Here is a 57,671-nt window from a genome sequence, read left to right on the forward strand (position 1 = left end):
ATTGCTAAACTCTAGCTTTTTTTTACTTGTTTTTTCGTTTACAACAAAGGTTATAAACGTTTATTGTTGACGTTTTGTTTGTTCAGTTTTCAAAGAGCAATTTTTCACTTAATCGCTATCGGGCGACTTTTTAATATTAACAAAAGTCGTTTTCCATGTCAACGATTTTTTAAAGTTTTTTTCATTCGCCGCTGACTTGTTTCAGCAACAGATATAAATATACCACCGTATTTAAGTTGATGCAACTACTTTTTAAAAGAAATAATATTCTTATTATTCCACCACATTCTAATCTTTTAAGATTCACTCATGCCCCCCTTAAATTAAAGCAGCATCTCAACCTTAAAGTTAATGCTTTTCAAGTACTCTCTTGATACCATTTATAATTTTAAAAAAACAGAGCACTATGCAAGCACTCTGTCTCTTTTTATTAACGATGTCTCATTAATGGGAATAACAATACGTCCCTTATAGATGGAGAGTTCGTTAACAGCATTACTAAGCGGTCAATACCGATTCCTAATCCACCAGTTGGCGGCATACCATACTCTAATGCTTCAACAAAATCATCATCCATTAAGTGCGCTTCATCATTTCCTTGCTCACGCTCTTTTAATTGCGCTTCAAATCTCTCACGTTGATCAATTGGATCATTTAGTTCTGTAAAGGCATTCGCATGTTCTCGACCTACTATAAACAGTTCAAAACGATCCGTAAATCGTGGATCTTCCTCATTTTTCTTTGCTAACGGAGAAATCTCTACAGGGTGACCATAAATAAATGTAGGCTGGATTAACTTTTCTTCAACTCTTTGTTCGAAAAACTCATTAACAATATGTCCATATGTCATATTATCATTAATCTCAATATCGTTCTCTTTCGCTAATCTTCTAGCTTCTTCTAAGCTTGTCTCAGGCCAAAAATCAACGCCAGTATACTCTTTAATTGCATCTACCATATGAAGTCTTGTCCATTCTGGTTTCAAGTCCACTTCATACTCTCCATAAGCAACCGTTGTAGCACCATGAATTTCGTTTGCAATATGCGCTACTAGATTTTCTGTTAAACTCATAATATCACGATAGTCCGCATAAGCTTCATACAGTTCAATCATAGTAAATTCAGGGTTATGTCGTGTGGAAACACCCTCGTTACGGAAAACACGCCCGATTTCATAAACTTTTTCTAATCCACCAACAATTAATCGTTTTAGATGAAGTTCGATCGCAATACGCATATATAGAGGCATATCCAACGCATTATGATGCGTAATAAACGGACGAGCAGATGCTCCCCCTGCAATAGAATGCATCATAGGCGTTTCTACTTCTAAATAGCCGTGGTCATCTAAATATCTGCGCATAGACTGAATAATTTTACTGCGAAGAATAAAAGTATTTCTGCTCTCTTCACTTGCAATTAAATCTAAATAACGTTGACGGTATCTTTGCTCAATATCTTTTAAACCATGAAATTTATCCGGGAGTGGACGAAGGGCTTTTGTTAATAAAGTAAAGTCTTTTACTTTAATAGATAACTCTCCAACATTCGTTTTAAATAAAACACCTTCTACACCAACGATATCTCCTAAATCAACAGAGCTAAAGATAGTGTATTGCTCTTCTCCTACATTATCTTTCCGAACATATAATTGAATTTGACCTTCAAGATCTTGAATGTGAGCAAAACCTGCTTTTCCTTTCCCTCTTTTCGTCATCACTCTTCCAGCGATCGTAACATGAATATCTTTTTCTTCTAATTCTTCTTTTTCAAAAGAATTATACTGTTGCTTAAGATCCTCCGATAAATTTGTTCTCTCAAATCGTTTGCCAAACGGATCTATTCCTTGTTCACGCAAGTCGTTCATTTTGTTGCGTCTTACTTGCAATTGGTCATTTAATTCTTCATGACTCATTTTTAATCATCTCCACCATTTTTTTATGTATGATCACCTAAATAAGGAATCGTAATTTTTTTCGCATACTTTATTATTCTACACAATGTCGCGAGTGCAGACACTAAAAAAGAAAAAAAACTGTCAGATTTTTCACCGACAGTTACTTTTAAAACACATTATAGAAGATAGAAACAAAAAATGTCAAAGTCAGCCTACTTGTATTTCCTTTTGTTCTTTTGCTTCTGCTTCTATTACAAGATTGTTTAATAATGTTACTAACTGTTCACGTGTGTCACACTCATTAACGGCGTTTCGAGCTTTTGCATTTCCTCTTATTCCTTTTAAATACCATGCTGCATGTTTTCTCATTTCCCTTACTGCAACATTTTCATTTTTCAAGGATATTAATCGGTCAAGGTGCAGAATGCAGACATCAATTTTTTCACGTATTGATGGCTCTCCCATTAATTCACCTGTTTCTAAGTAATTAACTGTTCGATAAATCATCCATGGATTTCCTAATGCCGCTCTTCCTATCATGACACCATCACAGCCTGTTTCCTCTAACATTCTTTTTGCATCTTGAGGTGTTTGCACATCCCCATTTCCAATTAACGGAATATTAATCGACTGTTTCACTTCACGAATAATGTCCCAATTAGCTTTCCCCTCATACATTTGTACACGAGTACGCCCATGAAGAGACACCGCACTTCCTCCAGCACGTTCTACTGCTTGAGCATTTCTCACAGCATAAATATGTTCTTCATCCCAACCCATACGCATTTTCACAGTAACTGGCTTATCTACCGCATCAACAACCGCTGCAACCATTTCATAGATCTTATTAGGATCGAGCAGCCACTTTGCTCCCGCATCACACTTTGTAATTTTAGGAACGGGGCATCCCATGTTAATATCAATGATATCTGCATTTGTATTTTTATCCACAAATTGCGCTGCTTCTACAAGTGTTTCCTTTTCACCGCCAAAAATTTGTAAACTAAGAGGATTTTCTCTTTCATCAATATAAAGCATGTTCAGCGTTTTTTCATTTTTAAAAACAATGCCTTTATCACTGATCATTTCAGCACATACTAGCCCTGCACCAAATTCTTTTACCGTTAAACGAAATGCTGAATTGCAAATACCTGCCATCGGGGCGAGCACTACTCGGTTTTGCATTTCTACATTACCTATTTTAAACACAATACTTACCTCCCTTTAGAATCCATTTTGCTATTTTGAATCAGGTTCTAACTCTTCCCTGCTTATATTTAAAACATCTACAATTAATTCTATCATATCATCAGTTGGTATTCGGTTTCCCCGCTCAATCTCTCCCAGAATGGAAACAGAAACAAGAAGTTCTTTTGCTAAACTTTCTTGTGTATATCCTTTTAGTTTTCGAAAAGCCCGAATACGTCTTCCCCATTTTTCCGCTGTCTCCATATCCTTACTCCTTCTTTATCCTGCAAAAACTTATTGCTTTCCTTTAAAGGTATTGATTTATTAGGCAATTGTACAGTTGAAGCAACCTCCAACAAAGGAATAACTACAAATGCTCTCTCTTCAATTCTTGGATGTGGGATATTTAGTTTCTCTGATTCTATATTTTCGTGATTATACAATAAAATGTCAAGGTCTATTGTTCTCGGCCCCCATCTTATCACCCTTTTTCTTCCAAGTTCACTTTCAATACGCTGGCAAGCCTCTAATAGGGAATAAGGATCCAGGGAAGTATAAAGCTGTACGACAATATTTAAAAATAAGTCCTGTTCTTCAAATCCTACCGGATCGGTTTCATAAATAGATGAAACATTTACTAATTTAATTTTTTTATGTTCAGCGAGCATATGCACCGCTTCTTTTAAAAATTCTACTCTATTTCCTATATTGGACCCTAGAGATAAATAGGCTATGTTCTTCATTGTCTTTTCCTCAAAATGTCAACTGATACAGATTGGTAGTGGCCAGGTATCGGGGGATCAGGTTTAATAACTGCAACACGTACACTGTCAAGGCGATCATACGTACCCAAAAGCTTCTTCGCTATCTTTTCAGCAAGTGCTTCTAGTAATTGGCATGGCTTTCCTTCTACTATCTCTTTGACATCAAAATAAAGCTGCCCATAATTCACCGAGTGCTCTAGGTTGTCACTTTCTCCAGCCTCTCTTAAATCAGCCTCTACTTCTAAATCAACAACAAATCTTTGGCCTAGTTTATTCTCTTCAGGGAATACTCCGTGATAACCGTAAAACTCCATTTTTGATAAGCGTATCTTATCCATTGTATTTCCCCTTTCCCATTAAAGCATCCATCATTTTTGCCATTCGTGCCATTTCTTTTACATCATGAACGCGGATTATTTGACACCCCTTTTGAATCCCGTAGCAAACTGTTGCACCAGTGCCTTCCATTCGCTCAGATACTGGCAAATCCAAAACATGGCCTATCATCGATTTTTTGGATGTCCCAAGCAGAACTGGATATCCCATCTCTACCATGGCATCAAGATGTCTCATCATTTCTAAATTATATGTAAAATTTTTGGCAAACCCTATTCCTGGATCAAGAATAATCGCTTCCTCTTTCACCCCAGCTGTTTTGGCAATCTCTATACTCTCCAAAATGTCTGAAAGAACATCCTCTATAAAATTACTATAATCCTGATTATCCCTATTATGCATTAAGATAATCGGAGCATCTTTCTTAGCTGCAATAGCTGCCATCGTTGAATCTTTTTTTGCACCCCAAATATCATTAATAATATGCGCTCCAGCACATAAAGCTTCTTTTGCCACTTTTCCTTTATAAGTATCAATTGAGATGGGGATGTCCACTTCTTTTGAAACTGCTTCAATGATAGGAATTACTCTTTCCAATTCTTCTTCTTCTGAAATTTCTACATAGCCTGGTCTAGTAGATTCACCGCCAATATCGATAATGTCAGCACCAGCGTCTATCATTTCCAACGCATGTTGAACCGCTTTATCTCTTTCCCTATATTTTCCTCCATCCGAAAAAGAATCTGGATTTACATTTAAAATACCCATTATTAATGTTTTATTTTGATAATCAAGTGTGTACGGTCCACATTTAATTGCCAACTCATTTTCCCCCTATCTCATGTATTGACCATAACCTATTGGAAAGCCTTCGATACTCTTTATGAAAAAGAGAGACAGCCCTTCCCTTTGCTCCTTTAAATTCATAACCTTCTATACTTTTCAACGGAATAATTTCTTGAATAGAATTGGTCGCAAACACTTCCACCGCCTGATTCATTTGTTCTAGAGAATAACAGCCTTCTTCTACGATCATCCCTAAATTTCTGGCATATTCCATGATAAATCTTCTTGTAATTCCATTTAAAATACCAGTATTTAAGCTTGGTGTATAAAGGATGTCCTTAATAACCCAAAACAAATTGGTTGTAACCCCTTCTGCCAAGAACTTTTCCTTTGTTAAAAAGATGCCCTCGATTCCAACATCCTCTCCTATTTCCCTTTTTGCAAGAATATTATTAAGGTAGTGATGCGATTTTAATCGTTCGTCTCCTTCTGGTGTATTGCGGTGAATCATCAAAATCTGTCCTTTTTTTTCTACCATGCCTCCTGCTGCAGGCAATGACTTCATATACATTACGATATTCGGCTTTGAATAAGGGGCTGTTTGTAAACCAATGGCACCACTGCCTGCAGAAACATTGAAGCGTATATAAGCATTTTTCAACCCATTTTTTTTTAGTAAATCTTGTAGGATGCTGTTTACTTCATCTCTTGTAAAAACTTGATTAATATTTAGCAGCTTTAAACCATGATTTAAACGTTGTAAATGATCATCAAGTAAAAATGGATGCCCCTCATAGACGCGAAACGTTTCAAATAATCCTAAACCATACATAAAGCCATGATCAAAAACTGAAATTACTGCTTCTTCTTCCTTTACGACGTCTCCGTTTAAATAAATATACATAGCTTACCCTTTTCTGTCTCGAGCATAATAATGAATAAAATTTTTTATTAGGTCCATTCCAGCTGTTGTCATGATCGATTCCGGATGAAATTGAACCCCTTCAATTGGCAATTCTTTATGGCGAATCGCCATTATTTCTCCTTCTTCTGTCCATGCAGAAACTTCAAAGCATGTTGGAAGAGTTTCTTTTTTCACTATCAAAGAATGATATCTTGTCGCTGGAAACGGATTTGGTAAATTCTCGAAAATAGTTTTACCATCATGATGCATAAGTGAAATCTTCCCATGCATCAAATTTTCAGCTTGGACAACCTCACCTCCAAAAACTTGCGCAATAGATTGATGTCCTAAACATACACCAAAAATCGGCACTTCTCTTGAAAAAACCGAAATTGCTTCCAAGCTGATTCCTGCTTCATTCGGGCTGCACGGACCTGGAGAAATCATTAAATAATCAGGATTTTCTTCTCTAATTTCTTTGATAGACGTCTGGTCGTTTCTTTTTACAACGAGCTTTTCTCCCATCGACCCTAAATATTGAACAAGATTATACGTAAATGAATCATAGTTATCGATCATATAAATCATTGTTTTTACCCCTTATGTCTTTCTGCTAATTCTTTTGCATTCCAAAGCGCTCTCGCCTTTTTCATCGATTCTTTATATTCATTACTTGGAACTGAGTCAATAACTATTCCTGCACCTGCTTGTACATATGCTATTTTGTCTTTAACAAGCATAGTGCGAATCATTATATTTAACTCCACATCCCTGTTAAATCCTATCCAGCCTAATGAACCTGTATAAGGCCCTCTTTTTACCGGCTCTAATTCTTCAATAATCTCCATTGTTCTTACTTTCGGAGCACCAGTTATCGTGCCTCCAGGGAACATGCTGTCAATTAAATCGTATTCATCTTTATCTTTCGCTAAAGTCCCTCGGACATTCGAGACAATATGCATAACATGCGAATATTTTTCGATTACCATAAACTCATTTACTTCTACTGTTCCATAGGCACAAACTCTCCCAAGGTCATTTCGTTCTAAATCCACAAGCATCACATGTTCCGCTCGTTCTTTTTCGCTTTCTATCAGCTCGTTGGCAAGCATTTGATCTTCCACATCATCTTTTCCCCTTGATCTCGTGCCGGCAATTGGCCTTGTACTTACCTCTTCCCCCTTCTTTTTTACTAATAGTTCTGGAGAACCGCATACAAGTTGAAAATCTGGCGTGTGAAAATAGCCCATATAAGGAGATGGGTTTAACGTGCGCAGCTGTTTATATACTTCAATTGCAGGTACATGCAACGGCTTTGCTTGTCGTACAGACAAATTCACTTGGAAGACATCACCTTGTGAAATATAATCATGAATTTTGCGAACAGACTGTTGAAATTCATTGTCTTTAATAGAAACTTGCAAATCATCCGTTTTTTCTGAATCTGCAGCATCTTCTTCCTGCTCCATGTTTTGGTTCCACTGATGAATGCGTTTTTCTATTTCCTGCTGAACATTTTCATATTGCCCTTTTTCATATAGAGCCATAAACCATAAACAATTTTCATCATGATCGAAAACATACCACTCATCAAAAAGAAGGAAAAACACATCCGGGATTTCTAAATCATCTTTTGTATCTTCAGGCAGCCTCTCAATATAACGGATATAATCATAGCTAATAAACCCTATCGCTCCTCCTTGAAAATCAGGCAATTCATCATTTGATTCGACATCAAATTTTCTTATTACCTCTTTCACAAGGTGCAGAGGATTACCTTCCATTACTTCTATAGATTGATTTGTCGTGACTTCCAGTTTGCCTTTTTTCCCCACCATTTTAACAATAGGATTTATGGCTGCGATACTATACCTTCCTCCCCTGCCGCTTTCCAATAGTACATAATGCTCTTTATGTTTTGTTTTATTTAAAAATTGTTTAATAAATCCTTCATAAGAAAAAGACACACTCTTACTATATAGTTTATACTGTTTCAATCCCTTTCGCCCCTTACCAAGTTCTCTTTTTTCATCATACATGATGAAGAGGGAGAAAGACAAAAAAATTTGCACTGGCTGTTCACTCTTTAGTATTTCTTATCACAAAAAACGGCATACAAAAAAACAGAGCAAACTGCTCTGTTTAGAGTGTAGAAAATTGTTATTTAAACCTCACGATTGTACAAACGCTCACTATGCGGATCGGATAATAGCTCGCCTCCAGCTTTTGTAAAAGATTATGCAGCAACTTCTATATCATCCGTATATAAGGCAAAATGCTGTAAGCCATAATCCATCCATTTTACCGGCGCCTTTTGGTCTTTCGCATCATGTTTAAACAGTTCAATCGTTGAACCTTTTTCGATTTTCATTAAGCGCATATGAATAATCTTAGAACTGATAGGCAATCCTAACTGCTTCTCCATTTCTGCTCCTTCCATTGGCAGCTGCTCCGGCTTTTGCACATCATAGCAAACTTCCGCTCCAAAAGCATCCACCAAAAACCTTGTTGCTTCCTCTATATCTGGAACAGTTATTCCGATATGGTCTATTCCACGGAAAATAGTTTTTTTATTGGACATAAAGCTTCCCTCCTTCCTTCTTTAGAATCGCTGTACTAAAAAGATTCCAGCTAAAATAAGGATAATCCCTAAAATCCTAGGCATATTGATCTCATGAACAGGAAGATGAAACCAGCCGAAGTGGTCAATAATGATCGCTATAATTAATTGTCCTGCAAGTGTAAGACCTACCGTAAGTGCCGAGCCAATTTTAGGCATGAGCATTACATTAGCTAGCACTAGTATTACCCCTAGTGCTCCGCCAGTCCAAATCCACCATGGCTTCGAAAACACTGTTCGATTTGGAATAACAGTATGGTCCATCACAAGTGAAATGCTGCATAATACTGATGCTCCCACCAGAAAAGATATCATTGCAGCTAGATATGGTGATCCAACGGCCGAACGCAATTCCGCATTAATTGCTGTTTGAAGAGGTAATGCCATTCCAGCAATAAGCGCAATCACCAAAAGGATAAAATAAGGCATTGCTCCACTCCTTTAAATGCATAAATAAATTATGTAGACTGCAAACTGAATCATACAATTACATCGTTTCAAATGAATACTTACGTTTGAGTTGTTAAAACTTCTTCATACTACAATTCCAGATAGTTCTATATACCCTTTTATTTCATTAAATAACAAAAAAAGAAGCTGTATTTCCAGTAGGGGGACAAATGCTAGATCATTTCAAGTCTTCATGTTCCGAAATACAAATGTTTTCGATCAGCCTGAAGTTTGAGCAAACACATTTTGTTTTCTTAAAGCTTCCTTTAGAAACATGCTCTTTGAAAGTAGCTATAAAAAAACAAGCAGCCATATAGACTACTTGCTTTCTTTTCATGCAATCATTCCGACAAAATCGTCGTTTTTATTCTTCATCAAATTGATATAATGGTGTACTTAAGTAGCGCTCCCCGTTACTTGGAATAATCGCTAATACTTTTTTGCCTTTTCCTAATTCTTTTGCTACTTTTAATGCTGAATAGATTGCAGCACCAGAAGAAATACCACCTAAAACGCCTTCTTCTTTACCAGCACGACGAGCATATTCAAATGCTTGTTCTGTTGTTACTTGAATAATATCATCATAAATTTCACTATTTAATGTATCTGGAAAAAATCCAGCTCCAATTCCTTGAATTTTATGAGGTCCTGGTTTTCCTCCAGATAAAACAGGAGAATCTGCTGGTTCAACCGCATATATTTTAATGTCTTTATATTTTTCTTTTAATACTTCACCGGCACCGCTGATCGTTCCGCCTGTTCCAATCCCAGAAATAAAGGCATCCAACTGAGCATCACCGAATGCAGCAATAATTTCCTGTCCAGTTGTCTTTTTATGTACTTCTGGATTGGATAGATTTTTAAATTGTTGAGGCAGGAAATAACCGTTTTCTTTTGCAAGTTCTTCTGCCTTGCGAATAGCTCCACCCATGCCCTCAGGACCTGGCGTTAATACTAGCTCAGCACCATAAGCCTTTAATAGATTGCGTCTTTCTATACTCATTGTTTCAGGCATAACAAGAATGGATTTATATCCCTTGGCTGATGCAACCATCGCAAGTCCAATTCCTGTATTTCCGCTTGTCGGTTCAATTATTGTGCTGCCTTCTTTTAAATCACCGCTTTTTTCTGCTGCTTCAATCATAGCAAGAGCAATACGATCTTTTACACTGCTGCCAGGATTCATATATTCCAATTTTAAATATACATCTGCACTTTCATCGTCCACTAAACGATTTAATTTCACAATAGGTGTTTGACCGATTAAGTCTAAAATAGAATTAGCAATACGTGACATGATGTTCTCTCCTTTTTCTTAATCCGAGTAAATTAATTGGTTTTATATAAGTAATTTATCAGTGAACTCTCATTTTGTCAATTAATATCAACTGATTTTTGAAAAATTCACACTTCAGTAAATGTATGTTAGTTCCTTGTTCTTTTTATTCTTATTTTCTTAAAAAGCAATCGCCATTTAACCGCATTTAATTTTAATAATTAGAAGCAAAAACACAACCTCTTGGAAGGATACCATGCAATGAGCAGTGCAAATGGACCAAATGCACATGAATAGAGGCAAATTGGTCCTGATAAATTGGCTTTATACTTCCCTTCTTAACGCTTTTAGCACATCTACCTTTGTTGCTCTTCTAGCTGGGCGGAGTCCAGATATAATGGTTACTGCATAACAAATAATAATACAAATAATTGGCAGACTGATTGGAATATAGCTAAACTTAAAACCTGATGGAATTTCTTCATGAAAGAAGCTTTTAACAACGATAGGGATAATAAAATTCACTAAAAAGCTTATTCCATAAGATGCGATTGTTCCAACAATAGCACCTATTAAACCAATAAAACTGCTTTCTAGTAAGAATATTTTTTTAATAGTGGAAGGGTTTGCCCCCAACGCTTTCATAATGCCGATATCTGGAGCTCTTTCGGTAACAGACATTGTCATCGTGTTATAAATTCCAATAGAGGCGATAACAATTGCAATCGTTCCAATAAAAATTAAACCAACTTTTAAAATGGCAAATACTTTATTTATTTCTTTTAATTCATTTAAAACGGAATACACATAATAATTGTTGTCCTCTAACTTCTTGGAGATGCTTTCAACGTTTTCTAATTTATCTGCATAAATGTTTACTTGATCATATAATCGCACATTACTCAGCTTTCTATTATTTTCTCCTGAATTCAACTCTCCTTTTGCCGTACCTGTAAAATCTTCAATCGATTTTAAAATATTTTCAGAAATATAAACATTAAAATCATATACCCAGTCTTTTGTTGGCTTTTTCCCTAACCCAACTATAGTTAATGCTATTTTTTTCGTTTTATCTTTTGATTTATCTTCAGATGTATGTACAGTTAACTCCATTTTTTTTCCGATTATATCCCCTTTATAGAGGTACTTATCTTTTAGATGACCTTTTTCATCATAAATTTCGTTGTAATCTATCCCATCTGGCAATAAGTTTTCCAGAAAATGATACCCCACTACTACCTCATTTTCCTTTTCGGGCAGTCTTCCTTTTGATAATTCAAAACCTGCTTTTACTTCAGATGGCATATTCGCAACAATTGTTTCAGGAGTTATTTTGTAGGAGTCTAACGAATATTCCCCCTGCTGCTGTAAAGTCTGCCTTCTTGTAACAGCTTTTACATGATCAACCGATTCAAAATAAGCTACATCCTTATCCATTAACCCTTCAGCCTCGCTATCCTTTTTTCCAGGAACCTCTATTTTTGTCACTGTCCGATTTTCAGTTGTTTCCTTTACAATCGATTCATTTAAACCAAACCCAACGGACGCCAATACAATTAAGAATGCACACCCCATTGCAGTTGCAATTATCGTCATAAATAGTCTTGTTTTATTTTTTTTCATGTTTTGCCTAACGAATGCTACTTGATCTTTCCATCTCATAAAGCAGAAACCTCCTCTACTATATTCCCATCGCTGATTTGGACAATGCGATCCCCAATTTTTGCAACATTTTCATCATGCGTAATAATTAAAAAAGTAATCCCTAAATCCCGGTTTAATTCCTTAATAAAAGTCAACAGCTCTGATTCTGTATCACTATCCAAACTTCCAGTCGGTTCATCTGCTAAAATAAGCGGGGGATTTACAACAAGTGCTCTTGCTATACTAATGCGCTGCTGCTGTCCACCGGATAATTCACTGGGATAATGATCCGCATAATCACTTAAACCGACTTTTTTTAACACTTCAAGTGTTCTTTCTTTTCGTTCTTTTTCTCCCACTCCTTTTAAAACTAATGGAAGCTGCACATTTTCAAATGCTGTCATACTCGGAATTAATTGAAAGCTTTGAAAAACAAAACCAATATGAGTCAAACGAAAATCAGAAAAAGCTGCTTCATTAAAATCATTTACCCTTTGATTATCAATCCAAATTTCTCCTTCATTAGGCTTCATAAATCCGCTAATTAAGTTTAATAAAGTAGATTTTCCCGACCCACTTCTTCCAATAATAGTGACAATTTCTCCTCTTTCTACTTCAAGATTAATTTTTTTCAATAAAGAATATGTCGTTTTTTTATTCTTTTTGCCAATTTTAAAAGAGTGGCTTACATCCTTAATTTTTATCATTTTTTTCCTCCCCAATTAACCGTTCAAATAAATAAACGAAAATGAGGAAGATTCTCCCTACACTTTCTTGAAAAAAATGGTCAAAAAAAACAAGCATAGTGTTTAGCACCATGCTTGTTTCCGTACTATATATTCTTTCAGTTCACCTTAAAAATATATTATCTTGCTTCATCTAGAAGCCCTTCTAATTCTTCTTTAGAAAAAACATATTTCTCATTACAGAAATGACAATGCGCTTCTGCTTTCCCATCTGTTGTAATCATGTCTTCGATTTCTTCTTTACCCAGACTAATGATAGCATTGGAAAATCTGTCCTTTGAACAAGTACAAGTGAAAGAAACAGGCATTGTTTCTATCACCTTCATGTTTTCTGAGCCAAAGATCTCTTCTAAAATCTCCTCTGGTGTTAAACCCTTTTGAATTAGTTTAGAAATAGGCGGTATTTCCCCTAATCGCTTTTCAATCTTTTCAATGGTTTCTTCCTCTGTGCCTGGCAGTAGTTGAAGAATAAAACCGCCAGCTGCAAGTATGGAATTATCAGGATTCACAAGAACACCTACTCCAACAGAAGAAGGAACTTGTTCAGATGTTACTAAATAATAAGTAAAATCTTCTCCTAATTCGCCTGAAACAATAGGTACTTGGCCAGTAAAATAATCACGCATTCCAATATCTTTTACAATAGATAAGGTCCCTTCTGTGCCTACCGCTCTCTTTACATCCAATTTTCCATGTTCATTTAAATCAAAATGAGTTTGTGGATTAGTAACGTATCCTCTTACTTCTCCTTTAGCATTTCCATCAACCAATATTAAACCTATTGGTCCACCGCCATCAATTTTAATCGTTAACTTTTGGTCGCCTTTTAACATTGCACCAAGCATAGCTGCCGCAGATAATGATCTCCCTAAAGCAGCTGATGCTGTCGGCCAAGTGTGATGCCTTCTTTGCGCCTCAGCCACTGTTTCCGTGCTTTTTACTGCATATGCGCGAACTTGGTCATTAAAGGCTAATGCTTTAACTAAATAATCCCCCATATTATTACTCCTTTTTAAGCCTTTTCTTCTTCAAATCATCTATAGCATAGAAAAAGCTTTATTTTAAATTTTCCTTATTTTTTTGATAAATAAGCTGAAGACCTTTTAAGGTTAAAAACGGATCAACCACATCAATGATATTCGATTCTTTCGCGATTAAATTAGCTAATCCGCCTGTTGCAATAACATTAGGATTCTCTTTGCTTTGGTCTTTCATTCGTTTTACAATACCCTCAACCTGGCCAACATAACCGTATAAGATTCCAGACTGCATAGCTGATACAGTGTTTTTGCCTATTACCCCTTCAGGTCGTGCAATTTCTATTCTTGGAAGCTTTGCCGCTTTGGAATAAAGAGCCTCTGTAGCTATATTGATTCCTGGGGAAATCGCTCCACCCATGTATTGCCTATGTTCGTTTATATAACAGAAAGTAGTAGCTGTCCCGAAGTCAACTATAATAAGCGGGCTTCCATATTCATGAATGGCAGCAACTGCATTCACAATCCTGTCAGCACCAACTTCTTTCGGATTATCATATTTAATATTTAAACCTGTTTTAGTTCCCGGTCCAACAACTAGAGGCTTAATATGAAAATATTTTTCACACATTCTTTCCAAAGCAAACATAATTGGCGGAACAACGGAGGAGATAATAATTCCATTTATATGGGAAAATTGAAAACTAACTTGATCAAATAAAGATTTAATGATCATACCATATTCATCTTCAGTTTTATAACGATTTGTTTCGATTCTCCAATGATGCTTTAATTTATCATTATCATATACTCCTAAAACAATGTTTGTATTCCCAACATCAAAGACAAAAATCATAACCTTCACCACTTTTTTATTATTAGTACTTACTTTCTTAAATTATCTATAAAAAATTATCTTTATTATAAACGGACAATTTTTTGGACTTTTCTCTTAAGAAAAGTCCAATTAAAACACTGCAAACATCATATCATAATATCCTGTTATTAGTGAAATAGGAAAGTCATTCTGCCAGGAAAAATATGCTTCAACTGTATGCTTCCTCTTATGAAGCATAACTTTAAAAGAGAATGTCTTTCCCATCTCATTCGAATTAAAAATATAATTAAGCCATAGAAAAGGGATGTGCATGATGCACATCCCTTTTCTCAAAGATCACAAATCCTCTTTCGGCTCTTGATCTTCTTTTTTCATATTTATATTCACTTTCACATCATCTGTATTAGATGAAATCGTTTCTGTTTGAACAGAACGATCTGGAAGTTTTCCGTCTTTATATAAACTGTTAATTTGTTCAGCATCTAATGTTTCTATTTCAAGAAGAGTCTCTGCAATAATATTTAATTTTTCGCGGTTTTCCGTAAGAATTGTTTTTGCTCTTTCATAAGACTCTTTAATAATTCTTTGGATTTCCTGATCAATATCATAAGCAATTGCATCTGAATAATTTTGTTCATTATTCAAATCTCTTCCTAAGAATACTTGACCTTGTGACTGACCAAATTGGAGTGGTCCAAGCTTTTCGCTCATTCCATATTCTGTTACCATTTTGCGTGCAATACTAGTCGCTCTTTGGAAATCATTATGGGCCCCAGTACTTACTTCGCCAAATACGATATCCTCAGCTACACGACCACCCAGCAAACCAGTAATTTTATCAAGAAGCTCTTTTTTTGTCATTAAGAAACGATCTTCTTTTGGTAGCATTACAGCATACCCGCCAGCTTGCCCACGAGGAACGATGGTTACTTTATGGACCATATCTGCTTCGTCCAAAACAACACCGATGATTGTATGCCCTGCTTCATGATACGCTACAATATTGCGTTCTTTTTTCGAAATGACACGGCTTTTCTTAGCAGGACCTGCAATAACACGATCCGTTGCTTCATCCATATCTTCCATGTCAATCTTTTTCTTGTTTGCTCTGGCTGCAACAAGTGCTGCTTCATTCAAAAGATTTTCTAAGTCTGCACCTGAAAATCCTGGAGTACGCATTGCAATACTCTTAAGATCAACTGTTTCCGCTAATGGTTTGTTTCTTGCATGAACGCGAAGAACTGCTTCACGACCCGTTACATCTGGTCTGTCTACCGTTATTTGACGGTCAAAACGACCTGGACGCAATAAAGCTGGGTCTAAAATATCTGGGCGGTTGGTTGCAGCAATAATAATAATCCCTTCATTTGCTCCGAAACCATCCATTTCCACTAACAATTGATTCAATGTTTGCTCGCGTTCATCATGTCCACCGCCAAGACCGGCGCCCCGCTGACGACCAACAGCATCAATCTCATCAATAAAGATGATACAAGGGGCATTCTTTTTCGCTGTTTCAAACAAATCACGGACACGAGAAGCACCAACACCGACAAACATTTCCACAAAATCAGAACCGCTTATAGAGAAAAACGGTACGCCAGCTTCGCCGGCAACAGCTCTTGCTAATAATGTTTTACCAGTTCCTGGAGGTCCATTTAATAAAACCCCTTTTGGTATTCTTGCTCCAAGCTCTGCAAATTTTCTTGGATCTTTTAGAAATTCCACTACTTCTACTAACTCTTGCTTTTCTTCATCAGCTCCAGCAACATCTTTAAAACGAACTTTCTTTTTCTCTTCATTATAAAGCTTTGCTTTACTTTTGCCGAAATTCATCACTCTGCTGCCGCCGCCTTGGGCTTGGTTAAGCAGGAAGAAGAATAAAATGAAAATAATCACAAAAGGAATAATTGAAGTAAAGAATGTCACCCAGCTGCTTGTTTCCTGCGCAGGCAATACATCAATTGTTGAACCTTCTTGTGCTGCTTTATCTATTCGCTGCTGAACTGTTTCATTATTCGTTACGTAGGACACAAAATACTCATCACTTTTATATGTTTTTAGTTGTCCACGTACTTCTAATACACCTCGTTCAGGCTGTGTTGTAATTGACTTTACTTCATTTTTTTCAAGATGACTGATTAACTGATTATAGGATATATGCTTGGTAGGTTCGTTATTTCCATTGAAAAAACTTACTACACCTATAATTACTAAAAATATTAATAAATAAAAGATGGTATTACGGAAAATACGGTTCATCCCTTACCTCCTCCCACGGTAAACAAACTATAGTGTATGGTATCATAGAAAATTGTGTAAATTCAAGAAATTACCCTTTTTAATTGTTACTTTTACTAATTTGCCCCTTTATTTATTATTTGTTGTATAAATTTCTGGTTTTAAAACACCAATATAAGGCAAATTACGGTATTTCTCTGCATAGTCCAATCCGTAGCCCACAACAAATGCATCTGGTACGATAAATCCTACATAATCTGCTTGAAGGTCTGCTTTTCTTCCAGTCGGTTTGTCAAGAAGTGTAACAATCTTGATAGACTTAGCTTTGCGATAACGAAATAAATCAACTAAGTAGCTAAGTGTTAAACCGCTATCAATGATATCTTCAATGATTAAAATATCTCTGCCTTCAACTGACGTATCCAAATCTTTGATTATTTTCACTTCACCAGATGAAACGGTTGAATTTCCATAACTTGACACATCCATAAAATCCATTTCCAAGTATGTATCTATACGTTTTAGAAGGTCCCCCATGAAAGGCATTGCGCCTTTAAGCACTCCAATAGCTAGTGGGAATTTGCCATCGTACTCTTCCGTCAATTGAAATGCTAAATCTTTTATCTTTCCTTGTATTTCATCTTCTGATATTAATACCTTTTCAATATCATTTTTCATTAAATGTGTGCCCCCTAGAAGATCATTGCTTTTTATATGTTATTAATAGATAACAATCACTATTCCCAAGATCATAAGAATAAATTGATTTTTTTAGGCCTGGTATCCATAAAATATTGTTATCGCTATCTGTAACAATAGGCCATGCATTTCTTTTTTGAATGGATACCTTTTCATCCATAAAAATACTTTTCACTTTTTTGGTACCGTTCATTCCTTTTACCGTTATCCTATCTCCATTTCTTCTATTGCGAATAATAAGAGGTAACGAGATAACATCTGGATTTAAAAGGATGCTTTCAGTATCATCAAATATTCTGCTTTTTATATATTCTACCTTAATATAGTGCCCATTAGGTAATAATAACTCTCCCGTTTTTGAAATTTCATAATAAAAGGTTTCTTCCTGTGAAAAATTCAATTGAAAATGAACGGATCGATAGGATTTAACCACGTTCAAACCTTCTGGGAGATCAATATTTCCTGAAGAATGAGGACTTTTCAGCAGCGTAATAATTTTATCTGTATGTATTGCGGATAAGGAAGCAGGTATATTTTTATAGAGATAGTTTAATATTAGATGAATACACCTTCTTTGTAAAGAAATAGCTAATGAAAGAAATGCATCAATGTCAACAATAATTTCATTATCATTTTTAGTCTTTACCGCTGTATTCCAGACTTCACCAGCTAATTCCATTAAAAATCGCTCGTCTTCTTGCAATTCTTCACTAAATCGTTGAAAATGCCGGGTAACATGTCGATTTTCTTTTTTCAAAAAAGGAATCACATGTTTTCTATATCTATTTCTACTATAAACTTCCTTTTCATTGCTTGGATCTCTTCTAGGGTCCAACTTGTTTTCTGAACAAAACTCCTCAATTTCTTGTCTTTCAAGACAGAGAAACGGGCGAAACAACTGCCCTTTTCCAAATGGTCTAGCAAATGGCATTCCAGCTCTTGCTTTTCCCTTGCTGCCTCGCGTTAATCTCATTAAAATTGTTTCTACTTGATCATCGCCATGATGACCTAATGCCAAATAATCGAAGCCATGCTCTTCCATCATTTCTTTGAAAAATAAATAGCGGCACTCTCTTGCTGCAGTCTGTGAATTCTTCCCCGTTTTTTCAATAACTTGAGGAACATTAATGCTTCTCATAACAAATGGAATAGATTTGTCGATACAAAAAGATTCCACAAACTTTGCCTCTTGCAATGATTCCTCACCTCTAAACATATGATCCACATGTGCTGCCATTACAGCAATGTCCCATTCTGTTCTTTTGCTCCAGAGATAATAAAGCAGTGCAAGGGAATCTGGACCACCCGATACCCCAACTAAAACCTTCTGTCCTTTAAGTGTTAATCCTTTCTCTTTTAAATAGTTTTTTATTTTTTGATCTAGCATATGCCAATCTTCCTTATTTCATTATCACTAACTACATACCCTTTTATGAATATTTATAATCGGAAATATGTAGTTTGTTATTAATATAGAATACCACTTTTATTACATGATTTTCAAAAAGATACACTTCCATATTTTTGTTCTTGCTGTATCGTGTTTAAAATCTACGAAGACTCCCACATCTATTTATATAAAAGAGGAACTGGGTTTCATAAATAAGAAGTTACGTTTCACTCCTTCTCTTATCATGTTAATTGGCCATAAATATAAAAGAAGTATAATAAAGAAATAACTAAAAGAAGGAGGAGAGACTCTATTAATCCAGTCTTTTTCTTTTGTTTAATAATCGCTCTCCTGCTGGCTGTTCTATTTTTTGGTTGATTTACACTGCTGTTGCCTGCAGAAGCAGTTCTTTTATGTTTAACAGCATTTGCTTTTACTGTTCTTGTTGCTGCTGGATTGCCGCTGGATAGCTTTAGCACCTCTCTTCTCATTTCTTCCGCACTGTTGTATTTTCCTGTAAACGCTTGAATTAATACGTCTTCATATGAGTGTAGTTCCTTCTTCTGCTGGATCATGGAACGCAATTGGTTCATTCCACCGCTTGTTTTATTAAATCTTTTTGGATATGCAATATTCATGATAATCATTCCTACAGCAAATAAATCGTAGGTAGGCTCCGCTTTCCTTGTACCCAATCCCCAATATCCTCGATCATAAAACTCAGTAAATTCTTTAATTGCCCTCCCCCGAATAGTTGTTCCTCCTACATCTATGCATCTGATTCTTGTAGGCGGTCCGGTAATAATTAAATTCTCCGGCTTTAAATCCCCAAACACCCAATTTGTTTCATGCAGCATTTGCAAATCTTTTAGCAGCTGAATGATTAAGACATTTACCCAAGAGCTATCCTTATGTTGAAGAAAGGTCAATAAATCTGGTCCTTTTATATATTCCATTACATAGAAGGATACCGTCCCGCTTTTTGTTACCCAGTCATCCACGTCAATCAAAGAAGGTCCAAGGCTGTAACCTTGGACCTTCGCAAAGGATTTTAGTACATTTACTTCTGAAATAATAGACATTCCATTGCTGCTTATCTTTAAAGCAACTTGTCCTATTTTGGATTCAGCTAAAAAAACAGTACCGTTTGCTCCATAACCAAGTTCTTTTAAGATTGTATAGTCATTCTTATGCCATTTTCCCTTCACAATTGTACCAGGATTTATTTTAAATGGACTCTTCGTAGAATTCATCATCGTCACGTGAAATCAAGCCCCTTAATGAACGTTTATTCTTAAAGTAGTGGATAGCTTCTTTTAAAGCAGGACCAGTTGGAGTGATGCCGCCTGTCGTTAGTTTAGAAAAAATACTTGTTAGTGATTCAAGTCTTGGTGTCCAATCAAGTAGTTTTTCCACCTCTTTCTTTTTCCCGGGAAATACAAAAACAGAATATTTATTTTCTCCCGATCTAGCATTTAAACTTAGGGAAAGGTCAATTAATGCCTCTTTAACTGTAGGAAGCTTATGTTTCATACTCGCACTTGTATCTACTAAAATAAGTACATCCAATTCTACTGTTTCACCTAATTCATCTACTACTTCCATTACTTCCCCACGTTTTTCTGGAGAAAGATCTTCTACCGTTTTTGAACTTCCCAATATTTGCTGCAGTTCCTTATTTACAACGCCTTGCAAGGTTTGTGTCATTGCTTTTTTTGTAACCATTTGAACCGTTTGCGCCAATTGTTGGGCATATACTACCTGACTTACACCGCCGCCAGACATGGCAATCCCCTCAATCTCCGTAATCCCTTGTTCGTCAATTGTATCATGCTCCATTACACCAATTACGTTTACAGTTATCCCTTGTTCATTAGCTAATGCAGCCATTGCGATTGGGTCCTCTCCTTGATTGGAGCATCCATCTGTAATAAGTAGAATTTGTTTGAGTTTTCCTGTTTTCATTATTTACTCCCCTCCATTCATGAGTTATCCCCATTTTCGACGGAAAAAGAAGTATTTATACCCTATTTATTCGATATACAATAACACTTATTAAAAATGCTGATTAATTTGCCTTTTGACTATATGCCATCACAGGTATAGACTTCCATTTTGGAATGTTATGGCTTATTTTTGCAACAAGTACAGTCATATCATCCTCAATCATTCCTGATCTAGAACGAATAACTTCTTCCATAATCAAATCAGATACTTCCTGTGGATCATCCGTTTTTAACTCTTTTATTTTTCTTTTCATCCATAAATCAAAGTTCTCCACATGCTTTGGACCTTCAAACACACCATCACTCATCATAATCAGTAAATCTCCAGCTTTTAACTGCTCACTCACAACATCCACATCAAACTCTTGCAATATTCCCATTGGCAAGTTGCTTGCCTGTATTTTCATCACCTTAGAGCCTCTCTTTATAAAACTTGGAGTAGAACCAACCTTTAAAAATTTCACTGCTGCATTTTGTAAATCAATCATTGCTAAATCCAAAGTAGAAAATATTTCGTCTGTTGTACGCAATGAAAGTACCGAGTTAATAGACTTTATGGCAACTTGTTCTTCTATTCCCGATTGGAGAATTTTTTGCAGAAGCTGCAGCGTTTCTTCACTCTCTATATGTGCTCTTTCTCCATTTCCCATTCCATCGCTTATTGCCATGGCATATTTGCCAAGACCTAATTCGATAGTAGAATAGCTGTCACCAGAGATAAATCCTCCATCTTTCGCAGCATGAGCCACCCCTGTTTCAACGACATATGCCTTGGCTGATCGAAAGGTGGCATGACTGTAATCATTTGTATAGCCAGATTGATCTGCCGTATTTACAATAATCGTTTCTCCAAGAATATCCGATAACATCGGAGCGATTAATTTTTCACATTCTCCGTGGCTTGTGTTATACGGAATAGTAATATCGATATCTACATTTCCTTGTTCTAAACTATATATCTCTACATTTTCAATGTGCAGTCCAAATTCCTGTATTGCTTCAAGGATTAATTCTTCTTGTTTATGGTGATTTTCTCTCTCTCTTTGTATTTCCTTGGCAAAATCCCCCATCACTTCTGAAACTCCTAAAAGTTGATCTGCTACCAGTTTTCTGCTTTCCAGGACTTGTTTTTTTAATTTTAGATTTGCTTGGTATAAAGTTAATTCTTGATGAATAGCATCTGTCACCTTTTTAGCTCTTGTACAATGCTTCTCCCACTCTCTAGATAAACCTACTGAAATAGTTCCATCTTTATCAGACATTTCTGTCATAATATCCTTCATATAGTCATATGTTGTATTAAAGTTTCTAGCCCAGCAATGCTCCTTTCTGAAACATGTTTGACATGTCTTTTCTGTTACATTGCTTAAAAAATAATCAAGCTCTCGATCACTCTCATCCTCTTCTGAGGAAGGATGATTAGCTGAGAAGCTTTTAGACAATGCTTGGAATACAGTGGAAAACTGAGAAACTCTTTGCGCTGTTACATCCCTCATTTTCCTCATATACAGCTGTTGTTCTAATGAATATTCAGTTGTGCCTGGAATATGTTTTGCCATCCGTGAAGTTAAAGCTTGAGGAGTTAACATAAATATAAGGACAGCTATGGTGGTTTCCATTATGGAGGTTGTTAGTACGCCACCCCCCTCTCCATACATTCCAATAAGGAGTGTTGCTATATAAAGACCTAATGCAACCCCGACTTTTTTTCCCTCTTTCAAAAGTCCTCCTAGAAGTCCTGAAAATGCGAGTAAACTCATATGATAAAAACTAGAAATATTCGCCAAACTAAAAATCAGTCCTGTTACAACACCTACAGTTGACCCAATTGTCGCACCTGCAACATAAGCAAAGATAAGCACTAAATATCTAGACATAATATGTTCAATCGACATATCATATACTTGCCACCCAATTGTTCCCGTCATTACAGAGGCCAGCATAATGATGAGACATACTATCTCCTCTGTTTTCAAGGCTTGCCTCCGTTTATTTATGGATAGAAGCGGCAAACTTTGTAAAAAAATAAGCGTTAATATATACCCTAGGCTCCCTTCTACGAGAGACATCATTCCACTATACAGCGTAATTTCGCCTTGAAAAATAAAAGCTTCTACTAAACTTCCTCCTACTATCGTTGACAAAACGATCAAAGGAACTAAGCTCTGTTCATTTTTTTTCCACCTGTTTACAACCTTGTAGATAATCAGAAATAAAAAACATAGTGCAAAACTTGAAAATGCTTCTTTTAAAGAAAGGGTTACAGCCCCTCCTATTAAACCTACTAAAGCAATTGGCGCCTTTTCTTTACGGGTTAAATATACGGCAGCAAAGAAAGGGAGACTAAATGGTGTTAATTTCGCTAATATTAATGCTCTTCCTAATAGGAAACCAATAAAGAACAGCATATAGCCTTTAAAAAGAAAAAGGTTTTCTAATTTGGTTTGAAATTTTTGAAAAAAAACTCCTAATCCCACTTTTGATTTACCAAAATCAACTTCACCTATTGTGTCGATTAAGTCCCTTTCAACTTTTTCCATTTATATACACTCCCTATCCTGTATCGTTTCTGAAAATTATAGAATGTATTCTTTTCAAAGTTTGTCAAAATGGCGGACAAGCAAATATTTTTCGCTCGACTTCTTTCACTTTATTTCTCAGCCAAAACCATAATTCGATAAAATACTAAAGAATGTAAAAAATCTCTTCTCTTCCTATAAATGTTGGTTCATGTCTTCCATTATCTAAATAATGGATTAATACCCAAATTTTTTCTATGTTATTTCTCCTGAATATTTTTGTCAAAAATTGCAAAAGAAATCGATAACATTTAGTAATATTTTTTATAAAAAAGTTGTTGTCCTTTATCTCGTAGTCATGAGTATATTTCAAAAAAGAATTGACTTTTTGTCTTTTGCTTTGTATTATATATCTTGTGTCTCATAAATATTATGGCGGTGTAGCTCAGCTGGCTAGAGCGTACGGTTCATACCCGTGAGGTCGGGGGTTCGATCCCCTCCGCCGCTATCAAAGTTTTTTTAAGACTATAGATAAATCTATAGTCTTTTTTTGCGTCTTCCTTATTTCGTTTGATTCTTCCATTTTCACCTATACAAAAAAGCAAGCCATGATGGCTTGCTTAAGCTACGGGAATATATAAACGATAAACCGTGCTATTTATTAGAAATTCAGCAGCAAGTTACCCTCGTCTAGCGCCTCTTCCCCCACGTTTAGACTCAGTATTTCGTTTTAGAGAAGCTAATCGATCTTCACTATCTTTTAAGAAACGAGCCATCTTCGATTCGAAATTCTCTCTAGGCGCACGATTTTCATTCTGTTTTGCATGACGTGGTCTTTGAGAATTACCTGAATATCCACCTCTAGATTCTCTTCTTTCTCCACGGTCATGTGATCTTTCTGGTCGTTCTGGTCTGTCTTTTGCTTTTTTTATGGACAGTCCGATTTTCCCGTCCTTCTCCACATTAATAACTTTTACCTCTACTTGATCGCCTACTTTTAAATGCTCGTTAATATCTTTAACATAATTGTCTGCGACCTCACTAATGTGAACAAGACCTGTTGCGCCTTCCGGGAGTTCCACAAACGCACCAAAATTAGTAATTCCTGTCACTTTTCCTTGTAACTTGCTGCCTACTTCGATTGACATAAAAAAGTTTTGCCTCCTTAAGGATATAAAAAATCATGCTTATATTATATTATACATAATGAAAAAAAAGGGTGTCAATATAACTGCAGCCCTTATTATGTTTCATTTTTTATTATTATCATCTTTTTCATTGGGAATATTAAAGATAATTTCCCCTTTTTCAGATAAAAATAATTCTTTACGTGCTAGTTTTGCTAAGTAATCTTGATCATTTAATTTCGTAATCTGTTCATTTAAATCTTTTTCCTGCTGCTGCAGCGAAGCAATTTTCACATCCAGCTTCTTTTTTTGTGCAGTCTTCTCTTCCAGGGTGGAGCTTTGAGATATGAGTGTTGAAATCATCAAAAATCCAATAGCGGCAGCAAAGAGTGTAAAAACTGTTAATCGGCGGAATAATAATTTTTTTCTTCTCGCTGCACTAATGCTGGTCGCCTCTTGTTGCATCGTGTATTCTGTTTGCAATTTTGCAATATCTGGCTTTTTTATCGCACTCACACACGGCTCCTCCTCTCACTATTGTTTCTTTCTATTTGAAATCCATGTTATCCAATACTTCTTTATCTTTTTGGAATATCCTGCAAATTCACTAGAAAACTTCTCGACGTATTTTTTTCCTCTATTCGGCATAATTAGCCATACGAGTGAAAATATCCATGTTATTGGTAAAATAAGAACCTTTACTATAAATCTTAATACCCTTAGCACAATTTTTACCAGTGCCATAAGTCCCTTATATAAAATAATCATAATCGAAACAAGAAGCAAGATGAAAGACTTTATCGGCTTGTACACAATCATGATAATTAACTTGACCATAAAATGGTAGAACTGAACACTAATAGAAATAAAGCCTTTTAATAAACGAATATAAGGGGCTTTTAAAATACTTTGATAAAAAGCAAAGCCTAGTAATAATGCTAAAGCGATGTAAATTCGCACTTCTCCTTGATTCACTAAAAAAAGAACATAAAAGATAAGCATTGCTTGAAAAGTCCAAAATAGAAGATCATGAAAAAAAACAATGATTCGTTTTCGTTGTGGTCTTTTTAAAAAATACTGATACGTATCTAAACATATCCCAAAGAATAAACCCATGCCAACCATCGCCAGCATGGTCATAAATTGCACCGATAGAGTCATCGGAAAATCTTGCTAAAGAAACCTTTAGCTTTTTCTCCATTTTGTTCATCTACATATACTAAGTCAAAAACCTTTCCCTTAATGGAAACAATGCCTTTTTCCACATCTAAATTTTTCATTTGAAGGTTCTGGCCCCTAATCGATAAAAAGCCCATCACCGTTTCTAAAAGAAACTCTTCATTATCGAAGCTCTCCACTTGTTTTACTCCAGTAATATCTAAGAGCTTTCTCCCTCTCATGATGACATCATGTTCTACCGTGCTGCTCTTAAGCGTATTAGATTCATAATTTTGGCTCATATTTATCCCTCACAATCACATAGTACAATCTACTTGTACCATTGTATGAAGGATAGAAAAGAATTAGAACGAGCTTTCAAACATGAAAAGTGCAAGCTCCTTGTTTAGCCATGGAGCACATGGGACGAATAGCGACGTAAAGGACTGATCTCTTCGAACGTTATCATAAGCTCAAGAGAGAGTTTCTTCTTTTAGAATAGTATACATATTGGCTGCATCTTCTTTTTTCGTTGAATCCTGCAAAATTTCTACCTTTGCTGTTACAACTTTCTGTCCAAATCGTACTTGAAGCTCATCCCCCACTTTTACATTAGAGCTTGCTTTTGCTTGTTGGCCATTTATTAATATTCTTCCTTGGTCCGCCACTTCTTTCGCCAATGTTCTTCTTTTTATTAATCTGGATATTTTTAAAAATTTATCTAAACGCAAGTTAATCCCTCCATTACTCTATTCTTTCTTTTTTGCGTCATTCCAAAATACATCCAACTGTTCTAAGCTGAGTTCTTTAAAATCTTTGCCAAGTTTTTTCACTTGCTCTTCTATATAATGGAAACGTTGAGTAAACTTTTGATTTGTTTGGTAGATAGCTATTTCAGGGTCTACTTTATAAAACCTTCCTATATTAACGATGGAGAAAAGAATGTCGCCAAACTCTTTTTCAACCTTTTGAGGATCATTTCCCTTTGCAAGCTCTTCTTTAAATTCAAGCAATTCTTCTTGAAGTTTTCCCCATGCTTGATCTGCTTCTGGCCAATCAAACCCTACAGCTGCTGCTTTTTTCTGCAGTTCTAACGCACGAAGCAGATTAGGAGCCGCATTATTTATTCCATCTAAAATTGATGTTCCCTTTTGGTGGGGTTCCAAACTTTTTGCTTTTTGCCAATGCTCCATTACATCCTCTACCGTTTCTGCCTGTTCGTTCCCAAACACATGAGGGTGTCTTCGGATCATTTTGGATGATATTCCCTCTATAACATCATCAATACTGAAAAACCCTTCATCCTCACCAATTTGACTGTGAAGCATTACCTGCAATAATACATCCCCTAATTCTTCTATTACATGATCGATATCATCTTCCTTAATTGCCTCAATTAATTCATAGCATTCTTCCACGAGATATTTGCACAGCGACTCATGTGTTTGCTTTCTATCCCACGGACAGCCATCTGGCCCTCTGAGTGCGGCAATAATTTGTCTTAATCTTGTAAAATCTTTGTTCAATATTTCTTGATTACGTACAGGGGGAATATAAATAGAAGTTAAATTATTTATATTTACTTCCCTGTCCAACTCATGCAGCTTTATTTCTTTTATCCACTCATCGCTGCTTCCAGCTGCCGTAATAATTTTTACAGGATAATCAAATGGAAGCTTCTCCATTAACGTTAGTTTTACCTCTGATGCTGAGAACGCATCATACACTTGTCCAATAATTAAATGATGACGAAATTGGATTTCATTACTATTTAGTGCTGTGCCATCTAAAAGTTGAAATCCATCAATTGGATCCACTTTTACTGCCTGAAAAATGCTGTCTAAAAAGCTTTGTCCCCCGCCAAATGTTAATTTCGCTATTCCCTCGTTGCTTTTTTCTATTAAAAGCTGCACTGTTTTTTCCGCCACAAGCGGGTGCCCTGGAACCGCATATATAATTTCTTCCTTAGCGGATTCTTCTAAAAGGAATTCTACTATCTCTTTATAAACCGAATCAAATTGATCATGCTTTTCATATATAGCATCTAAATAATGAAAACTTGATCCTTCTGCTTCTAAAGCCGCCACAACCGGATGATCCTTCGTTCGCATAAATACCTTTTTTTCTTTCGTTATCAAGGTTCTATACACACCTAAAGGAAGTTGATTTATATCTCCAGCACCCAAACCAATAATCTCAATGTTTTTCACTATACTCCCTCCTTTTTTTCGGTAAAAAAACCATCATTTTACTGCCAAACGGCAATAAGATCAATTCTTCTTTTTTAAAAACATTTGCTCTAATCACAATAAAAAAATAGATAACTGTACCAATCATAACTCCGCTCATTGCCTGAAAACTTGCAAAAAGTCGATCATGCTGCAAGCCAACAGCACATAAATCAGTGAATAGTAGGTAGATCTTTAACACAAGAAACATTATAAATGCTCCGAAGCAGATGACTCCCACACTTTTTTTGTTTATGATAGAGCTTCCTGATACATGTGTTAACCTCCATAACAAAAGAAGCATTATTATAACAAGTGTAATATTAGAAGCAATACTGGCTCCTATCGTTCCATACGCGTCCACCAATTTACTGTTTAAACCATATTTTATAAAAAAGGAACATAATATAATGACAGCTGGGTAAAGAGGATTTCCTAATCCTTGCAAAATCGCAGTAGATGTTACGATTATAGCATTTAATAAAATAATACAAGTTAAGATAGAAAGTACGCTAGAACCATTTGTATTTTCAAAAAGCATCGTATTCGTTTCATTTATGATACTCAGCAAACCAACTGTTGCTCCCATCCCGATAAATAAGCCAATGGTTAAGGATAATTGGATTTTTTCTACTAATTTTCTGCGATTATTTTTTATTTTTTCGCCAGTTATAAACGGTACGAGAGTAAGCGCCATCGAAGTGGATAAAATCGTCCCCATTTGTATTAACGGCTGGCCTCGATCATATACTCCCTTTAACACCTTTGCTGTATCACTGTTTACTCCAGAGGAAACCAGCTCAGCGTATAAATTTAATGAATCTGCCAGTTGCATTAATATTAACAGCATACTGCTTACGGAGATCGTTAATCCTTCAAATATAAGCTTCTTATATAGCTTTCTGCTGCTCCTTTGTTTATAAACTGCCGGCCGATAATAAGAAAAATTGCTATTAACCTTTTTATAATAGTAGAACAGCAGCAGGAAGGAAATCAAACCTCCTGTAATGGAACCAAACATAGCTCCTGCTCCTATTGTATACAAAGTATACCCCTGATACGTAAATACCAGCGCCGTAATTAAAATAGTGCTTACTCGAATAAGTTGCTCTCCTACTTGAGAAACAGCGGTAGGAATCATAGACCCTTCCCCTTGAAAAATACCTCTCATTAAAGCTGTGAACGGCGATATAAGAAAAGAAAAAGAGATAACCTTTAATAATTTGGACAGAGCAGGATCTCCCATTAATTCAGCTACATATTCCGCACAAAAAAATAATAAACAAAAAGAAATCATGCCAATGCAAGATAATAAGATAAAAGAAGACCTTATCAAATTTGATAATCCAACACTATCCTCTTCCATCTTCAATTCCATGTATAATTTAGAGAGAACAACAGGAAACCCATATGTAGAAACAGCGGCAACGACTCCATAAAAAGGGTATACTTGCTGATAAATATAAAAGCCCGTATCCCCGACAATATTTTGAAAAGGAATTCGGTAAACTGCACTTAAAACTTTTGTAATCAACGCTGCAATTGTAAGTATAAAAGCGCCTTTGAACCAGTCGCTTGATTGTAAATTAGGCTTCACCAAAAAAGCCCCTTCCTTTATTTGTATCGCTTGTATTATAGCATAGTTGCCCCTTGTATAAACAAAGTCAAATCTACAAATCACTTATTATGGACAAATTTCCCACAAAGGAACCCAAGCAAATGCTTGGGTTAAAGATAACTTTATAATTCGAGCAAAATATGCCGACAGGTTGATTATACAACAAAGCCAATAAATAAAATAAATAGCAGCGGAATAAAAATGACAACATATCCAATAGGATGGGCAAAATTTAATGTCCAGCCAATTCCAAATCTCTTTTCAACAAATATGGATGGATCATTTTTATTATAATAAAATAGCCCGCCCTTCCAAAAATGATCTTCATCAACATCCACCCATTTCTCCTTTTCTGAACACTTAACCCCACTATCAAGCTGAGCATTTAACTTTCCTACTTTTATGGCAAAAAGGAGAGAACTTGCTAAAGTAATCATTAAAAAGACTAGTGGGATAAGCATCATAAATAAAGTATTGTAAATTCCATTGTATAATGTCGTCACTTGTAATAAGGAAAATAAAACGGTGATTAGAATGGTCATCAATAGTAAAAACCAGCTTGTATATTTACGGTATAACAGTTGTCTGCTTCTAGAACCTCTCCTATTGACTGCACTCATTTTAATGCCAGATTTTTTCGTCAACTCATGAATGCCTAAAAACATCCATTGCATCGTTAATAAAACCACCAACAAAGAAATAATAGAAAAATATGTCTTTGCCACGAAATGATCCGGTTTTCCATCCGCTCCCCAATGAATAGGAATAGCTGCTGGGAATTGACTATATTGAGTGAAAGTAAAAATTCCTAGCCCGATTGTAATGATCATAGGAAATGTGAATAAGTACCAAGGAAGCATTTCATCACTTTGACGGAGGTTTAATTCCGTCACTTTCACTGCCGTCTGATCCGAATACCATTGCTGCTCCTTTTTTAAGCGCAATATTTTGCCATGTAAATAAAAATAAAAGGAAAGCGACCAAAAAATAATCCCAAATTGAATAATTAATCCTATTATGGCTAGCTGGTTATCAGCTGCATGAAATATGAAGGCCCCTATTAAAAAAAATATAAGTGCAATAATAGATCCTGACATGGCTGCTATCACATATATTTTTTTATAATAGCGGATTTTTGGAACATTAGATTTTTCATCGGGTATGCTTACTCCAAAAACAACTGTTTTTCTCATAATAAATGGCACTAATGTTTCTAGGAAGCCTAGGAAAAAAGTAACCGTTAAGAAAATAATTATCGCCATCTCTACTACTCCCCTTTCACTTCTATCGTTATATTATTCACTAGCTTGCATATTTCCTGCTCACTCATTCCTAATATTAGCGCCTCAATTACTGAAGGTTTAAATTGATTGATTAAACGATCATTGCGTTCCTCCATATTCCATTGCTTTTTTAAATAAATCATGGCACCTGACTTTGGAATAATTTTAATTATTCCTTTTTCCTCTAGCTCATGGTAACTCTTATTAACTGTATGCATGTTGATGCCTAGATCTGCTGCTAACGCTCTTACAGATGGAAGAAAGTCACCATCTTTTAAATCTCCTCGAATGATGCCTTCCATAATTTGAATGGTTAATTGTGCATATATCGGCATATTAGACTGAGGTTCGATTTTAATTAACATGTTTTCCTCCCTCTAATCTGTTCTATATTTATTATAACAGATGTATTCTTAATAGAGAAGAACCATTCGATTCATCTACTCGCTTTACAGAAAAAAGCATATGATTTATCGATGTACAAACTGACACATAATGTATTTATCAGTACCATGTTATTCTGTATGTAAGAAATAACACTACTCCTTCAAGTCATATGTATTTTTCTAACAACATAAAAAAGGGCGCTTCTTATAGAGCCCCCTTTTATCTGTTGTATAGTTTTTATGATTCCATTTGTCTTGCTAAAAATCCAGCCGCTGTTTCTACAGCCTTCTTTTCTACTTCTCCAAGTGAACCTTCTTTAGAGAAAATAATAACCGCACCGATTGGATCACCGTTAGCAATAATAGGACCAATTGTATAAGCAGAAATACTTTCACTGTTGCTGTCAACCAAAGCAACCTGATCTTGTTGATTCATTAAAATAGAAGTTCTATCTTCCATTGCTTTTTCAACTGATTCACTTATATTTTTATTCATATAGTCTTTTTTTGATCCACCTGCAACAGCAATATAGGTGTCTCTATCACAGATTAAAACAGAATTGCCTAAACTATCATACAAAGCCTCTGCATATTCTTTTGCAAAGTCACTTAGTTCACTGATAGGAGAATATTTTTTCAAGATTACTTCTCCATCTCGATCAACAAAAATTTCTAACGGATCTCCTTCACGAATACGTAAAGTTCTTCTGATTTCCTTTGGGATTACAACACGACCCAAATCATCGATTCGACGCACAATTCCGGTTGCCTTCATTTCATGTTGCCTCACTTTCATCAGATGATTGTTTTAATTTGGCAAATATTTCTTTAACTAAATATGAAATGTTCACCATATTTAAACATAGTATCTTTCATATGGAAAGTTCTATACATTTTAATGTAAATTTTTCTCTATGGTGTGATTCTTTCCAAAAAATTCTATATTTGCCCTTGTATAAGCTCGGCTTCAGATTAAACTTCCAAATTTATCTATGTTTTCTTATTCCCCTTGTCTGATGAGATTAAACATTCAAAACAAACGAATAATAGTGATGAAAAGTTGGTGCTTCCCCACTCATTTCATAAACGAAAAAAGATGCTGTCCGAAAAGTATCAATTTGTCAAAATCTATGGCTGTTTTCTAAAAGTTTGTAGCTTTTTGAATAAGATGAAATTCCTTTCTAGCTTGAACCTAGCAGCCTGTATACACGAAAACTCCTGTGGGATCAGCGAGACAGGCGAAAGCCTGATCAGAGGCGGCTCGGCGCTCTGCTCGCCCCGCCGGAAAGCGAAGTGTATACAGGGTGCGGATACAAAGCAGCAACTCGTACGAAAAGAGCAAATTAAAAATCAGGAAAGCTGATTTAGCAGTATTTTGCAACTTGAAAAGGGTGTCCAAAGGTCGAAAAAACGACTTTTGGACACCTCCTCAAAATGCAGAAAAAGTAATAATTATAGAAACATAAGGATGATACTTAACTCGCCTCTTGAGGCTCCTTTCTAAAGCTGTTTAATGCCTCTACCATTTCATAGCATGCATCCAGCCACTTATCTGTTTCAATCCCTTTTACATGAAGAACCATTTTTAATTTTTTCCCATCCATGCCCAAGCCGATCATTCTTCCATATTTAGAGCTCTTTTCAAAAATCTTCTGCCCATCGAGCAGATTGCTGCTTTCTTCAGATAAAAGAATAAGCACTTCCTCTTTTGTTTGTTTTATTAACTCTACTCCAGCTTGTTTGCCGTATACCTTCATTTCTGTTAATTTAAACAAATAAGCTACCTCAGCAGGATAATCTCCAAATCGATCAATCATTTCTTCTTGAAGCTCGCTCAATTCCTCTAAAGATGCAACAGCTCTAAACCTTTTATACATTTCAATTTTTTGCTGGCCATCATTAATATAGAAATCTGGAATATAAGCATCTATATCCAAATCCAATTCAATCATCTGATTTCGCTGTTCATCAAAAGTTCCTTTTCTTTCTTCAATGGCATTCTTCAGCATTTGTGAATATAAGTCAAAACCAACTGAATCGATAAAGCCATGCTGTTGAGCACCCAATAAATTACCAGCACCTCGAATGGTTAAATCCCTCATAGCAATCTTAAAACCAGAACCTAACTCGGTAAATTCTTTAATAGCCTGCAAACGCTTTTCCGCTACTTCTGTTAATACTTTATCTTTCCGGTAAGTGAAATAGGCGTATGCTACTCGGTTAGATCTTCCAACCCTGCCTCTCAGCTGGTAAAGCTGGGATAATCCCATACGATCTGCATCTTGCACAATAAGGGTATTAACGTTTGGTATATCTACACCTGTTTCAATAATTGTAGTACTTACCAGCACATCGTATTCCCCTTCAAGAAAACTCAGCATCACGGATTCCAGTTCATTTTCCGTCATCTTCCCATGAGCATACGTAACTTTTGCATCAGGCACTAACATAGATATTTCATCTGCTTTTCTTTCAATGTCTTCCACTCGGTTATAAAGAAAATAGATTTGTCCATTCCGAGCAAGCTCCCTCTCAATGGCTTCTCGTACAAGCCCCCCATTATACTCCATCACATATGTCTGGATAGGGAAACGATTTTCGGGCGGGGTTTCAATAACAGAAAGATCCCTTACCCCCAGCATTGACATATGCAGTGTTCTTGGAATAGGGGTAGCAGTTAATGTCAGGACATCAACATTTGTTTTTAGCTGCTTGATTTTCTCTTTATGGGTTACACCAAATCGTTGTTCTTCGTCAATGATTAATAAACCTAAATCATGATACAAAATATCCTTTGAAAGAATTCTATGTGTACCGACCACAATATCAATCGTTCCTGTTTTTAGCCCTTTTAATGTTTCTGTTTGCTGTTTTCTTGTGCGAAATCGGCTTAATAAACCAATCTCGATAGGATAATCTTGAAAACGCTCTCTCAATGTTTCATAATGCTGTTGGGCTAATATGGTTGTTGGTACTAGGAAAGCAACTTGTTTGCCGTCTGCTATTGCTTTAAATGCTGCACGAATAGCAACCTCCGTTTTTCCATAGCCCACATCCCCACAAAGAAGGCGATCCATCGGTCTTTCCCGTTCCATATCCTTTTTAATCTCCTGAATAGAGCGCAGCTGATCATCTGTTTCTTGATAGGCAAAAGTGAGCTCAAATTCTTTCTGCATCTCTCCATCTGGAGAAAACCCATATCCTACAGATGCTTCCCGCTCCGCATAAAGCTTTATTAAATCATCAGCAATATCTTGTACAGAGGATTCTACTTTCTTTTTGACCCGCTTCCAATCATTTCCCCCAAGCTTGTAAATCTTCGGTTCCTTGCTCTCTGATCCAACATATTTTTGCACTAAATCTATCTGTTCAACAGGTACATACAATTTATCGCTGCCTTGATACTTTAAATGCAAATAATCTTTATGCACTCCATTTATTTGGAGTGTCTCAATTCCTAAGTATTTTCCAATTCCATGATTAACGTGAACGACATAATCTCCGACTTTCAATTCGGAATAACTTTTAATTCTCTCCGCATTAGAAAGTTTCTGTCTTCTTTTGGAGCTTTTTTTCGTTTTTGTTTTAAATAATTCTTCTTCTGTTATCACGGTCATTTTTAATATAGGGAGCTCGAATCCTGATTGCAAGTTCCCTTCCACAATCTGAACCTTCCCTTTTAAAATAGATTGATCCGCACCTTTAATAACAGACTCAATCTCATAATCTCGGAGTACTTGCTCCAGTTTTTCTACCCGCTCTTGATCATTTCCTAATACGATAACGGAAAATTGATGTTTCTTCCACCGCTCTATTTCTGTTTTTAATACATTCATTTGTCCATGAAAACTTTGCATTGGCTTACAAGAAATATTAATGAGGTTTTGCGGGTTTGTATTTGGAACATGTCTCAAAAATAAAGACATATAGACAATGGGCTGCTTGGAATGATGCAGAAGATCATTAATATTTTGAGAAAGCGTCATCCCATGTATAATTTCTCCATTACTTAACAAACTTGTGTACCAATCCGCTTCTTCCTTTTCTAAGGTATCATTCATTTCTTGCACTCTACTAATTTCATCAATAAATATTAATCCCTGTTTGGGAAAATAATCTAGCAAACTTGTATATTCCTTATAAAGAATCGATAAATATTTATACAATTGCTCTGGCTTTTGTCCATTTTTCAGCTGTTCAATTTCATATCCAACGGTTTGTGATAATAGAGTTTTTGCTTCATTATCTTTTACTTTCTTTAAACTTTTTGCTAGGCCTGCTTCCAATTTTTCAAGCAAGGAATTAACCGCTTCCTCTTTATACAGAATTTCCGTAGCTGGCCCAATTGCTATCTTTGTCATTTTTTCTTTTGACCGTTGATCTTCCAAGGAAAAAGACCGGATTGAGTCTATTTCTGTATCAAATAACTCTATTCGCAGAGGGTCCTCTTCCGTTAAAGGAAATATATCTATAATGCCGCCTCTAACACTAAATTCGCCTGGAGCGGATACTATATCATTACGAGCATATCCCATTTCTATAAATAAGTTTAAATGCTTTTCTAAGTCTATTTCTTCCCCAACTTCTAATGCTACTTGGCTGTCTTGCCAAAGCTGTGCAGGTGGAAGCAGCTTTCTTAAACCGGCAACAGGAACAATCATGATTCCGTTTGATTCTTTGGTCCAATGATTCAAAGCCTCTATACGCTGTGCTTTTAACTCCGGACTAGCAATGCTTATTTCTGCTGCAATTAATTCATTTGCAGGATACAAATATACATCTTTTTCATCAATCAAATTCGTTATATCGTCATAAAGCTTTTGCGCTTGAAGTAAATTATGGGTAACAACCAACAAAGGTTTTTTTGTTTTTTCATATACAGTTGTCAAAAACAGCGTTCTAGAAGAGCCGGAAAGACCAGAAATTAATTGCTCATGCAATCCTGCTTCAAAACCGGAAATTAGATTTTGAATCTCTTCTTGTTGTTTAAATAAAGTTTTTAGCCCTAACAATGAATTTTTCCCTCCCTACTGAAACTAAAGAACATTAGATATATACAAAAACAAGCTTTCAGAATTCACCAAAATGCCTGTCTTCCACGTTCTTTTTCCTTGCATATCAAATCATGATCGTTTTCTGCTTAGGTTTAAGCAATGAAAACATATCAATCCATGATTATTGAACTATAAGAATCATAAGACTTTTTGTCGATTCCTATAAACATTGCAGAGTCATTATACAAACTAAAATTTCCACCAGTCTATTTATTGAGTGTTGACTGATGGTTCTAAAAAATATGTGTATTAAACTAGACATCTCTAGATAAGAAGGATATTTTAAATAAATTAGCAAGAAAGAAGCTAAAAATAGTGCTAGTGATTGTATATACGCTATTTGTTGCTAATATTCCTGCTAAATAAAGATAATTGCCCTCAATTCTATTCAAAACAAAACCAAATGGAAAAATGAGGGCGTCCTAATAATACTGATTCTCCATTTAATGAAGAACCAGACTGTCTATTAGGAATACCCTCTTTTATACAATTCTCCTTAAAAACATGTTGCCAATTTGTTAATGAATTAAATAATCATTTTGATAATAATCCGGATGTTTCGTTAACGATTCTTGACAATCTTCACATATTGACTTTATATAAACTTCTCCATCTGCACTATAATTAATCATTTCAGAGCGATCCTCATCTGTCAATACATGCAACCCTAATCGACTTGTTTCCACTGATTTGCTATCAATAGTTCCTATATTCACACCACAATGTCTACAATGATAATGTATAGCCAAGCAAAGGCCTCCTTATTCAGCAATAATACTAGTATCAGTATTTACCTAAAAGAAGAAACATATACCAAGCTGAATAAGAAAAGCGATTGTGACCGTTTAACGACGAACGGACTGGAGCTCTTCGTATGAGATAAAGGAAATACGATGAGCCTTAGCGATTCGATGTTGACTTATCGTAAGGAGAAGAGCGAAGTACGAGAGTCGTTGGTCACTAAAGCTAGACAAAGAAAAGCGATTGTGACCGTTTAACGACGAACGGACTGGAGCTCTTCGTATGAGATAAAGGAAACACGATGAGCCTTAGCGATTCGATGTTGGCTTATTGAATATTATATTTATTCATTACTTGCAAAAATGGTTCCTTCATCCATTCACCGCATGCATCTGAACATTTTTGAACAATTGCTTCGAGGCATTCTTGTTCTTCTTTTGTAAATTTGCCAAGTACATAATCAGGAACCTTCATTCCATTCTTTGGCCTGTCAATTCCAACTCTGATGCGGTTAAATTTTTCAGAACCTAAATGTGCAATGGTTGACTTGATGCCATTATGTCCTCCGGAACTTCCTTTTTGCCTTAACCTAATTTTTCCTACAGGTAAATCTAAATCATCATAAATTACAACAATATCTTCTATGGCAATATCATAATAATCTGCCAGAGGCCGTATAGACTCCCCGGAAAGATTCATATATGTAAGTGGTTTCAGTAAAATCACCTTTTCTCCGTCAATAATTCCTGTACCATATACACCTTTAAATTTTGCTTTCTCTAAAGGGATCTCATATTCTTTAGATATGTATTCAATAATGTCAAAACCTATATTATGCCTTGTATTTTCATATTGTTTCCCCGGGTTACCTAAACCAACAATTAATTTCATATAAACCACCTTTGTAAATAATGTTTACTATATAGAAAAGGAAGGTTTGACCAGAAGAAAATTTCTCGTTGGACAGAACCTTCCATTCGGCATATTCATGATTGCTGCACCATACCTTTTAATCATAACAAAATTGGTACAAAGGGTAAAAGGGAAACAATATGAAAAGAAATAATATTATTCTACTTCCTCTTTTTCCGTCTCTCTACCTTCTAGGTTATCTGGAACTCCTTCTTCTTGTTGTTCTCCTGTACTAATTTCTTCTTCCTGTCTAGGAGCAAGTATGGATGCAATAACTTCCTCTTTTTCATGATTGATTTCTACAGTTTTATACTGTTTAATATCTGCAATAGTAAGCGTTTCGCCTACTTGAAGCTCACTAATATCTATTTCTATGGCTGCTGGAATATCATTTGGCTTAGCGGTGACTTCCACTTCATGCATCGGTTGCTGTAATACTCCGCCATCCTTTACTCCTGCAGCATCTCCCACTAAAGATACTCTTACAGTAGCTGTTATTTCCTGCGATAAATCAATAGCTAAAAAATCTACATGCAGAATTTTTCTTTTAATTGGATCAGAGTCGTAATCGCTTAATACCACATTATGTTTTTGTCCATCAATCGATAATTCGATAACGCCATTTCTTCCAACATCTTTGATTACTTTTAAAAAGTCTGCTTCACTTAAATAAATAGAGGTGCTTTTTGTTTTTGATCCGTAAATAACTCCTGGAATATTCCCCTCTTTACGAATTCCTGTTAAAACTGAATGTTTAAACTCTGTGCGTTCTTTAGCTTGCAATAATGTACTCATCTAATCTTCACCTTCCATTCATTTTGTGACACCCTAAGAACAAAAGCGCAAGCGCCTTGATTATCGACGTACGTACTGGCCGATTAGTACACCACGTCCTGTGGCAACATCGGCACTTGTACATCCTTGTAAGGGCTTCGACTGAGATAAGGCGATCCTTCCATCAGGTGATGCTCTTCCACCTGATGGTTAGTTAAGCCGATCAGGTTTTTACGGACAGTCATTTAAACCTATATCCATTTCAACAAACAATATTTTACTGCCTGTAAAACGTGATAAAGGAAACTCGAAGAGCGAAAGCGAATCGATGTTGACGTATCGTAGGGAGAAGACCTGAAGTTAGATAGTCGCTAGGCGCTGGAGCTAGAAGCAGAAAACTCATTTACAGTAATCTACAAGTCCAAACAGTCTATATTATCCTTACAATAAAAAAATGCCCTAAATCAGGAAAATTTAAACATAGCAATTATTACAAAAAAGAATACAACAGAAAAGAGCCGCCTTCTATAGAAAGCGGACTATCTATTAATCAAATAAAAAACTTACAGACTGATCAGAATGAACTCTTATTATTGCTTCACCTAAAAGATCAGCAACTGATAATTGAATGACATTATCAGATAATTTTTCTTCAGCAAGTTCAATAGAATTGGTTACAACGAGTTCTTTGATTTTTGAATTTTTAATTCTTTCCATTGCTGGACCTGACAATACAGGATGAGTACAGCAAGCATATACTTCTTTTGCTCCATTTTCTGCAAGAGCATTTGCACCAAGAGTAATCGTCCCTGCTGTATCGATAATATCATCAATAAGTATGGCAATTTTTCCTTCAATATTACCAACTATATTCATAACTTCAGCCACATTTGGTCGAGGACGTCGTTTATCAATGATAGCAATTGGAGCCTTTAAACGTTCTGCCAGTTTACGTGCTCTTGTAACACCACCATGGTCTGGAGAAACAATGACAATGTCCCCATCAAATTCACGTTTGCTGAAATAATCTCCTAAAATAGGAACTCCCATAAGGTGATCAATTGGAATATCAAAGAATCCTTGAATTTGAGGAGCGTGCAGGTCTAAAGTAATGACACGTGTTGCTCCAGCAGTTTCTAAAAGGTTCGCCACTAGTTTTGCTGTAATTGGTTCACGCGCTCTAGCCTTTCTGTCTTGTCTAGCATATCCATAATACGGTATTACTAAGTTAATGGTTCTTGCTGATGCACGCTTTAAAGCATCAATCATTATTAAAAGTTCCATTATATGCTCGTTAACTGGATTACTTGTGGATTGAATGATATAGACGTCGCATCCTCGAATACTTTCTTCAATATTAATTTGGATTTCTCCATCGCTGAATCTTGTAACAGAACATTTTCCTAACTCCACTCCAATAGAATTAGCTATCTCTTCCGCTAAGGCTGGGTTTGAGTTTAAGCTAAACACCTTCAAATTTGGATCTAAATTCTTAACTGACATCCTGAACCTCCATAGACTTATTCCTAATCAATAGGTTGTCCTATTTTACTTAGAAACAAGAAGCCTTCCACCCTTCTTTAGACTGCAGTTTGTGCAAATATTGCAAGTTCTACACTCTGATAAAGACTTCCTTCTTCTTATTTCTTTCTATATTACTTTTGATTGTTCTGTAGATTATTAACATAGTTCTCTTTATTCACTTGGCGAGCCCGTGCAATGGAAAGTGCACTTGCAGGTACATCCTCCGTAATGGTAGAACCTGCTGCTACATATGCTCCCAGCCCAATAGTGACCGGCGCAATTAAATTTGAGTTGCAGCCTACAAATGCTCCATCCTCAATTGTTGTTAAAAATTTATTTTTTCCGTCATAATTAACCGTAATTGTTCCACAGCCAATATTAACATCACTGCCTACTTTTGCATCACCAATGTAGCTTAAATGAGATGCCTTGCTTCCTTTTCCAAAATCAGCTTTTTTAAGCTCAACAAAATTGCCAATCTTCACTTCATCATCGATATTCGATTGAGGGCGAATATGGGCAAATGGTCCAATATTTACTTCTGATCCAATCTTGCTGTCATGTGCAACAGATTGTTTAATGATTGTATTTTTCCCAACTGTACAGTTTTTTATTTCTGTATTTGGTCCTATGATACAATCGGAATCAATAATCGTTTGACCCGAAAGAAAGGTCCCCGGCAAGATTACTGTATCTTCTTTAATCATAACGCCAGCTTCTATATACGTATTAGATGGATCTATGATGCTGACGCCATTACGCATATGCATTTCATTTATTCTGTGCTTCATGATTCTTTCAGCTTCTGCTAAAGCAACACGATCATTTACACCCAATGTTTCTTCAAAATCACCTGTTTGAAACGCAGAGATTACTTCCCCTTGTTTCTTTAGTATTTCAATTACATCTGGCAGATAGTATTCGCCTTGAGCATTTTCGTTAGACACTTGATTTAAAGCTTGAAATAATGACACATTATCGAAGCAATAAGTGCCTGTATTGATTTCTTTTATAGCTTTTTCTTGATTTGTTGCATCTTTATGTTCAACAATCTTTTCTACATCGCCTGCTCCACTTCTAATAATCCGGCCATAACCGCTTGGATCTTGCGCCACAGCTGTTAAAATAGTAGCTTTTGCAGATGTAGTTTCATGATGTTTAAAAAGCGACTCTATTGTTTCAGACTTTATTAGAGGTGTGTCTCCACATATAACCAATGTTACTCCCTCTTTATTCTCAAGAAGCTCTTTTGTTTGTATGACTGCATGTGCTGTCCCTAACTGTTCTGCTTGATAGGCATAGCCTATTTTACTTCCAAGCTGCTGTTTTACCTTTTCGGAACCATGCCCAATAACGGCAACAACATCTTTTATTTGAAGTTTTGATACTTGGTCCACAACATGCTCTACCATCGGTTTTCCGCATACAGGATGAAGTACTTTATACAATTTTGACTTCATTCTAGTTCCTTGTCCTGCAGCTAATATGACTGCGTAACGAGTTAACATTCACAGGCCTCCAATATAACCTTTTTATCCATTAAAAATATTATCTTAAATAGTCTTCGATTTCAAGAAATGATTCTATGCTTTCAGCTTGTTTCTTGAAAAAAAGGGTTGCCAAATAAGGGTTTAACTCCTTTTACTTTTTTTATTTTTTTTTGAAATGCATCTGGACTATTCATGTATAGGAAAGTACATCCTTCATTTTTTAATAAATGACAAGGCTTTTTTGATCATAAAGGAGGAAACTGCATCATTTAGACATATCGATACGGAAGGAAAAAGAATGGAAAAAAAAACAAAAGCGCAAGCGCCTTGATCATCGCCGTACAAACTGGCCGATTAACTACGCCACGTCCTGTTGCAACATCGGCACTAGTACATCCTATACGTCGGAGCTGGACGCGAACCAAACTGCTAAGTTATCCACAACTCTATTTCGTTTATCATTTCCAAGACAGTAAAAAAAGAGCCTTACTCATTGGAAGTAGGCTCTAGCTGCAAATTATTTTTTAAGAAGCACCAGCTTCTTCAAACTCAACTTCTAATTCACCTAAACGGTGGTACTCTGCTAAAACAGCTTCTTGGATTTTACCTCTTGTGCCGGAATTAATTGGATGCGCAATATCTCTGAACTCTCCATCCGGTGTTCGCTTGCTAGGCATGGCTACAAATAATCCATTATTTCCATCTATAACTCTAATATCGTGAACAACAAATTCATTATCAAGAGTGATGGAGGCAATTGCTCTCATTCGTCCATCTGTATTAACTCGGCGCAGCCTTACGTCAGTTACTTCCATTCTGTTCACCACCTTTACTAGAAGATAAAATCTAGTTAACTAATTCAACAGAACTTTCCTATCTCCTTCTTAAATGGTGAAATTTTTTAGAATATTTAGGACAAATTGATGAAAAATGCTAAAATATAGAATGAAAACGCTAAATTTACCTTTTATTTACATTTAAAAACAGCAAATCACACAAAAAAAACCAGGGTTTTAAACAAACTATGTAAGTTTTCCTCACAGAAAGTACTTTTGGCTGTTTAATGCCTGGCTAATTTATTTTCTTATTTATTTACAAAGTGCAATAACTTCAATCTCTACTAATACATCTTTCGGCAATCTTGCTACCTCAACACAAGAACGTGCTGGTTTATGACTATGGAAATACTCTCCATATACTTCATTAATCGCTGCGAAGTCTTCCATATTTTTTATAAAAACAGTGGCTTTTACTACTGTTTCAAAGGAGGCATTTGCTGCTTCCAATACCGCACTTAAATTTTCAAATACTTGATGGGTTTGTGTTTGCACATCTCCTTCAACTAATGTTCCCTCCGCAGTCAATGGAATTTGACCCGAGCTGTAAAACATATTGTTTACAATAACACCTTGAGAATATGGTCCTATTGCTTGTGGTGCAGCATTCGTTTGTACTACTTTCATCTTTTTTCCCCCTAGTTACTATTTTTCATCAAAATAATTTCCTAATTCCACTGAAATTCTTTTTTCTTTTACATCAACACCGGATAATTTCACCAGCGATAGGTAATCATCTACAAGTCTTTCTTCTGCTTCTTCTGCCTCAACTAAAACAGCAATTCCAGCTACAACGGCATTAAACTCTTCCAATAAGCTGATCATACCATTGACTGTACCGCCAGCCTTCATAAAGTCATCCACAATCAATACCTTTGATCCATCCTCCAAACTTCTTTTGGAAAGTACCATTGTTTGTATTCTTTTTGTGGAGCCAGACACATAATTTATACTAACTGTAGAGCCTTCTGTTACTTTACTGTCCCTTCTTACCATAACAACAGGAACATTTAAATAAGTTGCAACTGCATATGCTAGTGGTATACCTTTTGTAGCTACAGTCATTACTACATCAATTTTTGTATCTGCAAAAGCAGATGCGAATAATTTTCCGACTTTTTGAACAAGAGCCGAATCACCTAATATATCGGTCATATATAGATAACCACCTGGTAAAAGTCTGTCAGGTTTTATAATAAGTTCACAAAGCTCCTCAATAAAAGGTTTTGCTTCTTCTCTGCTTACTTTCGCCTGATATTTAACTCCACCAGCTGCTCCAGGCAAAGTTTGAAGGATTCCTATCCCTCTTTGCTCAAATGTTTCTTTAATGATTGCTAAATCTTCGCTTATAGATGATTTAGCGGAACCATATCTTTCAGCAAAGTAGGATAATGATACAAGCTGCCTTGGATGCTCTAACAAATAATTCGTCATGTCTATTAAGCGCTCACTACGACGAAATTTCATACTGCGAACCTCCAAAATCCGAATATTCTACCGTTAATATTATATCATTATACGTGTTTAATCAAGGGTATGTCGACTGCCTATTATTCGGACTGCAAAAACTTGATCGCAAAATCCTCTTAAACCGTTATATACTCGATTCATTCTAGAATCATGGTGCATTAAGCCAAAAACAGTTGGACCGCTGCCACTCATCAACACTGCATCTGCACCGAATTTTTTCATTTGCTCCTTAATCTGAGCCACCTCTGAATAAAGGCTTAAAGTAACTTCTTCTAGGACATTTCCGACATTTCGACACATATAATGATAACTACCATCATATATAGATTGAATCATCTTTTTTGTATTTGGATGCTTGATCTTGGATACATCCAGCCTTTTGTAAATATCTGCAGTGGAAACACCTATAAAAGGTTTTGCCAAGACAACCCAGCATATTGGCGGAGCTGGCAATTCTTTAATTATCTCTCCCCTTCCAGTTGCAAGGGCCGTCCCACCATAAACACAAAATGATACATCTGAACCAATTTCAGCACCGATTTCAGCTAATGTATCTATCGATAACTTGAGATCCCAAAGTGTATTTAAACCTCGTAGAACAGCTGCTGCGTCACTGCTCCCGCCTGCCAGCCCTGCTGCCACCGGAATATTTTTTTCAATCCTTATTGTTACACCTTTTTTAACATCATATTTATCTTTTAATACCTTTGCTGCTTGATAGGCTAAATTCCTTTGATCATCTGGAACAAACCTATTAAGAGATATAATTTTTATTACATCCTTATCTTCTAATGTAAGCTCTAATCTATCAGCTAAGTCAATAGTTGTCATAATCATCTCTACTTCATGATAACCATCCGGCCTTTTGTTGAGTACATCTAAAGATAAATTTATCTTAGCTGGTGCTTTAACTAAAAGCTTCAATATTTCCACCTACTTCATTTTCTTTATCACCATTTTTTGTCCTATTTTACCACAAATAAGAAAAGCGCAAATAGCCGTTTTACTATAAATGGACTGGGCTTTACATAGAAGATAAAGGAAACACGAGGAGCCGTTAACTACGCAAGCGAGAAAGTCCTAAAGCCGATAGGAAAGAGGCGATACCAGATTAAAGGAGCAGAAAACCATGCTACATCCATCCGTCTTCTTCCATTGACTTGGAGACCCTTCTACCCTTATGTCAAATCGCTAGTACTTCCTAACCGTCAGAGCTGAACACCTATCTAACGTTAAAATTTTTACTTTCTTATCTTTTTTAAAAAAGGACGCGCTATCATTTATATGGATATAGTGATTTTACCATAAAATATGTAATATATAGCAGTTCCACTAATGTTTTTTACCTATTATTCTATCCTTTTATCACTTTATTTAAAAAGCATATTTTCGCAAAATTTATTTTATAAAAATGCGGCCTCACACTATTTATTGATTCGAAAGCTACGCTTACTAACCATAAAAATGTGAAGCCGCAAAATAAACCACCGTGAATAAATCAATATTGATATATTTGTGTAAACAAGATGAAATTAAGGCTGCAAAAACTTATTATTGTTTTTGATTCAGAAGACTTTGCTCAGCAATTTCAATTGCTCTTTTGACCATATTTCCAGCATCTCTTGCTCGAATACCGCCCCAACCGTCTTTTTGAACAACATCATAAAAGCCTAACTCTTTTGCTAACTCTTCTTTTAATCCTTCAGACATTACACCTTTTCGTCTACCCAAAGTGAATCACTCCTTTCATCATCCACGGCATTTATAGTATATATCTTGATTGTTTTTTCATAAGTATCATTTCTTACCAGTTAATTCACTAATATATAAAATGGAGGATGATTCCGCTGCTTTGTTTTGCCAAATGAAAAAGCAGTAAACATATTGTTCACTGCAATTCAGTAGCGATATCTATTAACTTAAAGCAACTTGTCCTGATGTATCCTCAAAGAAGGTAATTTGAACCGTTTCTGTTAAAACATCCGCATAGCTGTACGATACACGTTCAAATGCATTTTCATCCTGATCTAATTCAACCACAAATACAGATGGATAAGTCTCAGCTAATACCCCAGAACGCTCTATAGTCTTGCGGCGCCCACCATTGGCTTTTAGCATAAGCCTTTTTCCTAAATTTGAATCAAGAGCTTTTTTTATATCTGATAATGTTTTCGCCATTCGGTCCACCTCACTGTGTAAAGTATATCACACTGACACAACAGAGTCAAACAAAAATATAAATTATAACAGTCTTTTTTAGAAGTTGTCAATATTTTTTATTCTTATTTTTCTCTTATTTTTCAACAATTTTATCTTTACCTAATCGTTGCTTTTTATGTAGGAAAATACAACTTTCTGAAAAATAATGTAGAAACAGCCTAAAATATTCGTATTTCACTGACATTTCAGTTGCAGCATCCGTCACTTGTACACCCTATCTTCAAGGTAGTCTTAGACAGTTGTCTCCTTAAATTCTAACATAAGAAAAGCTCAAGCGCCCTTTCTCATCGACAGAATAAGCTGAGGTCCACAGGATGTGGATTACACAAACGTTGCCACAGGACGTGGCGGTTTTAGTTTTGTGTTCCTTGAAGAGATAAAGGAAACACGAAGAACGTAGTGATTCGATGTTGACTACGCAAGCGAGGTGAGGGAAGCGTTGAAGTCGATAGGGTGCTTGCGCTAGACACTTGTCAGACTTCAGAAAACTCATACTTTCTTATCTTTCAAAAAAAAACGAAAGAAAACAAAGTCGTTTTCTTCCGCCATTTATCACTCTATTCCGTTTCATGCAAATTATATGGCATTCCCGTTCGCAATACTCCTTTCGTTTCCAGACCCCCAAGACCTTTTTCCCCAGTTAAAGTATTTCTCAGCACATCCCAAACATTTACACGTTCCATAAATGGTGTAAAACTTATTTTGGCGACAATATAAACTGGATCTAGAGCATGAATATTAACTCTTGATGGCGAGCTTGCAAAATTTGCTCCAGCATGTATTAATGATTCAAAATGAGATTGGCATGCTCCTGCAAATATTACTAACTGATCTAAGTGAGGAATTTTCTTTCTCGCTTCTCTAACAGTCTGAACAAAGTATTTCGAATGACGGTAGGCATTAATATCCTGTTTTCCACCCATTGCTTTCGAATAGGCATCATGGCCAGTAATTACAAGTATATCGGGGCGATAATATTCAATAAATTTGCCAATCTTATTAGGCATTTCTTTTTCATTGCAATGTATTCCAGTCACGGGTATACCGATTTTTTCATATAAAGTCAAACATTTCTCCAGATAAGAAGGATCTCCGTCTAAATGAAGCACCCTCCCAGGCAGTTGAAAAAAATTTGCCTGTTTATTGTAGGAGTCTGTTGCTACATATTCTTGTTTCTGATGTAATAAATGAACATCTTGTCGAAATAATTCTAATGATTGCTCTTCTAAAAACTGAAATTCTTGTGATATCTTTCTTTGCATCGGTTTATTGATACTAACCAAGTCTTCATAAGGAGCATCTGCAATAAGCCGAAAATCCTCTCCATATAATACTGCTAGCTTTTGTCCATTTTCTACTTTAATATCAATAATTCGAAAAACAATATCACATTGATATGATTTTCTACCGACGATATCCATGGTATTCATACTCACAGTCGTCACTCCAGTTGGTCCTATTAAAGAACCTTTTGTTTCTTAACCTATCTTTCATACACTATGCAAAAGTCCATGAAGATGTGAGCATAAAGCGGAAGCAATCAGATGGACTGCAGCTCTTCGACTGAGGTAGGAAAAAAGCAAATAAAAAACCCAAACTAAAGAAGTTTAGGTTTTACTATTTATTGAAATATGTCATATAAAGCGTCGCTTAACCGCGCAAATTCTTCTATTGATAAAGACTCTCCTCTTCTAGAAGGATCAATTTCTGACTGCTGCAGCGCTTCTATTATTAATTCTTTTTTTTGTTTGCCATTCTCAAGCTGGCTGGATAAATTGTTTAATATGGTCTTTCTGCGCTGTGCAAAGCTGGCTCTTGTTATACGAAAGAAAAAATCCTCATCTTTAACAGAAACTAAAGGAGTCTCTCTTTTTGTAAGCCTAATAACAGCAGAATCAACATTCGGCTGGGGTACAAACACCGTTTTTGGAACAATCATTACAACTTCAGGAACCGTATAGTATTGGATAGCTATGGAAAGGGAACCATATTCCTTTGTTCCTGGTTGAGCTGATATCCTCTCAGCCACTTCCTTCTGAAGCATCACGACAATTCCTCTAAGGGGAAGCTTCTCTTCTAATATTTTCATGATAATTGGTGTAGTTACATAATATGGCAAGTTGGCAACTAGCATAATATCGGAAATTCCTTGGAATTCTTCCTCAACTACTTCCTTTACATTTGCTTTTAAAATATCTTCATGGATTACTTTTGTATTTTCATATGGTGCCAGTGTTTCACTTAATATCGGCAATAATCTTTGGTCAATTTCGAATGCTACAACTTTTTTACTGCGCTTCGCCAGTTGTTCTGTCAATGCTCCAATTCCAGGTCCAACCTCAATGGATCCTGATTCATTAGAAAGCATGGCATGGTCTACAATATTCCTTAATATATTTGTATCGATTAAAAAGTTTTGCCCTAAACTTTTTTTAAAAGAAAATCCATATTTCTCTAATATTTCTTTCGTTCTAACAGGTGTTGCAATATCTTTATACATCATTTTCCTCCTGGCGCATCGCTTTTAAAGCATCTGCAAAATCTTGTTTCGTGATTTGGAAAACCATAAGCCTTTTATGCAGCTGTTTTCCATTTGTATAGCCAATTTTTAATAATTTTCCCAACTGCTCACGCCGTTCCTTCGATCCTTCTCCACCAATAAGATTTGCACAAATTAAATCTTCTTGTGTAATTTGCTCCGGCACTTCTTCCCTCATTAAATGAGCATCTTTTAAAGCTTCCCTGATTGATTCAATAGAAGCATGTTCAACTCCAATCCCTTTTCCATGCTTATGCAATGCCTTGTCTTTTGTGATAAAGGCATGCTTGCATCCAGGAATATTTTTGACAATAGTATTGCGTATTTTTTGTCCGGGGTAATCAGGATCAGTAAAAATAATGACTCCTCTCATCGATTGTGCCAACTTGATTTTTTCAAGTGTTTCATTATTAATAGCTGATCCATTCGTTTCAATTGTATCTGCATCAACTGCCCGTTTAATGGCAATCGTATCATCTTTGCCTTCCACTACTATTATTTCTTTAATTTTCATGGAGCCTCCAAAAAAAATAAAATATTTGAAAAAAAAATGAAACATTTTTGTAACATGAAACGTCTATATATACAGAAAGATAATAAACACGTAGATTATACCATTCATTATAGCGTAAATAATTATTTTCAACAAAATGAAGAATTTAACCAAAAAAAAACAGAGAATAGCATTCTCTGCAGAAAAATTTATTTAATTACTTTTATTCTTACAGGCTTTGCTCCCCAACGATAAGCTTCCGCTTTTGTTGAGAAAAACACGTCGATTTTCTTTCCTTTAATAGCAGAGCCAGTATCAGCAGCTACAGCATAGCCATAGCCGTCAACATATACTTTTGTACCTAATGGGATATAGTTCGGATCGACAGCAATTACTTTTGCATTTGGATTTGCTTTTAAATTGATTCCAGTCGCAGTATACCCAGAACAGCCATTGCAGCTTGCTGTATATGCAGTTGAATTTACATACATATCTGTCCCTGCAGATTCGCTTCCACGGGATGCAACTTGTATAACTTCTGCTTTTGTACCAACCGCAATAACTTTATCCTGTTTATCTTTGATTTTTTCTTCACTGAGCAGCTTGCGGGAAACTTCTTTGCCGTTTTTTAAAGTTATCTCAAATTTTTTCGATACTAATCCTTCTTTGCCTTCAGTAACTATTTTTTCAGCACCATGTTTCAACGTATCATCTTTTTGAGTAACAACAGCATAATTAATCGGTTGTTCCACTACATCGGTGACCTTTTCTATTCGAGTAATATTTACAACATCTGTTTCTTTCACTTTTTCGTTTAGATCTGGTTCAACTCGGTCTAATTTTGTAAGTGATATTCCTTGTTGTGTTAAAAAGTCAGCGACCGTAGTCGAAGTGGACCATAGTTGTCTTTTCTTGCCTGCATCTACTAGTGTAAGCGGAAATGCGGTATGTACAACAATTTCCATATCATTTTCTATTCTATTTTTCTTATCTTGGTTTATCTGATCATGCTCGTTCAAAGAAACTTTTTGTTCTTTTAAAAACTTTTCAACATTATCAGCTGTTGTCCAAACCGTTTTCTTCTCGTCGTCTTTTCTAAATTCAACCTGTTTCGCTTGTTTCCATACGACTTTAATATCGTCTTTTATCTTTGTATCTAAAGAAGGAAACACATAATCTTCTGAGTGGACGGTAATATCAAGATCATCAAATATTTCTTGTATAGTGGATGAGTGCGTTTGGATGACCTTCTCTTCACCATCTAATGTCAGTGCCACAGTTTTTTTGGAAGTCTCGTATATAAGAAAGCCGAATGTACTTGCAAAAACTATGAAACTAGCAATAATAATGGCCCATTTTTTTCTGCTCAGAGATATGGAAAACAGGTTTTTCATGTTTGTGAATACGATGAAAAACGCCTCCTTTTCTCTCGGAGTGATTATATAGAGTATCGCGTCTGCTGTCAACCCATTAACTTTCTTTGAACGTATATCCTATTATGCAAAAAACTTTCGCGAAAGGAAAGAAAGAAATCTCGACACAATCATTCTATGAGAAAAGAAAGCATTGTAGAACTTTTTAGAACCAACTAAAAAAAGGACAAGCCTTTCTCCTTTTCGACACCATTCCTTATCAGTATATGCCGAATAATTTTTTGGCATTTTCCGTTGTTGCTGCTGCAACTTCCTCAAATGAAATCCCTTTTATTGCTGCAATTTCTTCTGCAACTAATTTGACATAGCTTGGTTCATTTCTTTTTCCTCTGAACGGTGTAGGAGCAAGATAAGGACAATCAGTTTCAATCAAAAGTTTTTCCAAAGGAATAGCCGCTGCAACTTCTTTCGGTTTTTTTGCATTTTTAAATGTTACAGTTCCTCCTAGGGAAATGTAAAAATTCATATTAATACATTCCTCTGCTGTTTCTATACTTCCACCATAACAATGCATAATTCCACCAACTTCTTTTGCATCCTCTTCTTTTAATATATTCACAATATCTGCTGTTGCCTCTCTATTATGAATAATAATCGGGAGACTTACTTTTTTTGCTAATCTTATTTGTCTTCTAAACACTTCTTTTTGTATATCCTTTGGCGATTTATCCCAATGATAATCTAACCCCATTTCTCCTATAGCTACAACCTTAGGATGGCTTGACAACTCTTCTATCCAAAGTAGGTCATCCTCCGTCATATCAATTGCATCTACTGGATGCCACCCTACGCTTGCATAAAGAAATGAGTATTTCTCTACAAGTTCCATTGCTCTTTCAATCGTCGGTCTGTCGAATCCCACAACAATCATCTTTTCCAGTCCTGCATCGAGAGCACGTTGAATCGTTTCCTCAATATCTTCCATAAATTGATCTGCATTTAAATGTGTATGAGTATCAAATAACATAAATAGTCCTTTCTAATATAAATATTTTTTGACGTGAATTATATTTAAATAATGTAATAATCTAGAAAAAACATAGAAATATTCCATACTAAAGAATGTCTGGATACCTCTATGTTTTCTCATTTTTTATTAGAACTTATATTCCTGAAACAAGGGACACAGGTCCGTCCTTCGCTCTTCTTCTTACGATAAGTCGAGAACGAAAGACTCCGTCTTTCGACACTCCTATATCTCACTCGATTCAGTCCAGCTCCTTCCGTCGATAAACAGGTCGCCTCCACTTTTCTTATTATTTTACTTTTGACCCTAGTGGTAGGGACTCGTCGACTGATGCTACTGAAAGAATTCCATCTTGACTTCCGGCAAGTATCATCCCTTGGGACAGTTCTCCTCTTAGTTTGACTGGTTTTAAATTGGTAACACAGATAACGCGTTTTCCTACTAATTCCTCTGGCTTATAATATTGTGCAATCCCAGAGACTACTTGTCTTTGCTCATATCCTAAATCCAATTGAAGCTTTAACAGTTTATCTGCTTTTTTTACTGGCTCTACTTTTAATACTTTTGCCACTCGCAGGTCTATTTTCATAAAATCATCAATTGTTATTTCTTCCGTCTCAGGGGCTTCCTGCACTTTAGGCGCTTGTTCTTCTTTAGCAGGACCCTGCATTTCTACTTTAATAAATTCCACTTCTTCTTTCATATCTAACCGTGGGAAAATAGGTTCTCCCTTTTCCACTTTCGTTTCTGTTGGAATACCTCCAAATACTTCTAAACTTTCCCATGATTTTAAAGCATTGTTTTGAATATTCAACTGTTGGAATATTTTATCAGGAGTTCTTGTTAAAAATGGTTTTAATAGTATCGCAATTCTTCTTAATGACTCAGCTAAATGTGCCATAACATCAGCTAATTGTTCTTGTTTTCCTTCTTTCGCCAATACCCATGGCTGTGTCTCATCAATATATTTATTATTCCTGCTCACTAATTGCCATAGATTTGTAAGCACAACAGAAAACTCCATTTTATCCATATGCTCTTCATATTTTTCAACGGTTTCCTCATGAGCTTTTACAAGTGACTTTTCAAAGATCCCTGCTGAACCCTTATATAATGGAATAACACCATCAAAGTACTTATTAATCATTGCTACTGTTCTATTAAGTAAATTTCCTAAGTCATTTGCTAAGTCAAAATTTACTCTTTCTACAAAACCTTCTGGTGTAAATACACCATCTGAACCAAATGGCACTTCTCGTAATAAGTAATATCGCAATGCATCTAGACCATAACGGTCGATAAGTGTTACTGGATTCACAACATTGCCTTTTGATTTTGACATTTTTCCATCTTTCATCAAAATCCAGCCATGGGCAAACACTTTTTTTGGAAGTGGCAGATCTAAAGCCATTAGCATAATCGGCCAATAGATAGTATGAAAACGAACAATTTCTTTACCAACTAAATGAACATCTGCAGGCCAATATTTAGAATATTTAGAATCATCTTCTGTACCATACCCTAATGCTGTGATATAATTAGACAATGCATCAATCCACACATATACAACATGTTTTGGATCTCCTGGTACTTTTATTCCCCAATCGAATGTTGTTCTTGATACAGCAAGATCTTCTAAACCAGGCTTAATAAAATTATTGATCATTTCATTTTTGCGGGATTCTGGCTGAATGAATCCAGGATTTTGATCATAGAACTCTAATAGGCGATCTGCGTATTTACTCATTCTGAAAAAATATGATTCTTCTTTAACCAATTCAACAGGGTGTCCACTATCTGGGCTTTTGCCGCCGACAATTTTACCAGCTTCGTCATATTCAGGATCAACTAACTGTAATTCCGTGTAATAAGTTTCATCAGATACAGAATACCAGCCTTGATATTCATCTAAATAAATATCTCCTTGATCCACTAATTGTTGAAACATTTTACTAACAACTTCTGTATGTCTTTTCTCAGTAGTACGAATAAAATCATCATACGAAATGTCTAGTTTATCCCATAGTTTTTTTATTCCTGCAACTATTTCATCCACATATTCTAGTGGCGTAATGCCTGCTTCTTCTGCTTTGCGTTGAATTTTTTGTCCATGTTCGTCTGTACCAGTTAAATATCGAACATCAAACCCTCTCATACGTTTATATCGAGCCATTGCATCCCCTGCTACTGTCGTATATGCGTGCCCTATATGTAAATTCCCGCTCGGATAATAGATAGGGGTTGTTATATAGAAAGTTTTGTTTTGATCTTTCATTTTTATCCCTCCAGAAAATAACACAATATTTTATGTAAATTACATGAATAGAAAACAAATTGTTTCATGTAATTCTTATTGTATCAATATTTTTTCGAATTCCAAAACAACAATTTCTTATTTTCTCATTATTATTAAAAGATTCATTAAATATTGCCATTTTTGCCGTTTACACCCTCAAAATATACATAAAAAATGCACTTTCTGCAACAAGATGAAGATTTTCTTTTATACCTTTGCTCGATCTTCTATAAAAGGACAAAAACTCTGTTCATGTAGAATTTTGTCGAAAAAAAACAATTAATATGCTGATTAATTTTATCATTTTATTTTTATATAAGTATTCACATATTCAAAATAATGGAAACTAATACCCTTAAAACATTGAAAAATAAACATTTATTTATTCTCAAATATTTCTAAAATAAAATAATTGACGATTATGGGAATGGCTGGTATTATATAGACAACAAAGAAATTTGTCGAATATTAGCGAAAAAAGATAAATAATAACTAATTGGGAGGAGAAAAGGAATGAAATCTACAGGTATTGTTCGTAAAGTTGATGAATTGGGACGTGTGGTTATTCCAATCGAATTAAGACGCACATTAGGAATTGCTGAAAAAGACGCATTAGAAATCTACGTAGATGATGAAAAAATCATCTTAAAAAAATATAAGCCTAATATGACTTGTCAAGTAACTGGTGAAGTTTCTGATAGTAATCTAACTTTAGCTGGTGGTAAATTAATCCTAAGCCGTGAAGGTGCAGAGCAACTATTAAATGAGATTAAAAGTTCATTTGAAGTATCTAAATAATCTAGCTTTCATTTGATTTTATATAGTATAAAAAATGTATGGAATTTAGCATTAAGCTATCGTTCCATACATTTTTTCTTTTATCCCACTCTTAACGGACAGTAAGACCCCCACGGATGGAAAGGTTCACTTTATGCTGATCTTATTATTCTTTTATATGATATTGCTGGTAGACTTCCCGTTTTTGCATTTCTCTGTCTACAGCTGTTTGTTTTATGGCTTCTTTTGTTGTATATCCTTCTTTGCTTATATACTGTTCAACATGCTCTACTACAGAAAGTTCAGTCCACCATTTTGTTTCTGGCTCCTGCCACTCTCCTTTTTCTATTACAATACAAAATTCACCCCGTATTTCGTCTTTTTCCGCCCATTCTATTACTTCAGTCACGGTGCCTCTAATAAACTCTTCATATATTTTAGTCAGTTCCCGACAAAGAGATATATTTCTGTTTCCTAATACTTCATGTATAAACAATAACGTTTCTTTTAAACGGTGTGGGGATTCATATAATAGAATAGTGCCTTGAATCTCTTTCAGAGATAATAATTCCTTTTTCTTTTCTTTTTTTTGTCTATTAAGAAACCCATAAAAGAAAAAAGGATGCGTCGGCAATCCAGACGCAATAAGTGCAGTTAATGCTGCATTTGCTCCTGGCAATGGTATAACCGGTAATTTCTCTTTTACTGCGGAGACTACTAGTTCATAGCCTGGATCTGCAATAGTTGGCATGCCTGCATCACTCACTAAAGCAACTATCTTTCCTTCTTGTATTGCTTGCATTAATTTTTGGCCGCTTGTTTCTTTATTGTGCTCATGATAACTTACAATTGGCGTTGTTATTTCAAAATAATTACATAGTTTTTTTGTATTCCTTGTATCTTCTGCAGCTATAAGATCTGCTTCTTTTAATATTCTTACAGCCCTAAAGCTCATATCTTCCAAATTTCCAATCGGCGTTGGAATTAAGTATAAACTTCCCACCATTTCTTTAAAGCTTTTTTGTTGCCACAAATCCTTCACCTGCTTTCTTATTTAAATAATTCTCTTTATTTTTCCGATCCATCTTTTTAAATCCGCATTCTGCTTTTAATGCTTCAGACTTAGTTGAAAAAGCTTCATAATATAATAAAGCAACAGGAAGCCGTCCTCTTGTATATTTAGCTCCTTTACCTTTATTATGTGTGTTCACTCTTTTTTCTAAATCATTTGTATACCCTGCATATAAGGTTCCATCTCTGCATTCCAGGACATAAAAATAATGATTAATTTTTTCCATATAAAATGTGACTCATTTCTTCTGTATATTCATTTGTGTCTTGATACACATATAATGGAGGAAGTATTTTCAAATCAGGTTTTCCATCTTTAATCGCTTCTACTAACAGTACATTCGCTTCTTTACCCTGTTTTGGATATACAAATCGAATTCGTTTAGGCTCTAATCGGTATTGTCTCATTAAAGTGATCATATCAAGCAGCCTTCCCGGTCTATGCACAAAAGCTACTTTTCCGCCTTGTTTCGCTAATTGGCTAGATATACGGATAGTATCCTCTAAAGTACATAATAACTCATGTCTTGCAATAGCAAGATGCTCGTTTCCATTGATTTCTTCTAATGAATCTGTTTGAAAATAAGGTGGATTACATGTAATAACGTCATATTTTTCATAACCTAATTCAGCAGGAGCATCTTTAATATCTCTATGGATCATCTTTATTCTATCTTGAAGATTATTATAAAGGATGCTTCGGTTTGCCATATCATATAATCGTTCTTGAATCTCCACTCCAATTATTGTCCCCTTTGTTCTAAGCGACAAAAATAGAGGAATTACTCCATTTCCACTACAAAGATCTACCAGCTTGCCTTTTTTCATTGGCACTGATACAAAGTTTGCCAAGAGAACGGCATCAAGGGAAAAGGAAAATACAGTGGGACTTTGAATAATTTTCAACTTTTCCGCTAATAAGTAGTCAAGTCTTTCATCTCCTATTAAATTAACCAATTTAGCTGCCTCCATCCTATAAAAAAACCTTCCTATTTATAAAGGAAGGTTCCAAAACATTTACTTTTTTACTGCTTTACTGCTTGTGGTACTCGACCTTTGATATTATTATTCTAGCCTTAACAATACAATTTGTTTAATTTTCTCGTTTTAAAAAGTGGCTCTTTTCGTATAGAGTGTTGTTATATAACCCACAGCCTGAGTACACTTGGCTTTCCGCGGGGCTACGCCTGATCCGCTTTGTCGTTTCACTCCTGCTTTCTTCTCTCCTGTCTCGCTAATCCGTGCTGAGAGTCTACGTGTATTCAGGCTGCTCCGTCATTCTAAAAGGTTCTTTCAACTTATTAAAAAGCTACAAACTTTTAGAAAACAGCCTAAAAAATAAAAGATAGATGATATGCAAACGGAAACCTTCCTATTATAAAGGAAGGTCCAATTTACAGATGAAGCATTTCTATTTTTCATGTAGTCGAATATATAATCAATAGACAGGGTTACTTTTTATTAAGAAATGATAAACAGAATAAACAATCTCCATCTTTTCTTGGACTTCCGAAATGAAGATTACATATATGAAAACCTTCTTGGTATAATCTTGCAAGGTTATCATATCCTTCACCCACATCTATATTTCTTTCTTCTATTTGATTATTAGATTTAGGATTTTTCTTTTTATTCATTTCTTTATTTTTTTCTTTTCCATTCGCCTGTCTTTCTAAATGTCTTCTTAAATTCTCATTTTCCAGCTTTAATGTATTGTTCTCCTCAATTAGTTCCGCAACATGCTGCTTTAACTCACCTAATTGTTGATACAAATTCCCTATTTGGCTTTCCATATTAATTACTGAATCAAAAACTTCTTTTTTATCCACTCTTCCACCTCATTAATCTGTGGATTGAACTGAAACAGCATCTTCTTGCAGTATTTCTTCCAATGTATATTCAAGCACTCGTTCTTGTTCAGAAATTTCCACTTGGAGTAAACGTTCTAAAATATTTAAACCTACTACTTTTCCCTTTCCTTGAGGAGTATCAA

General features: G+C 35.6%; 57 protein-coding genes and 1 tRNA gene (1 of these 58 running past the window's edge). 3 read left to right on the top strand and 55 right to left on the bottom strand.

Translation table 11 applies throughout. The features are described 5' to 3' along the window. Nucleotides 1-430 precede the first annotated feature (430 nt). From lysS to spoIIE, 22 genes are all read right to left on the bottom strand, one after another. Complete coding sequence (lysS, locus tag ACTYBU_RS20855) at nucleotides 431-1,915, bottom strand: lysine--tRNA ligase (RefSeq protein ID WP_445492740.1); 1,485 nt, start codon at nucleotides 1,913-1,915, stop codon at nucleotides 431-433. Nucleotides 1,916-2,104: 189 nt separating this feature from the next. Then, nucleotides 2,105-3,106, bottom strand: coding sequence for a tRNA dihydrouridine synthase DusB (dusB, locus tag ACTYBU_RS20860; protein WP_445492741.1), 1,002 nt, complete (start codon nucleotides 3,104-3,106; stop codon nucleotides 2,105-2,107). A 30-nt stretch (nucleotides 3,107-3,136) separates the two neighbouring features. Beyond that, nucleotides 3,137-3,349 carry a helix-turn-helix domain-containing protein gene (locus ACTYBU_RS20865; protein ID WP_445492742.1) on the bottom strand — a complete coding sequence of 71 codons (213 nt, stop codon included), beginning with the start codon at nucleotides 3,347-3,349 and terminating at the stop codon, nucleotides 3,137-3,139. Beyond that, entirely contained in the window at nucleotides 3,298-3,828 is a 531-nt protein-coding gene (gene folK, locus ACTYBU_RS20870; RefSeq protein ID WP_445492744.1) for a 2-amino-4-hydroxy-6-hydroxymethyldihydropteridine diphosphokinase, read from the bottom strand. Before folK ends, ACTYBU_RS20865 begins: the two co-directional genes overlap by 52 nt. After that, entirely contained in the window at nucleotides 3,825-4,187 is a 363-nt protein-coding gene (gene folB, locus ACTYBU_RS20875; protein WP_445492746.1) for a dihydroneopterin aldolase, read from the bottom strand. Before folB ends, folK begins: the two co-directional genes overlap by 4 nt. Beyond that, entirely contained in the window at nucleotides 4,180-4,953 is a 774-nt protein-coding gene (gene folP / locus ACTYBU_RS20880; protein WP_445492845.1) for a dihydropteroate synthase, read from the bottom strand. The genes folB and folP overlap by 8 nt, the downstream gene beginning before the upstream one ends. Nucleotides 4,954-5,008: 55 nt before the next feature. Next, nucleotides 5,009-5,875, bottom strand: coding sequence for an aminodeoxychorismate lyase (gene pabC / locus ACTYBU_RS20885; protein WP_445492748.1), 867 nt, complete (start codon nucleotides 5,873-5,875; stop codon nucleotides 5,009-5,011). A gap of 3 nt (nucleotides 5,876-5,878) precedes the next feature. Continuing rightward, entirely contained in the window at nucleotides 5,879-6,463 is a 585-nt protein-coding gene (gene pabA / locus ACTYBU_RS20890) for an aminodeoxychorismate/anthranilate synthase component II (RefSeq protein ID WP_445492750.1), read from the bottom strand. A 5-nt stretch (nucleotides 6,464-6,468) separates the two neighbouring features. Next, complete coding sequence (locus tag ACTYBU_RS20895) at nucleotides 6,469-7,872, bottom strand: anthranilate synthase component I family protein (RefSeq protein WP_445492751.1); 1,404 nt, start codon at nucleotides 7,870-7,872, stop codon at nucleotides 6,469-6,471. A 239-nt stretch (nucleotides 7,873-8,111) separates the two neighbouring features. Further along, nucleotides 8,112-8,456 (bottom strand): VOC family protein, encoded by a 345-nt coding sequence (locus ACTYBU_RS20900; RefSeq protein ID WP_445492752.1) that lies wholly within the window; start codon nucleotides 8,454-8,456, stop codon nucleotides 8,112-8,114. 21 nt (nucleotides 8,457-8,477) lie between these two features. Beyond that, nucleotides 8,478-8,924, bottom strand: coding sequence for a DMT family transporter (locus tag ACTYBU_RS20905; protein WP_445492754.1), 447 nt, complete (start codon nucleotides 8,922-8,924; stop codon nucleotides 8,478-8,480). Nucleotides 8,925-9,309: 385 nt separating this feature from the next. Continuing rightward, nucleotides 9,310-10,242 (bottom strand): cysteine synthase A, encoded by a 933-nt coding sequence (gene cysK / locus ACTYBU_RS20910; RefSeq protein WP_445492756.1) that lies wholly within the window; start codon nucleotides 10,240-10,242, stop codon nucleotides 9,310-9,312. Between the two features lie 303 nt (nucleotides 10,243-10,545). Continuing rightward, nucleotides 10,546-11,883 (bottom strand): ABC transporter permease, encoded by a 1,338-nt coding sequence (locus ACTYBU_RS20915; protein WP_445492757.1) that lies wholly within the window; start codon nucleotides 11,881-11,883, stop codon nucleotides 10,546-10,548. Further along, entirely contained in the window at nucleotides 11,880-12,572 is a 693-nt protein-coding gene (locus tag ACTYBU_RS20920) for an ABC transporter ATP-binding protein (RefSeq protein WP_445492758.1), read from the bottom strand. Before ACTYBU_RS20920 ends, ACTYBU_RS20915 begins: the two co-directional genes overlap by 4 nt. 158 nt (nucleotides 12,573-12,730) lie before the next feature. Continuing rightward, a complete protein-coding gene (gene hslO, locus ACTYBU_RS20925; protein ID WP_445492760.1) occupies nucleotides 12,731-13,609 on the bottom strand; it encodes an Hsp33 family molecular chaperone HslO in 879 nt (292 codons plus the stop codon). Between the two features lie 58 nt (nucleotides 13,610-13,667). After that, nucleotides 13,668-14,444, bottom strand: coding sequence for a type III pantothenate kinase (locus ACTYBU_RS20930; RefSeq protein ID WP_445492847.1), 777 nt, complete (start codon nucleotides 14,442-14,444; stop codon nucleotides 13,668-13,670). A 318-nt stretch (nucleotides 14,445-14,762) separates the two neighbouring features. Further along, a complete protein-coding gene (ftsH, locus tag ACTYBU_RS20935) occupies nucleotides 14,763-16,688 on the bottom strand; it encodes an ATP-dependent zinc metalloprotease FtsH (RefSeq protein ID WP_445492762.1) in 1,926 nt (641 codons plus the stop codon). A 108-nt stretch (nucleotides 16,689-16,796) separates the two neighbouring features. Continuing rightward, nucleotides 16,797-17,345 carry a hypoxanthine phosphoribosyltransferase gene (gene hpt / locus ACTYBU_RS20940; RefSeq protein WP_445492764.1) on the bottom strand — a complete coding sequence of 183 codons (549 nt, stop codon included), beginning with the start codon at nucleotides 17,343-17,345 and terminating at the stop codon, nucleotides 16,797-16,799. Nucleotides 17,346-17,367: 22 nt separating this feature from the next. After that, on the bottom strand, nucleotides 17,368-18,753 hold the full coding sequence (tilS, locus tag ACTYBU_RS20945) for a tRNA lysidine(34) synthetase TilS (RefSeq protein ID WP_445492766.1): 1,386 nt from the start codon (nucleotides 18,751-18,753) through the stop codon (nucleotides 17,368-17,370). Nucleotides 18,754-18,998: 245 nt separating this feature from the next. Next, nucleotides 18,999-20,012 carry a protein kinase domain-containing protein gene (locus ACTYBU_RS20950; RefSeq protein WP_445492768.1) on the bottom strand — a complete coding sequence of 338 codons (1,014 nt, stop codon included), beginning with the start codon at nucleotides 20,010-20,012 and terminating at the stop codon, nucleotides 18,999-19,001. Beyond that, complete coding sequence (locus ACTYBU_RS20955) at nucleotides 19,984-20,721, bottom strand: VWA domain-containing protein (protein ID WP_445492770.1); 738 nt, start codon at nucleotides 20,719-20,721, stop codon at nucleotides 19,984-19,986. The genes ACTYBU_RS20950 and ACTYBU_RS20955 overlap by 29 nt, the downstream gene beginning before the upstream one ends. Nucleotides 20,722-20,824: 103 nt before the next feature. Then, a complete protein-coding gene (gene spoIIE / locus ACTYBU_RS20960) occupies nucleotides 20,825-23,302 on the bottom strand; it encodes a stage II sporulation protein E (RefSeq protein ID WP_445492772.1) in 2,478 nt (825 codons plus the stop codon). Nucleotides 23,303-23,715: 413 nt separating this feature from the next. On the opposite strand from spoIIE, the gene ACTYBU_RS20965 reads away from it, so the two are divergent. Continuing rightward, nucleotides 23,716-23,789 (top strand) — tRNA-Met (locus tag ACTYBU_RS20965). Between the two features lie 172 nt (nucleotides 23,790-23,961). Here ACTYBU_RS20965 and ACTYBU_RS20970 read toward each other — a convergent pair. The 13 genes from ACTYBU_RS20970 to pth form a co-directional block, all read right to left on the bottom strand. Further along, a complete protein-coding gene (locus ACTYBU_RS20970) occupies nucleotides 23,962-24,429 on the bottom strand; it encodes a S1 domain-containing RNA-binding protein (RefSeq protein WP_445492774.1) in 468 nt (155 codons plus the stop codon). 102 nt (nucleotides 24,430-24,531) lie between these two features. Further along, nucleotides 24,532-24,924 (bottom strand): FtsB family cell division protein, encoded by a 393-nt coding sequence (locus ACTYBU_RS20975; protein WP_445492776.1) that lies wholly within the window; start codon nucleotides 24,922-24,924, stop codon nucleotides 24,532-24,534. 18 nt (nucleotides 24,925-24,942) lie between these two features. Further along, complete coding sequence (gene yabQ / locus ACTYBU_RS20980; RefSeq protein ID WP_445492778.1) at nucleotides 24,943-25,569, bottom strand: spore cortex biosynthesis protein YabQ; 627 nt, start codon at nucleotides 25,567-25,569, stop codon at nucleotides 24,943-24,945. Further along, a complete protein-coding gene (yabP, locus tag ACTYBU_RS20985) occupies nucleotides 25,566-25,868 on the bottom strand; it encodes a sporulation protein YabP (RefSeq protein ID WP_445492780.1) in 303 nt (100 codons plus the stop codon). The genes yabQ and yabP overlap by 4 nt, the downstream gene beginning before the upstream one ends. A gap of 171 nt (nucleotides 25,869-26,039) precedes the next feature. Further along, nucleotides 26,040-26,297, bottom strand: coding sequence for an RNA-binding S4 domain-containing protein (locus ACTYBU_RS20990; RefSeq protein ID WP_445492782.1), 258 nt, complete (start codon nucleotides 26,295-26,297; stop codon nucleotides 26,040-26,042). Nucleotides 26,298-26,315: 18 nt separating this feature from the next. Then, nucleotides 26,316-27,776 carry a nucleoside triphosphate pyrophosphohydrolase gene (gene mazG / locus ACTYBU_RS20995; RefSeq protein WP_445492783.1) on the bottom strand — a complete coding sequence of 487 codons (1,461 nt, stop codon included), beginning with the start codon at nucleotides 27,774-27,776 and terminating at the stop codon, nucleotides 26,316-26,318. Further along, nucleotides 27,763-29,391, bottom strand: a complete 1,629-nt coding sequence (locus tag ACTYBU_RS21000) for a putative polysaccharide biosynthesis protein (RefSeq protein WP_445492785.1) — start codon at nucleotides 29,389-29,391, stop codon at nucleotides 27,763-27,765. Before ACTYBU_RS21000 ends, mazG begins: the two co-directional genes overlap by 14 nt. Nucleotides 29,392-29,567: 176 nt before the next feature. After that, on the bottom strand, nucleotides 29,568-30,674 hold the full coding sequence (locus ACTYBU_RS21005) for a DUF1648 domain-containing protein (protein WP_445492787.1): 1,107 nt from the start codon (nucleotides 30,672-30,674) through the stop codon (nucleotides 29,568-29,570). 5 nt (nucleotides 30,675-30,679) lie between these two features. Further along, complete coding sequence (locus ACTYBU_RS21010) at nucleotides 30,680-31,060, bottom strand: GntR family transcriptional regulator (protein WP_445492789.1); 381 nt, start codon at nucleotides 31,058-31,060, stop codon at nucleotides 30,680-30,682. A 259-nt stretch (nucleotides 31,061-31,319) separates the two neighbouring features. Then, nucleotides 31,320-31,856, bottom strand: coding sequence for a stage V sporulation protein T (spoVT, locus tag ACTYBU_RS21015; RefSeq protein ID WP_445492849.1), 537 nt, complete (start codon nucleotides 31,854-31,856; stop codon nucleotides 31,320-31,322). Nucleotides 31,857-32,556: 700 nt separating this feature from the next. Next, nucleotides 32,557-36,093, bottom strand: a complete 3,537-nt coding sequence (gene mfd / locus ACTYBU_RS21020) for a transcription-repair coupling factor (protein ID WP_445492790.1) — start codon at nucleotides 36,091-36,093, stop codon at nucleotides 32,557-32,559. A gap of 560 nt (nucleotides 36,094-36,653) precedes the next feature. Then, nucleotides 36,654-36,884, bottom strand: a complete 231-nt coding sequence (locus tag ACTYBU_RS21025; RefSeq protein WP_445492792.1) for an anti-sigma-F factor Fin family protein — start codon at nucleotides 36,882-36,884, stop codon at nucleotides 36,654-36,656. 319 nt (nucleotides 36,885-37,203) lie between these two features. Further along, nucleotides 37,204-37,767: an aminoacyl-tRNA hydrolase gene (pth, locus tag ACTYBU_RS21030; RefSeq protein ID WP_445492794.1), complete on the bottom strand. Its 564-nt coding sequence runs from the start codon at nucleotides 37,765-37,767 to the stop codon at nucleotides 37,204-37,206. A 46-nt stretch (nucleotides 37,768-37,813) separates the two neighbouring features. On the opposite strand from pth, the gene ACTYBU_RS21035 reads away from it, so the two are divergent. Further along, nucleotides 37,814-37,942 (top strand): hypothetical protein, encoded by a 129-nt coding sequence (locus ACTYBU_RS21035; RefSeq protein ID WP_445492796.1) that lies wholly within the window; start codon nucleotides 37,814-37,816, stop codon nucleotides 37,940-37,942. Between the two features lie 2 nt (nucleotides 37,943-37,944). Here the strand turns inward: ACTYBU_RS21035 and ACTYBU_RS21040 are convergent, their stop codons facing one another. The 15 genes from ACTYBU_RS21040 to metG all read right to left on the bottom strand — a co-directional run bounded on the left by ACTYBU_RS21040 (nucleotide 37,945) and on the right by metG (nucleotide 53,833). Next, on the bottom strand, nucleotides 37,945-38,583 hold the full coding sequence (locus ACTYBU_RS21040; protein WP_445492798.1) for a 50S ribosomal protein L25/general stress protein Ctc: 639 nt from the start codon (nucleotides 38,581-38,583) through the stop codon (nucleotides 37,945-37,947). A gap of 525 nt (nucleotides 38,584-39,108) precedes the next feature. Further along, nucleotides 39,109-40,065: a ribose-phosphate diphosphokinase gene (locus ACTYBU_RS21045; RefSeq protein ID WP_445492800.1), complete on the bottom strand. Its 957-nt coding sequence runs from the start codon at nucleotides 40,063-40,065 to the stop codon at nucleotides 39,109-39,111. 152 nt (nucleotides 40,066-40,217) lie between these two features. Continuing rightward, nucleotides 40,218-41,594, bottom strand: coding sequence for a bifunctional UDP-N-acetylglucosamine diphosphorylase/glucosamine-1-phosphate N-acetyltransferase GlmU (gene glmU / locus ACTYBU_RS21050; RefSeq protein ID WP_445492802.1), 1,377 nt, complete (start codon nucleotides 41,592-41,594; stop codon nucleotides 40,218-40,220). A gap of 506 nt (nucleotides 41,595-42,100) precedes the next feature. Beyond that, complete coding sequence (spoVG, locus tag ACTYBU_RS21055; protein ID WP_003347151.1) at nucleotides 42,101-42,391, bottom strand: septation regulator SpoVG; 291 nt, start codon at nucleotides 42,389-42,391, stop codon at nucleotides 42,101-42,103. 273 nt (nucleotides 42,392-42,664) lie between these two features. After that, nucleotides 42,665-43,039: a RidA family protein gene (locus tag ACTYBU_RS21060; RefSeq protein ID WP_445492805.1), complete on the bottom strand. Its 375-nt coding sequence runs from the start codon at nucleotides 43,037-43,039 to the stop codon at nucleotides 42,665-42,667. An 18-nt stretch (nucleotides 43,040-43,057) separates the two neighbouring features. After that, nucleotides 43,058-43,879: a pur operon repressor gene (gene purR, locus ACTYBU_RS21065; RefSeq protein ID WP_445492807.1), complete on the bottom strand. Its 822-nt coding sequence runs from the start codon at nucleotides 43,877-43,879 to the stop codon at nucleotides 43,058-43,060. Nucleotides 43,880-43,936: 57 nt separating this feature from the next. Next, complete coding sequence (gene ispE, locus ACTYBU_RS21070) at nucleotides 43,937-44,806, bottom strand: 4-(cytidine 5'-diphospho)-2-C-methyl-D-erythritol kinase (protein ID WP_445492809.1); 870 nt, start codon at nucleotides 44,804-44,806, stop codon at nucleotides 43,937-43,939. A 627-nt stretch (nucleotides 44,807-45,433) separates the two neighbouring features. Further along, nucleotides 45,434-45,613, bottom strand: coding sequence for a small, acid-soluble spore protein, alpha/beta type (locus tag ACTYBU_RS21075; RefSeq protein ID WP_445492811.1), 180 nt, complete (start codon nucleotides 45,611-45,613; stop codon nucleotides 45,434-45,436). A 183-nt stretch (nucleotides 45,614-45,796) separates the two neighbouring features. After that, nucleotides 45,797-46,060 (bottom strand): biofilm formation stimulator Veg, encoded by a 264-nt coding sequence (gene veg, locus ACTYBU_RS21080; protein ID WP_031537121.1) that lies wholly within the window; start codon nucleotides 46,058-46,060, stop codon nucleotides 45,797-45,799. 599 nt (nucleotides 46,061-46,659) lie between these two features. After that, a complete protein-coding gene (yabG, locus tag ACTYBU_RS21085; protein WP_445492851.1) occupies nucleotides 46,660-47,532 on the bottom strand; it encodes a sporulation peptidase YabG in 873 nt (290 codons plus the stop codon). A 191-nt stretch (nucleotides 47,533-47,723) separates the two neighbouring features. After that, on the bottom strand, nucleotides 47,724-48,602 hold the full coding sequence (rsmA, locus tag ACTYBU_RS21090) for a 16S rRNA (adenine(1518)-N(6)/adenine(1519)-N(6))-dimethyltransferase RsmA (protein ID WP_445492813.1): 879 nt from the start codon (nucleotides 48,600-48,602) through the stop codon (nucleotides 47,724-47,726). Further along, nucleotides 48,595-49,155 carry a ribonuclease M5 gene (gene rnmV, locus ACTYBU_RS21095; protein WP_445492815.1) on the bottom strand — a complete coding sequence of 187 codons (561 nt, stop codon included), beginning with the start codon at nucleotides 49,153-49,155 and terminating at the stop codon, nucleotides 48,595-48,597. The genes rsmA and rnmV overlap by 8 nt, the downstream gene beginning before the upstream one ends. 188 nt (nucleotides 49,156-49,343) lie before the next feature. After that, nucleotides 49,344-50,528, bottom strand: a complete 1,185-nt coding sequence (locus tag ACTYBU_RS21100; protein ID WP_445492817.1) for a ubiquitin-like domain-containing protein — start codon at nucleotides 50,526-50,528, stop codon at nucleotides 49,344-49,346. 238 nt (nucleotides 50,529-50,766) lie between these two features. Further along, complete coding sequence (locus tag ACTYBU_RS21105; RefSeq protein ID WP_445492819.1) at nucleotides 50,767-51,534, bottom strand: TatD family hydrolase; 768 nt, start codon at nucleotides 51,532-51,534, stop codon at nucleotides 50,767-50,769. A gap of 289 nt (nucleotides 51,535-51,823) precedes the next feature. Further along, the gene (metG, locus tag ACTYBU_RS21110) at nucleotides 51,824-53,833 is read right to left on the bottom strand and encodes a methionine--tRNA ligase (RefSeq protein WP_445492821.1); all 2,010 of its coding nucleotides are present in this window, start codon (nucleotides 53,831-53,833) and stop codon (nucleotides 51,824-51,826) included. A 510-nt stretch (nucleotides 53,834-54,343) separates the two neighbouring features. On the opposite strand from metG, the gene ACTYBU_RS21115 reads away from it, so the two are divergent. Then, on the top strand, nucleotides 54,344-54,628 hold the full coding sequence (locus ACTYBU_RS21115; protein ID WP_445492823.1) for an AbrB/MazE/SpoVT family DNA-binding domain-containing protein: 285 nt from the start codon (nucleotides 54,344-54,346) through the stop codon (nucleotides 54,626-54,628). A gap of 145 nt (nucleotides 54,629-54,773) precedes the next feature. On the opposite strand, the gene rsmI is transcribed toward ACTYBU_RS21115, so the two are convergent. From rsmI to ACTYBU_RS21140, 5 genes are all read right to left on the bottom strand, one after another. After that, the gene (gene rsmI, locus ACTYBU_RS21120; RefSeq protein WP_445492825.1) at nucleotides 54,774-55,640 is read right to left on the bottom strand and encodes a 16S rRNA (cytidine(1402)-2'-O)-methyltransferase; all 867 of its coding nucleotides are present in this window, start codon (nucleotides 55,638-55,640) and stop codon (nucleotides 54,774-54,776) included. Next, complete coding sequence (locus tag ACTYBU_RS21125) at nucleotides 55,618-55,905, bottom strand: GIY-YIG nuclease family protein (RefSeq protein WP_445492827.1); 288 nt, start codon at nucleotides 55,903-55,905, stop codon at nucleotides 55,618-55,620. Before ACTYBU_RS21125 ends, rsmI begins: the two co-directional genes overlap by 23 nt. Continuing rightward, nucleotides 55,892-56,635: a tRNA1(Val) (adenine(37)-N6)-methyltransferase gene (locus ACTYBU_RS21130; RefSeq protein WP_445492829.1), complete on the bottom strand. Its 744-nt coding sequence runs from the start codon at nucleotides 56,633-56,635 to the stop codon at nucleotides 55,892-55,894. Before ACTYBU_RS21130 ends, ACTYBU_RS21125 begins: the two co-directional genes overlap by 14 nt. Nucleotides 56,636-57,129: 494 nt before the next feature. Next, entirely contained in the window at nucleotides 57,130-57,507 is a 378-nt protein-coding gene (gene yabA / locus ACTYBU_RS21135; protein ID WP_445492831.1) for a DNA replication initiation control protein YabA, read from the bottom strand. A 12-nt stretch (nucleotides 57,508-57,519) separates the two neighbouring features. Continuing rightward, nucleotides 57,520-57,671 carry the end of a PSP1 domain-containing protein gene (locus ACTYBU_RS21140; protein ID WP_445492833.1) on the bottom strand. It continues 676 nt past the right edge of the window, so the window shows 152 of its 828 coding nt (coding positions 677-828); its start codon lies beyond the right edge, outside the window; it ends in the stop codon at nucleotides 57,520-57,522.

The organism is Niallia sp. 03133, assembly GCF_052663225.1.

Excerpts from the sequence above, each read along its gene's own strand:
- ACTYBU_RS21105 (WP_445492819.1), bottom strand. The coding sequence starts at position 51,534 with ATGTTATTTGATACTCATACACATTTAAATGCAGATCAATTTATGGAA.
- ACTYBU_RS20950 (WP_445492768.1), bottom strand. The coding sequence starts at position 20,012 with ATGATGAATTCTACGAAGAGTCCATTTAAAATAAATCCTGGTACAATT.
- ACTYBU_RS20930 (WP_445492847.1), bottom strand. The coding sequence starts at position 14,444 with ATGATTTTTGTCTTTGATGTTGGGAATACAAACATTGTTTTAGGAGTA.
- ACTYBU_RS20915 (WP_445492757.1), bottom strand. The coding sequence starts at position 11,883 with ATGAGATGGAAAGATCAAGTAGCATTCGTTAGGCAAAACATGAAAAAA.
- folP (WP_445492845.1), bottom strand. The coding sequence starts at position 4,953 with ATGGGTATTTTAAATGTAAATCCAGATTCTTTTTCGGATGGAGGAAAA.
- pth (WP_445492794.1), bottom strand. The coding sequence starts at position 37,767 with ATGAAATTAATTGTTGGTTTAGGTAACCCGGGGAAACAATATGAAAAT.
- hslO (WP_445492760.1), bottom strand. The coding sequence starts at position 13,609 with ATGGGGGATTATTTAGTTAAAGCATTAGCCTTTAATGACCAAGTTCGC.
- pabA (WP_445492750.1), bottom strand. The coding sequence starts at position 6,463 with ATGATTTATATGATCGATAACTATGATTCATTTACGTATAATCTTGTT.
- ftsH (WP_445492762.1), bottom strand. The coding sequence starts at position 16,688 with ATGAACCGTATTTTCCGTAATACCATCTTTTATTTATTAATATTTTTA.
- purR (WP_445492807.1), bottom strand. The coding sequence starts at position 43,879 with ATGAAATTTCGTCGTAGTGAGCGCTTAATAGACATGACGAATTATTTG.
- ACTYBU_RS20970 (WP_445492774.1), bottom strand. The coding sequence starts at position 24,429 with ATGTCAATCGAAGTAGGCAGCAAGTTACAAGGAAAAGTGACAGGAATT.
- ACTYBU_RS20900 (WP_445492752.1), bottom strand. The coding sequence starts at position 8,456 with ATGTCCAATAAAAAAACTATTTTCCGTGGAATAGACCATATCGGAATA.
- ACTYBU_RS20905 (WP_445492754.1), bottom strand. The coding sequence starts at position 8,924 with ATGCCTTATTTTATCCTTTTGGTGATTGCGCTTATTGCTGGAATGGCA.
- hpt (WP_445492764.1), bottom strand. The coding sequence starts at position 17,345 with ATGAAAAATGATATTGAAAAGGTATTAATATCAGAAGATGAAATACAA.
- spoVG (WP_003347151.1), bottom strand. The coding sequence starts at position 42,391 with ATGGAAGTAACTGACGTAAGGCTGCGCCGAGTTAATACAGATGGACGA.
- tilS (WP_445492766.1), bottom strand. The coding sequence starts at position 18,753 with ATGCTAGATCAAAAAATAAAAAACTATTTAAAAGAGAAAGGATTAACA.
- yabP (WP_445492780.1), bottom strand. The coding sequence starts at position 25,868 with ATGAGCCAAAATTATGAATCTAATACGCTTAAGAGCAGCACGGTAGAA.
- ACTYBU_RS21100 (WP_445492817.1), bottom strand. The coding sequence starts at position 50,528 with ATGAAAAACCTGTTTTCCATATCTCTGAGCAGAAAAAAATGGGCCATT.
- pabC (WP_445492748.1), bottom strand. The coding sequence starts at position 5,875 with ATGTATATTTATTTAAACGGAGACGTCGTAAAGGAAGAAGAAGCAGTA.
- ACTYBU_RS21040 (WP_445492798.1), bottom strand. The coding sequence starts at position 38,583 with ATGAGTACATTATTGCAAGCTAAAGAACGCACAGAGTTTAAACATTCA.
- folB (WP_445492746.1), bottom strand. The coding sequence starts at position 4,187 with ATGGATAAGATACGCTTATCAAAAATGGAGTTTTACGGTTATCACGGA.
- ACTYBU_RS21005 (WP_445492787.1), bottom strand. The coding sequence starts at position 30,674 with ATGGCGATAATTATTTTCTTAACGGTTACTTTTTTCCTAGGCTTCCTA.
- veg (WP_031537121.1), bottom strand. The coding sequence starts at position 46,060 with ATGGCGAAAACATTATCAGATATAAAAAAAGCTCTTGATTCAAATTTA.
- rnmV (WP_445492815.1), bottom strand. The coding sequence starts at position 49,155 with ATGAAAATTAAAGAAATAATAGTAGTGGAAGGCAAAGATGATACGATT.
- spoVT (WP_445492849.1), bottom strand. The coding sequence starts at position 31,856 with ATGAAGGCAACCGGAATTGTGCGTCGAATCGATGATTTGGGTCGTGTT.
- ACTYBU_RS20865 (WP_445492742.1), bottom strand. The coding sequence starts at position 3,349 with ATGGAGACAGCGGAAAAATGGGGAAGACGTATTCGGGCTTTTCGAAAA.
- glmU (WP_445492802.1), bottom strand. The coding sequence starts at position 41,594 with ATGTTAACTCGTTACGCAGTCATATTAGCTGCAGGACAAGGAACTAGA.
- cysK (WP_445492756.1), bottom strand. The coding sequence starts at position 10,242 with ATGTCACGTATTGCTAATTCTATTTTAGACTTAATCGGTCAAACACCT.
- rsmA (WP_445492813.1), bottom strand. The coding sequence starts at position 48,602 with ATGTATAAAGATATTGCAACACCTGTTAGAACGAAAGAAATATTAGAG.
- ACTYBU_RS20955 (WP_445492770.1), bottom strand. The coding sequence starts at position 20,721 with ATGAAAACAGGAAAACTCAAACAAATTCTACTTATTACAGATGGATGC.
- ACTYBU_RS21115 (WP_445492823.1), top strand. The coding sequence starts at position 54,344 with ATGAAATCTACAGGTATTGTTCGTAAAGTTGATGAATTGGGACGTGTG.
- folK (WP_445492744.1), bottom strand. The coding sequence starts at position 3,828 with ATGAAGAACATAGCCTATTTATCTCTAGGGTCCAATATAGGAAATAGA.
- ACTYBU_RS21010 (WP_445492789.1), bottom strand. The coding sequence starts at position 31,060 with ATGTTAATTAAAATCGAACCTCAGTCTAATATGCCGATATATGCACAA.
- ACTYBU_RS20920 (WP_445492758.1), bottom strand. The coding sequence starts at position 12,572 with ATGATAAAAATTAAGGATGTAAGCCACTCTTTTAAAATTGGCAAAAAG.
- spoIIE (WP_445492772.1), bottom strand. The coding sequence starts at position 23,302 with ATGGAAAAAGTTGAAAGGGACTTAATCGACACAATAGGTGAAGTTGAT.
- ACTYBU_RS21060 (WP_445492805.1), bottom strand. The coding sequence starts at position 43,039 with ATGAAAGTAGTACAAACGAATGCTGCACCACAAGCAATAGGACCATAT.
- yabQ (WP_445492778.1), bottom strand. The coding sequence starts at position 25,569 with ATGACTCTATCGGTGCAATTTATGACCATGCTGGCGATGGTTGGCATG.
- lysS (WP_445492740.1), bottom strand. The coding sequence starts at position 1,915 with ATGAGTCATGAAGAATTAAATGACCAATTGCAAGTAAGACGCAACAAA.
- ACTYBU_RS21125 (WP_445492827.1), bottom strand. The coding sequence starts at position 55,905 with ATGGAAAAAATTAATCATTATTTTTATGTCCTGGAATGCAGAGATGGA.
- yabG (WP_445492851.1), bottom strand. The coding sequence starts at position 47,532 with ATGAATACCATGGATATCGTCGGTAGAAAATCATATCAATGTGATATT.
- ACTYBU_RS21045 (WP_445492800.1), bottom strand. The coding sequence starts at position 40,065 with ATGTCAGTTAAGAATTTAGATCCAAATTTGAAGGTGTTTAGCTTAAAC.